The sequence below is a fragment of the Pseudomonas sp. genome (genome assembly GCF_030150285.1).
GTDB lineage: Bacteria > Pseudomonadota > Gammaproteobacteria > Pseudomonadales > Pseudomonadaceae > Aquipseudomonas.
Genome location: NZ_JASLGE010000014.1, coordinates 1 through 55,785, shown reverse-complemented (window position 1 = coordinate 55,785; position 55,785 = coordinate 1). Strand labels below are relative to the sequence as shown.

Annotated in this window: 57 protein-coding genes and 1 pseudogene (1 of these 58 only partly in view); 33 read left to right on the top strand and 25 right to left on the bottom strand. The window is 57.5% G+C overall.

From position 1 onward, the window contains the following. Both Q1W15_RS02125 and upp read right to left on the bottom strand, forming a co-directional pair. Positions 1–949: the 5' portion of a uracil-xanthine permease family protein gene (locus Q1W15_RS02125; protein WP_300719937.1), read on the bottom strand. It extends 326 nt beyond the left edge of the window; only the first 949 of its 1,275 coding nucleotides appear in the window; it begins with the start codon at positions 947–949; the stop codon falls past the left edge of the window. Position 950: 1 nt separating this feature from the next. After that, on the bottom strand, positions 951–1,589 hold the full coding sequence (upp, locus tag Q1W15_RS02120; RefSeq protein ID WP_300719936.1) for a uracil phosphoribosyltransferase: 639 nt from the start codon (positions 1,587–1,589) through the stop codon (positions 951–953). 165 nt (positions 1,590–1,754) lie between these two features. Here upp and Q1W15_RS02115 point away from each other — a divergent pair, with 165 nt between their 5' ends. After that, positions 1,755–2,312: a hypoxanthine-guanine phosphoribosyltransferase gene (locus tag Q1W15_RS02115; RefSeq protein ID WP_300719935.1), complete on the top strand. Its 558-nt coding sequence runs from the start codon at positions 1,755–1,757 to the stop codon at positions 2,310–2,312. Positions 2,313–2,401: 89 nt separating this feature from the next. Beyond that, positions 2,402–3,343 (top strand): AEC family transporter, encoded by a 942-nt coding sequence (locus tag Q1W15_RS02110; RefSeq protein ID WP_300719934.1) that lies wholly within the window; start codon positions 2,402–2,404, stop codon positions 3,341–3,343. 11 nt (positions 3,344–3,354) lie between these two features. On the opposite strand, the gene Q1W15_RS02105 is transcribed toward Q1W15_RS02110, so the two are convergent. The 5 genes from Q1W15_RS02105 to gatC all read right to left on the bottom strand — a co-directional run bounded on the left by Q1W15_RS02105 (position 3,355) and on the right by gatC (position 8,133). Further along, on the bottom strand, positions 3,355–4,395 hold the full coding sequence (locus Q1W15_RS02105; RefSeq protein ID WP_300719956.1) for a calcium/sodium antiporter: 1,041 nt from the start codon (positions 4,393–4,395) through the stop codon (positions 3,355–3,357). Positions 4,396–4,443: 48 nt separating this feature from the next. After that, a complete protein-coding gene (locus tag Q1W15_RS02100) occupies positions 4,444–4,815 on the bottom strand; it encodes a septal ring lytic transglycosylase RlpA family protein (protein ID WP_300719933.1) in 372 nt (123 codons plus the stop codon). Positions 4,816–4,922: 107 nt separating this feature from the next. Further along, complete coding sequence (gene gatB / locus Q1W15_RS02095) at positions 4,923–6,368, bottom strand: Asp-tRNA(Asn)/Glu-tRNA(Gln) amidotransferase subunit GatB (protein WP_300719932.1); 1,446 nt, start codon at positions 6,366–6,368, stop codon at positions 4,923–4,925. Positions 6,369–6,378: 10 nt separating this feature from the next. Continuing rightward, on the bottom strand, positions 6,379–7,830 hold the full coding sequence (gene gatA, locus Q1W15_RS02090; RefSeq protein ID WP_300719931.1) for an Asp-tRNA(Asn)/Glu-tRNA(Gln) amidotransferase subunit GatA: 1,452 nt from the start codon (positions 7,828–7,830) through the stop codon (positions 6,379–6,381). A gap of 15 nt (positions 7,831–7,845) precedes the next feature. Beyond that, complete coding sequence (gatC, locus tag Q1W15_RS02085; protein ID WP_300719930.1) at positions 7,846–8,133, bottom strand: Asp-tRNA(Asn)/Glu-tRNA(Gln) amidotransferase subunit GatC; 288 nt, start codon at positions 8,131–8,133, stop codon at positions 7,846–7,848. A gap of 210 nt (positions 8,134–8,343) precedes the next feature. On the opposite strand from gatC, the gene mreB reads away from it, so the two are divergent. The 8 genes from mreB to tldD all read left to right on the top strand — a co-directional run bounded on the left by mreB (position 8,344) and on the right by tldD (position 19,495). Continuing rightward, positions 8,344–9,381, top strand: a complete 1,038-nt coding sequence (gene mreB, locus Q1W15_RS02080) for a rod shape-determining protein MreB (protein ID WP_002555108.1) — start codon at positions 8,344–8,346, stop codon at positions 9,379–9,381. 144 nt (positions 9,382–9,525) lie between these two features. Then, positions 9,526–10,560 (top strand): rod shape-determining protein MreC, encoded by a 1,035-nt coding sequence (mreC, locus tag Q1W15_RS02075; protein WP_300719955.1) that lies wholly within the window; start codon positions 9,526–9,528, stop codon positions 10,558–10,560. Continuing rightward, positions 10,560–11,048 carry a rod shape-determining protein MreD gene (mreD, locus tag Q1W15_RS02070; protein ID WP_300719929.1) on the top strand — a complete coding sequence of 163 codons (489 nt, stop codon included), beginning with the start codon at positions 10,560–10,562 and terminating at the stop codon, positions 11,046–11,048. The genes mreC and mreD overlap by 1 nt, the downstream gene beginning before the upstream one ends. 52 nt (positions 11,049–11,100) lie before the next feature. Then, positions 11,101–11,706, top strand: coding sequence for a nucleoside triphosphate pyrophosphatase (locus Q1W15_RS02065; protein WP_300719928.1), 606 nt, complete (start codon positions 11,101–11,103; stop codon positions 11,704–11,706). Positions 11,707–11,762: 56 nt separating this feature from the next. Next, on the top strand, positions 11,763–13,220 hold the full coding sequence (rng, locus tag Q1W15_RS02060) for a ribonuclease G (protein ID WP_300719927.1): 1,458 nt from the start codon (positions 11,763–11,765) through the stop codon (positions 13,218–13,220). Positions 13,221–13,295: 75 nt separating this feature from the next. After that, complete coding sequence (locus Q1W15_RS02055; protein ID WP_300719926.1) at positions 13,296–17,108, top strand: YhdP family protein; 3,813 nt, start codon at positions 13,296–13,298, stop codon at positions 17,106–17,108. A 36-nt stretch (positions 17,109–17,144) separates the two neighbouring features. Next, positions 17,145–17,993, top strand: coding sequence for a carbon-nitrogen hydrolase family protein (locus Q1W15_RS02050; protein ID WP_300719925.1), 849 nt, complete (start codon positions 17,145–17,147; stop codon positions 17,991–17,993). A 59-nt stretch (positions 17,994–18,052) separates the two neighbouring features. Next, entirely contained in the window at positions 18,053–19,495 is a 1,443-nt protein-coding gene (gene tldD, locus Q1W15_RS02045; RefSeq protein ID WP_300719924.1) for a metalloprotease TldD, read from the top strand. 45 nt (positions 19,496–19,540) lie between these two features. On the opposite strand, the gene yjgA is transcribed toward tldD, so the two are convergent. Further along, entirely contained in the window at positions 19,541–20,062 is a 522-nt protein-coding gene (gene yjgA, locus Q1W15_RS02040) for a ribosome biogenesis factor YjgA (protein ID WP_300719923.1), read from the bottom strand. A 107-nt stretch (positions 20,063–20,169) separates the two neighbouring features. On the opposite strand from yjgA, the gene pmbA reads away from it, so the two are divergent. The 6 genes from pmbA (at position 20,170) to Q1W15_RS02010 (ending at position 25,442) form a co-directional block, all read left to right on the top strand. Beyond that, on the top strand, positions 20,170–21,516 hold the full coding sequence (gene pmbA / locus Q1W15_RS02035) for a metalloprotease PmbA (protein WP_300719922.1): 1,347 nt from the start codon (positions 20,170–20,172) through the stop codon (positions 21,514–21,516). 149 nt (positions 21,517–21,665) lie between these two features. Beyond that, positions 21,666–22,043: a FagA protein gene (locus Q1W15_RS02030; RefSeq protein WP_300719921.1), complete on the top strand. Its 378-nt coding sequence runs from the start codon at positions 21,666–21,668 to the stop codon at positions 22,041–22,043. 11 nt (positions 22,044–22,054) lie between these two features. Next, positions 22,055–23,431 (top strand): lyase family protein, encoded by a 1,377-nt coding sequence (locus Q1W15_RS02025; protein WP_300719920.1) that lies wholly within the window; start codon positions 22,055–22,057, stop codon positions 23,429–23,431. Between the two features lie 27 nt (positions 23,432–23,458). Further along, positions 23,459–23,908, top strand: a complete 450-nt coding sequence (locus tag Q1W15_RS02020) for a hypothetical protein (protein ID WP_300719919.1) — start codon at positions 23,459–23,461, stop codon at positions 23,906–23,908. 1 nt (position 23,909) lies between these two features. Next, positions 23,910–24,521, top strand: a complete 612-nt coding sequence (locus Q1W15_RS02015) for a superoxide dismutase (protein ID WP_300719918.1) — start codon at positions 23,910–23,912, stop codon at positions 24,519–24,521. Between the two features lie 27 nt (positions 24,522–24,548). Then, positions 24,549–25,442: a ZIP family metal transporter gene (locus Q1W15_RS02010; RefSeq protein WP_300719954.1), complete on the top strand. Its 894-nt coding sequence runs from the start codon at positions 24,549–24,551 to the stop codon at positions 25,440–25,442. Between the two features lie 114 nt (positions 25,443–25,556). Here the strand turns inward: Q1W15_RS02010 and Q1W15_RS02005 are convergent, their stop codons facing one another. From Q1W15_RS02005 to Q1W15_RS01960, 10 genes are all read right to left on the bottom strand, one after another. Continuing rightward, a complete protein-coding gene (locus tag Q1W15_RS02005; protein WP_300719917.1) occupies positions 25,557–25,829 on the bottom strand; it encodes an HPr family phosphocarrier protein in 273 nt (90 codons plus the stop codon). Between the two features lie 16 nt (positions 25,830–25,845). Then, positions 25,846–26,703, bottom strand: a complete 858-nt coding sequence (gene rapZ / locus Q1W15_RS02000) for an RNase adapter RapZ (protein ID WP_300719916.1) — start codon at positions 26,701–26,703, stop codon at positions 25,846–25,848. Between the two features lie 2 nt (positions 26,704–26,705). After that, positions 26,706–27,170 carry a PTS IIA-like nitrogen regulatory protein PtsN gene (ptsN, locus tag Q1W15_RS01995; RefSeq protein ID WP_300719915.1) on the bottom strand — a complete coding sequence of 155 codons (465 nt, stop codon included), beginning with the start codon at positions 27,168–27,170 and terminating at the stop codon, positions 26,706–26,708. A 12-nt stretch (positions 27,171–27,182) separates the two neighbouring features. Next, positions 27,183–27,491, bottom strand: a complete 309-nt coding sequence (gene raiA / locus Q1W15_RS01990; protein WP_300719914.1) for a ribosome-associated translation inhibitor RaiA — start codon at positions 27,489–27,491, stop codon at positions 27,183–27,185. A gap of 74 nt (positions 27,492–27,565) precedes the next feature. After that, a complete protein-coding gene (locus tag Q1W15_RS01985) occupies positions 27,566–29,059 on the bottom strand; it encodes an RNA polymerase factor sigma-54 (protein WP_300719913.1) in 1,494 nt (497 codons plus the stop codon). 183 nt (positions 29,060–29,242) lie between these two features. Next, positions 29,243–29,968, bottom strand: a complete 726-nt coding sequence (gene lptB, locus Q1W15_RS01980) for an LPS export ABC transporter ATP-binding protein (protein WP_300719912.1) — start codon at positions 29,966–29,968, stop codon at positions 29,243–29,245. After that, the gene (lptA, locus tag Q1W15_RS01975) at positions 29,968–30,513 is read right to left on the bottom strand and encodes a lipopolysaccharide transport periplasmic protein LptA (protein WP_300719911.1); all 546 of its coding nucleotides are present in this window, start codon (positions 30,511–30,513) and stop codon (positions 29,968–29,970) included. The genes lptB and lptA overlap by 1 nt, the downstream gene beginning before the upstream one ends. Continuing rightward, positions 30,500–31,072 carry an LPS export ABC transporter periplasmic protein LptC gene (lptC, locus tag Q1W15_RS01970; protein ID WP_300719910.1) on the bottom strand — a complete coding sequence of 191 codons (573 nt, stop codon included), beginning with the start codon at positions 31,070–31,072 and terminating at the stop codon, positions 30,500–30,502. The genes lptA and lptC overlap by 14 nt, the downstream gene beginning before the upstream one ends. 8 nt (positions 31,073–31,080) lie before the next feature. Beyond that, on the bottom strand, positions 31,081–31,605 hold the full coding sequence (locus Q1W15_RS01965) for an HAD family hydrolase (RefSeq protein ID WP_300719909.1): 525 nt from the start codon (positions 31,603–31,605) through the stop codon (positions 31,081–31,083). After that, the gene (locus tag Q1W15_RS01960; RefSeq protein ID WP_300719908.1) at positions 31,605–32,579 is read right to left on the bottom strand and encodes a KpsF/GutQ family sugar-phosphate isomerase; all 975 of its coding nucleotides are present in this window, start codon (positions 32,577–32,579) and stop codon (positions 31,605–31,607) included. The genes Q1W15_RS01965 and Q1W15_RS01960 overlap by 1 nt, the downstream gene beginning before the upstream one ends. A 294-nt stretch (positions 32,580–32,873) precedes the next feature. Here Q1W15_RS01960 and Q1W15_RS01955 point away from each other — a divergent pair, with 294 nt between their 5' ends. From Q1W15_RS01955 to hisC, 10 genes are all read left to right on the top strand, one after another. Then, positions 32,874–33,683 (top strand): ATP-binding cassette domain-containing protein, encoded by an 810-nt coding sequence (locus Q1W15_RS01955; RefSeq protein WP_300719907.1) that lies wholly within the window; start codon positions 32,874–32,876, stop codon positions 33,681–33,683. Further along, positions 33,683–34,480, top strand: coding sequence for a lipid asymmetry maintenance ABC transporter permease subunit MlaE (mlaE, locus tag Q1W15_RS01950; protein ID WP_300719906.1), 798 nt, complete (start codon positions 33,683–33,685; stop codon positions 34,478–34,480). Before Q1W15_RS01955 ends, mlaE begins: the two co-directional genes overlap by 1 nt. Continuing rightward, entirely contained in the window at positions 34,480–34,947 is a 468-nt protein-coding gene (gene mlaD / locus Q1W15_RS01945; protein ID WP_300719905.1) for an outer membrane lipid asymmetry maintenance protein MlaD, read from the top strand. Before mlaE ends, mlaD begins: the two co-directional genes overlap by 1 nt. 11 nt (positions 34,948–34,958) lie before the next feature. Next, a complete protein-coding gene (locus Q1W15_RS01940; protein WP_300719904.1) occupies positions 34,959–35,609 on the top strand; it encodes a phospholipid-binding protein MlaC in 651 nt (216 codons plus the stop codon). Continuing rightward, entirely contained in the window at positions 35,606–35,911 is a 306-nt protein-coding gene (locus Q1W15_RS01935) for an STAS domain-containing protein (RefSeq protein WP_300719903.1), read from the top strand. Before Q1W15_RS01940 ends, Q1W15_RS01935 begins: the two co-directional genes overlap by 4 nt. A 114-nt stretch (positions 35,912–36,025) precedes the next feature. After that, on the top strand, positions 36,026–36,265 hold the full coding sequence (locus Q1W15_RS01930; protein ID WP_300719902.1) for a BolA family protein: 240 nt from the start codon (positions 36,026–36,028) through the stop codon (positions 36,263–36,265). A 31-nt stretch (positions 36,266–36,296) separates the two neighbouring features. Beyond that, complete coding sequence (murA, locus tag Q1W15_RS01925) at positions 36,297–37,562, top strand: UDP-N-acetylglucosamine 1-carboxyvinyltransferase (protein ID WP_300719901.1); 1,266 nt, start codon at positions 36,297–36,299, stop codon at positions 37,560–37,562. 181 nt (positions 37,563–37,743) lie between these two features. Continuing rightward, positions 37,744–38,379 (top strand): ATP phosphoribosyltransferase, encoded by a 636-nt coding sequence (hisG, locus tag Q1W15_RS01920; protein WP_300719900.1) that lies wholly within the window; start codon positions 37,744–37,746, stop codon positions 38,377–38,379. A gap of 162 nt (positions 38,380–38,541) precedes the next feature. Next, positions 38,542–39,870, top strand: a complete 1,329-nt coding sequence (gene hisD, locus Q1W15_RS01915) for a histidinol dehydrogenase (protein ID WP_300719899.1) — start codon at positions 38,542–38,544, stop codon at positions 39,868–39,870. Between the two features lie 2 nt (positions 39,871–39,872). Next, positions 39,873–40,925 (top strand): histidinol-phosphate transaminase, encoded by a 1,053-nt coding sequence (gene hisC / locus Q1W15_RS01910; RefSeq protein WP_300719898.1) that lies wholly within the window; start codon positions 39,873–39,875, stop codon positions 40,923–40,925. Positions 40,926–41,020: 95 nt separating this feature from the next. On the opposite strand, the gene Q1W15_RS01905 is transcribed toward hisC, so the two are convergent. Beyond that, a complete protein-coding gene (locus Q1W15_RS01905) occupies positions 41,021–41,422 on the bottom strand; it encodes a hypothetical protein (protein WP_300719897.1) in 402 nt (133 codons plus the stop codon). A gap of 503 nt (positions 41,423–41,925) precedes the next feature. Next, positions 41,926–43,083: a Do family serine endopeptidase AlgW gene (gene algW / locus Q1W15_RS01900; protein ID WP_300719896.1), complete on the bottom strand. Its 1,158-nt coding sequence runs from the start codon at positions 43,081–43,083 to the stop codon at positions 41,926–41,928. A gap of 101 nt (positions 43,084–43,184) precedes the next feature. Between algW and Q1W15_RS01895 the strand changes: the two genes are divergently transcribed. The 4 genes from Q1W15_RS01895 (at position 43,185) to cysN (ending at position 47,718) form a co-directional block, all read left to right on the top strand. Next, the gene (locus tag Q1W15_RS01895) at positions 43,185–43,943 is read left to right on the top strand and encodes a Nif3-like dinuclear metal center hexameric protein (RefSeq protein WP_300719895.1); all 759 of its coding nucleotides are present in this window, start codon (positions 43,185–43,187) and stop codon (positions 43,941–43,943) included. Between the two features lie 459 nt (positions 43,944–44,402). Further along, positions 44,403–45,320 (top strand): sulfate adenylyltransferase subunit CysD, encoded by a 918-nt coding sequence (gene cysD / locus Q1W15_RS01890; protein ID WP_048368327.1) that lies wholly within the window; start codon positions 44,403–44,405, stop codon positions 45,318–45,320. A 104-nt stretch (positions 45,321–45,424) separates the two neighbouring features. Continuing rightward, entirely contained in the window at positions 45,425–45,766 is a 342-nt protein-coding gene (locus tag Q1W15_RS01885; protein WP_300719894.1) for a four helix bundle protein, read from the top strand. Positions 45,767–45,819: 53 nt separating this feature from the next. Beyond that, positions 45,820–47,718, top strand: a complete 1,899-nt coding sequence (gene cysN, locus Q1W15_RS01880; protein WP_300719893.1) for a sulfate adenylyltransferase subunit CysN — start codon at positions 45,820–45,822, stop codon at positions 47,716–47,718. 113 nt (positions 47,719–47,831) lie between these two features. On the opposite strand, the gene Q1W15_RS01875 is transcribed toward cysN, so the two are convergent. The 3 genes and pseudogenes from Q1W15_RS01875 to Q1W15_RS01865 form a co-directional block, all read right to left on the bottom strand. Beyond that, positions 47,832–48,737, bottom strand: a complete 906-nt coding sequence (locus Q1W15_RS01875) for an acyltransferase (protein WP_300719892.1) — start codon at positions 48,735–48,737, stop codon at positions 47,832–47,834. Then, entirely contained in the window at positions 48,738–50,837 is a 2,100-nt protein-coding gene (gene pta, locus Q1W15_RS01870; protein WP_300719891.1) for a phosphate acetyltransferase, read from the bottom strand. Between the two features lie 59 nt (positions 50,838–50,896). Further along, positions 50,897–51,204: pseudogene (locus Q1W15_RS01865) on the bottom strand (DUF3565 domain-containing protein). On the opposite strand from Q1W15_RS01865, the gene Q1W15_RS01860 reads away from it, so the two are divergent. Both Q1W15_RS01860 and Q1W15_RS01855 read left to right on the top strand, forming a co-directional pair. After that, entirely contained in the window at positions 51,203–51,688 is a 486-nt protein-coding gene (locus Q1W15_RS01860; RefSeq protein ID WP_300719889.1) for a peptidylprolyl isomerase, read from the top strand. The pseudogene Q1W15_RS01865 and the gene Q1W15_RS01860 overlap by 2 nt on opposite strands. Positions 51,689–51,812: 124 nt before the next feature. Next, positions 51,813–52,295, top strand: a complete 483-nt coding sequence (locus tag Q1W15_RS01855; RefSeq protein ID WP_300719888.1) for a glutathione peroxidase — start codon at positions 51,813–51,815, stop codon at positions 52,293–52,295. Here the strand turns inward: Q1W15_RS01855 and Q1W15_RS01850 are convergent. Together Q1W15_RS01850 and cysZ are read right to left on the bottom strand one after the other, a co-directional pair. Beyond that, the gene (locus Q1W15_RS01850; protein WP_300719887.1) at positions 52,292–53,506 is read right to left on the bottom strand and encodes a glycosyltransferase family 1 protein; all 1,215 of its coding nucleotides are present in this window, start codon (positions 53,504–53,506) and stop codon (positions 52,292–52,294) included. The genes Q1W15_RS01855 and Q1W15_RS01850 overlap by 4 nt on opposite strands. A 41-nt stretch (positions 53,507–53,547) precedes the next feature. Continuing rightward, positions 53,548–54,306 carry a sulfate transporter CysZ gene (cysZ, locus tag Q1W15_RS01845; protein WP_300719886.1) on the bottom strand — a complete coding sequence of 253 codons (759 nt, stop codon included), beginning with the start codon at positions 54,304–54,306 and terminating at the stop codon, positions 53,548–53,550. 311 nt (positions 54,307–54,617) lie between these two features. Between cysZ and trxB the strand changes: the two genes are divergently transcribed. Next, a complete protein-coding gene (gene trxB / locus Q1W15_RS01840; protein WP_300719885.1) occupies positions 54,618–55,574 on the top strand; it encodes a thioredoxin-disulfide reductase in 957 nt (318 codons plus the stop codon). The last annotated feature ends 211 nt before the right edge of the window (positions 55,575–55,785 follow it).

The window sequence follows — 55,785 nt, the reverse complement described above, 5'->3', positions numbered from 1 at the left end:
CAAATGCCAGGCTGATCGCGAAGATCGCTGCCCAGGTCATGATTTTCGGGTTGTAGTTTTTGGTCAGCATCACCGCGCCAGTCACTTCAGCGTAGGTGGTATTGGGTGGGCCACCGAGCATCCCGGCGGCGGTGGTGGCAAGGCCGTCACCGACCAGCGTGCGGTGTAACCCGGGTTTTTTCAGGTAATCGCGACCGGTCACACTGCCCACGGCAATCACGCCACCGATGTGTTCAATGGCCGGTGCCAGCGCCACGGGGACAATAAACAGAATCGCCTGCCAGTTGAACTCGGGCGCAGTGAAGTGTGGCAGTGCGAACCAAGGGGCTGCCGCGATTTTGGCTGTGTCGACCACCCCAAAGTAAAATGCCATCGCGAAACCTACCAGCACGCCCGCAATGATCGGTACCAGGCGGAAAATGCCTTTGCCGAACACGGCGACGATCAAGGTGGTCAGCAGGGCTGGCATCGAGATCATCATGGCCGTCTGGTAATGAACCAGTTCGGTGCCATCTTCAGCGCGGCCCATTGCCATATGCGCGGCAATCGGTGCCATCGCCAGGCCAATCGAGATAATCACCGGGCCAATCACCACGGGGGGTAAAAGGCGGTCAATAAAACCGGTGCCTTTGATCTTCACGGCGAAGCCGAGAAAGGTGTACACAAACCCGGCCGCCATGACGCCACCCATCGTTGCCGCCAGGCCGAACTGATCCTTGGCAAGAATGATCGGCGTGATAAAGGCAAAGCTCGATGCCAGAAAGACCGGCACCTGGCGCCGGGTCACGATCTGGAACAGCAGAGTCCCGAGACCCGCCGTGAACAAGGCGACGTTAGGGTCGAGGCCGGTAATCAGAGGCATCAACACCAACGCGCCGAAGGCCACGAAGAGCATCTGCGCGCCAGAAAGGATCTGACGCCAGAGCGGGTCGTTGAACTCGTCCTGCATGTCAGGCGTCCTTTTGCTTGGTGCCGAAGATCTTGTCGCCGGCATCGCCCAGGCCCGGGATGATGTAGCCATGTTCGTTCAGACGTTCATCAATCGAGGCTGTGTAGATGGTCACGTCCGGGTGAGCGGCCTCAACGGCGGCAATGCCTTCGGGTGCGGCGACCAACACCATGGCGCGAATTTCTTTGCAGCCCGCTTTTTTCAGCAGGTCAATGGTGGCGACCATCGACGAACCCGTGGCAAGCATCGGGTCAATGATCATCGCCAGACGCTCATTGATTTCCGGGACCAGTTTTTCCAGGTAGGTATGGGCCTGCAAGGTTTCTTCGTTGCGGGCAACCCCGACAGCGCTCACTTTCGCGCCCGGGATCAGGCTCAGAACGCCTTCGAGCATACCGATGCCAGCACGCAGAATCGGTACGACGGTAATTTTCTTACCGGCGATTTTTTCGACCTGAACGGTACCGCACCAGCCTGCTATTTCGTAGGTTTCAAGGGTCAGGTCTTTGGTGGCTTCATAGGTCAGTAACGCGCCGACTTCCTGAGCGAGTTCGCGGAAGTTCTTCGTGCTAATGTCTGCGCGGCGCATCAGGCCGAGCTTGTGACGGATCAGCGGGTGGCGGATCTCACGGATGGGCATAGTAAAAGCTCCGGTTGGGCAGGCAAAAAAAGCGGCCTAGATTAATCTAATCCGGGGTGATGTCCTACAGAACATTACTGCACGTTAGTCCATAAATGCTTGATCTGAGCCATGCGGGTGCGTACCTTTGCCCGCTTTTCTTGCACAACCCCCCTGGAGAGCGTCATGTCTGCTGATCTCGAGCATATCCGTCAAGTCATGCGAGAGGCTGACTGCCTGTACACCGAAGCTGAAGTAGAAGAGGCCATTGCTCGTGTTGGTGCGCAAATCACGGCCGCTATGGCCGAGACCAATCCAGTGGTTTTTTGCGTCATGAACGGTGGCCTGATTTTTGCCGGCAAACTGCTCACGCACCTGAAATTCCCGCTTGAGTCTTCTTACCTGCATGCCACTCGCTACCGCAACCAGACCAGTGGCGGTGACCTGTTCTGGAAAGCCAAGCCGGAAGTGTCCTTTATCGATCGGGACGTGCTGATCATCGATGACATCCTCGATGAAGGCCATACGCTGAGTGCAATTGTCGATTTCTGCCAGCACGAAGGCGCACGCAATGTGTACACCGCCGTGCTGATTGACAAGGACCATGACCGCAAAGCCAGCCCGGACTTGAAAGCCCACTACACGGGGCTGCCGTGCGTGGACCGTTACGTGTTTGGTTACGGTATGGATTACAAGGGTTACTGGCGCAATGCTGCTGGCATTTATGCGGTAAAAGGCCTGTAATCACGCCTGTTTAGAAGCGAGACCCGCTCGCTTCTAAACCCGCCTCTGGCGTGTCTTGGCTCTCTCATGAACGCTACGGGTGTGCTGACATGCTGGCAATCTTTCTTCAGACCCTTGCGATTACCGCGCCCGTGTTTGCCATGCTCTTTATGGGGGTGGTGCTTAAACGCGTTGGCTGGATCAATGACAATTTTATCCACACGGCGTCGGCGCTGGTATTCAACGTCACCATGCCCGCGTTGTTGTTTCTGGGTATTTTGCATGCGGATTTGCGGGCGGCGATGCAGCCCGAGGTGCTTGGCTACTTTACGGTCGCCACACTGGCCAGTTTTGCTTTGGCATGGGGGTGGTCGATCTGGCGGTGCCCTCGTGACGACCGCGGGATCTACACGCAGGGTGCGTTTCGCGGCAATAACGGCGTGATCGGCCTGGCGCTGGCTGCCAGCATGTATGGCGATTACGGTATTTCGTTGGGAGCGGTGCTCGCCGGGTTGGTGATTCTGCTCTTTAACACCCTGTCGACCATTGTGTTGGCGGTCTACAGCCCGGTGATCAAGTCCGACCCGTGGAGCATCTGCAAAAGTGTGTTCAAGAACCCGCTGATTATCAGTGTGCTGGGTGCGGTACCGTTTGCGGTGTTCAAGATCGGCCTACCGGGCTGGCTGGAAGCTTCCGGTGAATACCTGGCTGCCATGACGTTGCCGCTGGCGCTGATCTGTATCGGTGGAACGCTGTCGTTGGCGAGCCTGCGCAAAAGCGGCAGTGTGGCGCTGAGCGCGAGCCTGGTCAAAATGGTCAGCTTGCCGCTGATCACGACACTGGGGGCGTGGCTGTACGGTTTTCGCGGGCCGGAGTTGGGCACGTTGTTTCTGTACTTTGCCAGCCCGACAGCGGCGGCCAGCTATGTCATGGCGAGGGCGGCCAACGGCAATCACGAGTTAGCCGCATCGATTATCGTCATCACCACCCTAATGGCGGCGATCACCACCAATATCGGGATTTTCGTGCTGCAGTGGGGCGGCTGGATTTAGCGCGCCACACCTCAGTGCTGCCGGTGCCAGGCACGCAGAGTAGTGAACAGCACAAACACCAGCAGCGCGGGCAAGATATAAAACAGCATCAAGTGTTCAAGTTTGGCAGCCAGAGGCATGCCCGTGGTGAACGATACAACATGCAGCCCGTAAGCCAGGTACAGCCCTAGAAACAACACACCTTCCAGGCGTGTGACGCGGTAACCGGCGTAGAACACCGGTAAGCACAGCACTGCTACGCCCAGCATCACCGGCAGGTCGAAGGCCAGCGCGTTGGGCGACACTGACAGCGGCAGGGGGGCCACCAACGCGGTAATGCCCAGCACTGCCAGCAGGTTGAAAAGGTTACTGCCAATCACGTTACCCACGGCAATTTCACGTTGGCCTCGAAAGGCGGCGATCACGGAGGTGGCCAGTTGGGGGAGTGAGGTGCAGATGGCAATGATTGTCAAACCGATGATGCGCTCGGACAGGCCCAACTCCATGGCAATCTCCAGGCTCGCGTCCAGCAACAGCCGGCCAGCCACCCCGAGCATGACCAGCGCGCAGAGCACCCACAGGATGTTATAGGGCCATGACGCGGGAGGCAGATTGGAGCTGACGTGATGATGCCCGCTGTGGCGTGACTGGCGCAGCAGCAGGCCCAGGTAGATCACTAGCCCGATCAGCAGAATCACGCCGTCGAGGTGATCAAGCGTCTTGTCCAGCGTCAGTGCGAACACAAGGCCGCTGGCCAGTATCATCAAAGGGATATCCAGACGCACGAGTTGGCGCGACACGCGCAGGGGGATAATCAATGCCGAGAGCCCGAGGGTGACGAGGATGTTGAAAATATTGCTGCCGATCACGCTGCCAACGGCAATGTCCGGGGTGCCATTGAAGGCCGCTTGCAGGCTGACAGTCATTTGAGGGGCGCTGCTGCCCAGGGCGACGACCGTCAAGCCGATCAACAGCGGGCGCACTTTCAGGTGAGTGGCCATGCGCACGGCACCGCGCACCAACAGTTCGGCCCCTGCGATCAGCAGTACGAGCCCGCCCAGCAGTTGCAGCAAGTTCCACGGCGATAAGACGTTCAACCCCACAGTTCGATGGCTCCTTGATTAATCGCTCAAGCCTTGGATCCGGACTTTTGCGGTGCCGCTGCGCAGCATATCCAACTGCTGGGCGGCCTGGCGCGAAAGATCAATCAACCTGCCGCCGGTATGGGGGCCACGATCGTTGATGCGAACCACGACGGATTTATCGTTGCTGAGGTTGGTGACCTTTACCCGTGTGCCAAAAGGCAGGCTACGGTGGGCGGCGGTAAGGGCGTGCTGGTCGAAGGGCTCGCCACTGGCGGTACGTTTACCGTGGTGTCGAGCGCCGTAATAAGAGGCGATACCGGTTTTGTCATAACCGCGAGGGTCGATGTCATGGCTGGCACAGCCAGTGAGCAAGCCGAGCAAGGCGCAAGCGCCGAGTAGCCGCTTCATGGGGAAATCCTTTGTGTGCCACTCCTGCCTGTAGGGGCGAGCGTGCTCGCGATCTTTTGATCTTGAAAAGATCGAGAGCAAGCTCGCTCCTGCAGTGAGTGTGCGATTTAGCCTTCGAGCTTGCTTTTCAGCAGTTCGTTGACCTGTTGCGGGTTGGCTTTGCCTTTGGATGCTTTCATCGCCTGACCTACGAAGAAGCCGAACATCTTGCCACGTTTGGCTTCGTCTGCCGCGCGGTACTGCTCCACTTGCTCGGCGTTGGCCGCGAGTACTTCATCCAGCACCTTTTCAATGGCACCGCTGTCGGTCACTTGCTTGAGGCCTTGCTTGTCGATGACGTCATCGGCAGTGCCTTCGCCATTGGCCATGGCTTCAAACACGACCTTGGCGATTTTGCCGGAGATGGTGTTGTCCTTGATTCGCAGCAACATCCCACCGAGCAATTCGGCGCTGACGGGCGACTGGTCGATGTCCAGGCCTTGCTTGTTGAGCAGGCTGCCCAATTCAACCATGACCCAGTTGGCCGCCAGTTTGGCGTCGCCGCTGATGCTCACGACTTTTTCGAAGTAGTCGGCTTGCTCACGGCTCGAGGCCAGTACGCTGGCGTCGTAGGCCGACAGGCCGAACTGCGACTGGAAGCGCTCGCGTTTTTGCGGTGGCAGTTCCGGCAGGGTGGCGCGAACGTCTTCGATAAACGAATCTTCGATCACCACCGGCAGCAGGTCCGGGTCTGGGAAGTAACGGTAGTCGTTGGCTTCTTCCTTGCTGCGCATGGCGCGGGTTTCATCTTTGTTCGGGTCGTACAGGCGCGTTTGCTGGATGACCTTGCCGCCGTCTTCGATCAGTTCGATCTGGCGTTGGACTTCACTGTTGATCGCCTTCTCGATAAAGCGGAACGAGTTGACGTTCTTGATCTCGCAGCGTGTGCCGAACTCGGCCTGGCCGACCGGGCGCACCGACACGTTACAGTCGCAACGCAGCGAACCTTCAGCCATGTTGCCGTCGCAAATACCCAGGTAGCGCACCAGCGCGTGCATCGCCTTCACGTAGGCAACGGCTTCTTTGGCGCTGCGCATGTCCGGTTCGGAGACGATTTCCAGCAGCGGCGTACCGGCGCGGTTCAGGTCGATGCCAGTGGCTCCGCTGAAGTCTTCATGCAGGCTTTTGCCCGCATCTTCTTCCAGGTGGGCGCGGGTAATGCCGACACGTTTGACGGTGCCGTCTTCCAGCGTGATGTCCAGATGGCCCTTGCCAACGATCGGCAACTCCATTTGGCTGATCTGGTAACCCTTCGGCAGGTCCGGGTAGAAATAGTTTTTGCGTGCGAACACGCTGTGCTGGCCGATTTCGGCGTCAACGGCCAGGCCAAACATCACGGCCATGCGCACCGCTTCCTGGTTCAGTACTGGCAAAACACCCGGCATGCCCAAGTCAACGAGACTGGCCTGGGTGTTCGGCTCAGCACCAAACGTCGTCGCGCTACCGGAGAAAATCTTCGATTGAGTGGCGAGCTGGGAGTGAATTTCCAGCCCGATCACAACTTCCCATTGCATATGTTTCTCCTCAGAAGCCGGCAGGTGTGCGCGTGTGCCAGTCAGTGTGCAACTGATACTGGTGCGCGACGTTGAGCAAGCGACTTTCCTGGAAGTAGGGTGCAAGCAACTGCACGCCAACGGGCAGGCCGTCGACAAAACCGGCAGGCATCGACAAGCCCGGCAGGCCCGCCAGGTTGGCGGTGATGGTATACACGTCTTCCAGGTAAGCGGAAACCGGATCGCTGTTTTTAGCGCCGATTTTCCAGGCCGGGTTAGGCGTGGTCGGGCCGAGGATGATGTCGACTTCCTTGAAGGCACTTACGAAGTCGTTTTTGATCAGGCGACGGATTTTTTGCGCTTGCAGGTAGTAAGCGTCGTAGTAACCCGCCGACAGGGCGTAGGCCCCGACCAGGATCCGGCGTTGTACTTCCGGGCCAAAGCCTTCGGCGCGTGAACGCTTGTACAGGTCGGTGAGGTCTTTCGGGTCTTCGCAGCGATGGCCGAAACGCACGCCATCAAAACGCGACAGGTTGGAAGACGCTTCGGCGGGCGCGATCACGTAGTACGCAGGAATGGCGTGCTGCATGTTAGGCAGGCTGATGGGCTTGATCACGGCACCGAGCTTTTCCAGCGCTTTGATGCTGGCGTGAATCAGTTCGGCAATGCGCGGGTCGAGCCCGTCACTGAAGAACTCGGCCGGCACACCGATACGCAGGCCTTGCAGCGAACCATTAAGGTTGGCGCTGTAGTCCGGCACAGGTTCGTCAATGCTGGTGGAGTCCTGCGGATCGAAGCCAGCCATGCCCTGGAGTAGAATGGCGCAGTCTTCGGCGGTGCGTGCCAGCGGGCCGCCCTGATCGAGGCTGGAGGCGTACGCGATCATGCCCCAGCGCGATACACGACCGTAGGTCGGTTTCAGGCCGGTAAGGTTGGTCAGCGCAGCCGGCTGGCGGATCGAACCGCCGGTGTCGGTGCCGGTGGCAGCCGGTAGCAAGCGTGCGGCAACAGCGGCGGCCGAGCCACCCGACGAACCGCCAGGCACATGCTCAAGGTTCCACGGGTTTTTAACCGGCCCGTAGTAGCTCGACTCATTGGCCGAGCCCATGGCGAATTCGTCCATGTTGGTCTTGCCCAGGCTGACAGCGCCCGCAGCCGCCAGTTTCGACACGACAGTGGCGTCGTAAGGGGCCTTGAAGTTGTCGAGCATCTTCGAGCCGCAGCTGGTGCGTACGCCCACGGTGCAGAACAGGTCTTTGTGACCGATTGGTGCACCCAGCAAGGCTCCACTTTCACCGTTGGCACGGCGTGCGTCGGCGGCCTTGGCCTGCTCCAGAGCAAGGTCTTCGGTGAGGGTGATAAAACTGTTGAGCTGAGGGTCCAACTGCGCGATGCGCGCCAGCAGGGTTTTGGTCAGCTCCTCGGAGGAGAACTTTTTATCGGCGAGTCCGCGAGCGATCTCGGCCAGAGTCAATTGATGCATGCAGGCTCTTTCCCTTTACTCGATGACTTTCGGAACCAGATAGAGGCCGTTTTCGACCGCTGGTGCGATGGACTGATACGCCTCGCGATGATTGCTTTCAGTCACGACGTCTGCACGCAGGCGCTGGCTGGCTTCCAGAGGGTGGGCCAGAGGCTCGATATCGCGGGTGTCGACCGCTTGCATCTGATCAATCAGCCCTAAAATGCTATTAAGGGCTTCGGTGGTGCGTGGGAGATCGGCATCATTGAGACCCAAACGGGCCAAATGAGCGATTTTTTCCACGTCGGAGCGTTCAAGCGCCATGGGATTCTCCAGTGGAAAACAGGACGGATGCTATCCGTGTGTTAGATTGTCGGAACACTACCGCATTTCTACGGTCATATGGCCGCGATTGTGGGGCTTGGTGCTCTGAAAAACGGCCAATTTAACATATTGGTGCCTTGCCCAAAATCCCTGTCGTTGTTAGAGTTTGCCGCACTTTTTTACCCACGCGTTGCCTAGGGTCCCTTTCCCATGTTCAAGAAACTGCGTGGCATGTTTTCCAGTGATCTTTCTATCGACCTGGGCACTGCCAACACCCTTATTTACGTGCGTGAGCGCGGTATTGTCCTGAATGAGCCATCGGTTGTGGCTATTCGGACGCACGGTAACCAGAAAAGTGTTGTTGCCGTTGGCACCGAGGCCAAGCGCATGCTGGGTCGCACACCGGGCAACATTGCTGCCATTCGTCCGATGAAGGACGGAGTTATTGCTGATTTCAGCGTCTGCGAAAAGATGCTGCAGTACTTTATCAACAAAGTGCACGAAAACAGCTTTTTGCAGCCGAGCCCTCGGGTTCTCATCTGCGTGCCTTGCAAATCAACTCAGGTTGAGCGTCGCGCCATTCGTGAGTCGGCACTGGGTGCCGGTGCGCGTGAAGTGTTCCTGATCGAGGAGCCCATGGCTGCGGCTATCGGTGCAGGCCTGCCGGTAGAGGAAGCGCGCGGTTCGATGGTAGTCGATATTGGTGGTGGTACCACCGAAATCGCATTGATCTCCCTGAACGGTGTGGTTTACGCCGAATCCGTCCGGGTGGGCGGCGACCGTTTTGACGAAGCGATCATCACCTATGTGCGCCGCAACTACGGCAGCCTTATCGGTGAGTCGACGGCTGAGCGCATCAAGCAAGAGATCGGCACGGCCTACCCAGGCGGTGAAGTGCGTGAAGTCGATGTGCGCGGGCGTAACCTGGCCGAAGGTGTTCCACGTGCCTTTACCCTGAACTCCAATGAAGTGCTGGAAGCGCTGCAAGAGTCGCTGGCAACCATCGTTCAGGCCGTGAAAAGTGCGCTGGAACAGTCGCCACCTGAACTCGCCTCGGACATCGCCGAGCGCGGCCTGGTGCTGACCGGCGGTGGCGCTCTGTTGCGCGACCTCGACAAGCTGCTGGCCCAGGAAACCGGCTTGCCGGTGATCGTGGCCGAAGACCCATTGACCTGTGTTGCGCGTGGCGGTGGCCGTGCGTTGGAAATGATGGATAAACACACGATGGACCTGCTCTCCAGCGAATAAGATCGCGAGGTGCAGCCCTGTGATTATCACCAGAAGGTAGCCCTTTGCAGTGCTGCCTTTTGGCGTTTATCTTCTGTCAATCTTCATCCAGGCCGCGTTGAAGCCGTATGAATACAATGATCACTTGCCCAAGAGGAGCGGCCTATTAAACCGCTCTTCTCTAAAGGCCCTTCATTGGGCGTGCGCTTTTTGGTGTTGGTCGTGTTGTCGGTCGCACTGATGGTAGTGGACGCCCGTTTCACGTTGCTCAAGCCTGTGCGCAGCCAAATGTCGCTGGTGCTGATGCAAACCTACTGGGTCACCGATCTGCCGCAGCGTTTGTTGCAGGGCGTGACCAGTCAGTTTGGCAGCCGCACCGAGTTGGTGGCTGAAAACGAGAAACTTCAAACCGAAAATCTGCTGCTGCAGGGCCGCCTGCAAAAACTGGCTGCCTTGACTGAGCAAAACGTTCGCCTGCGCGAGCTGTTGAATTCCTCTGCGCTGGTCAATGAAAAGGTCGAAGTGGCTGAGTTGATCGGCATGGACCCCAACCCTTTCACCCATCGCATTATTATCAACAAAGGCGAGCGCGACGGTGTGGTGCTGGGCCAACCGGTACTCGATGCCCGTGGCCTGATGGGCCAAGTGGTTGAGTTGATGCCCTACACCTCGCGGGTGTTATTGCTCACGGATATTACCCACAGTATTCCCGTGCAAGTGAATCGTAACGGGCTACGTGCAATTGCCAGCGGCACCGGCAACCCCGAGCGCCTGGAATTGCGCCATGTGGCGGACACGGCGGACATCAAGGAAGGTGACCTGCTGGTCAGTTCGGGGCTGGGCCAGCGCTTTCCGGCCGGCTACCCGGTCGCCACCGTCAAGGAAGTGATTCACGACTCCGGGCAACCCTTTGCCATCGTCCGTGCCGTACCGACGGCGGCCTTGAACCGCAGCCGCTACTTGCTGCTGGTGTTCAGCGACAGCCGTACGCCGGAAGAGCGGGCCAATGATGCGGCCAAGGCTCAAGAGGCCGAGCAGGGCGGTGATGCATCCCCTATCGTTCCGGCCGTGCCCAAGGCGACGGCACCCGTTGCCGTACCTGGCGCGGCTCCTGCTGCACCTTTATCAGCACCCGCCGCACCCACCCCTGCCGCCAAACGGCCCGCTGTCACGCCGGCTACTTCTCGGGAGAGGCAATAATGGTGAGTACTCGTTCCAGTCATGGCTGGATAATCTGGCTGACGTTCGCCATCGGCCTGTTGTTGAGCATTTCACCGATGCCGCAATTTATGGAGGTCTTTCGCCCGCTTTGGCTGGCGTTGCTGCTGGCCTTCTGGACGCTGTACCTGCCGCAGAAGGTGGGCATGGTCACGGCCTGGTGCCTGGGGCTCGCTGAAGATGTGCTCTATGGCACGTTGCTGGGGCAGAACGCGCTGATCCTGACCTTGATTACATTTCTGGTGTTGTCACTTCAACAGCGTCTGCGGATGTTTCCGATGTGGCAGCAAAGCCTGGTGATATTGGTTATTTTCGGTCTGGCGCAGTTGGCTCAGCTGTGGCTAAGTGCCTTGACCGGTAACCGCCAGCCGACCCTTGCGCTGGTATTGCCCGCGCTGGTCAGTGCCTTGTTGTGGCCTTGGGTCAGTTACGGGCTGCGCGGCTTGCGTCGGCGCTTCAAAATCAATTAATGGGATCGCGAGCCATTTCCTGGTTTGTGCACTGTGACAAGGAGATGTCTCGATGACCTCGCTTTACCTGGCTTCTGGCTCACCGCGCCGGCGAGAGTTACTGACTCAAATCGGCGTGCCCTTCAGCACTGTCAGTGCCGCCATTGATGAAACCCCTTCTCCTGATGAATCGCCGGTGGCTTATGTCGAGCGCTTGGCGAGAGAAAAAGCACAGGCGGGACGCGCGCAACTCTTGGCTTCATCTACCACTGACGCGTTTTGTGTGTTGGGTGCCGATACGGCGGTGGTGCTGGACGAGCAGATTCTCGGCAAACCCGTCGATGAGGCTGACGCCCTGGCTATGCTCATGGCGCTCTCTGGCCGCCAGCACGAGGTGTTGACGGCTATCGCTCTGATGACCTGCGCGGGCTGTGAAACCCGTGTAGTACGCACTCAAGTCACATTTCGAAACATCAGCATCCAGGAAGCCAGCCTGTATTGGGCCAGCGGCGAGCCCCAGGACAAAGCCGGCGGCTATGCGATTCAAGGCCTTGCAGCGGTCTTTGTGACCGGGCTGAACGGCAGCTATTCCGCTGTTGTGGGGCTCCCTGTGTGCGAAACCGCAGAACTGCTGGCGCATTTCGGCATACCCTGTTGGCAAAACCTTACCGTGCGCTGAATGCCGCACCTACAAGACGTGGCACTAATGTGATGACGCCTGAACGAGACCCAGCCATGAGTGAAGAGATCCTGATCAACATCACGCCGATGGAATCGCGCGTGGCGGTGGTAGAGAACGGTGTTTTGCAGGAAGTGCATGTCGAGCGCACCCAGCGCCGCGGCATTGTGGGCAATATCTATAAAGGCAAGGTCGTGCGGGTTTTGCCTGGCATGCAGGCGGCTTTTGTCGATATCGGACTGGATCGGGCGGCCTTTATTCATGCCTCTGAAATATCCCTGCGCGAAGGCCAGGCAGTCGAAAGCATCAGTGCGCTGGTACACGAAGGCCAAAGCCTGGTGGTGCAAGTCACCAAAGACCCCATCGGGTCCAAAGGCGCGCGGTTAACCACGCAACTGTCGATTCCTTCGCGTTACCTGGTGTACATGCCGCACACCGCTCATGTGGGTATTTCGCTGAAAATCGAAGACGAAGCCGAGCGTGACCGCCTCAAGCAAGTGGTCAGTGACTGTGTGGCCCAGGAGGGCATCAAGGAAGCCGGTGGTTTTATTCTGCGCACGGCCGCTGAAGGTGCCGGGGCAGATGAAATCCTGATGGACATTCGTTACTTGCGTCGTTTGTGGGATCAGATCGGGCTGCAGATTAAAACAGTCGGCGCGCCCACGGTGATCTATGAGGATTTGGGCTTGGCATTGCGCACTTTGCGCGATTTGGTCAGCCCGAAGATTGAGAAAATTCGCATAGACTCGCGCGAAACCTTCCAGAAAACCACGCAGTTTGTGGCCGAGTTGATGCCGGAAATCGCGGATCGCCTTGAGCATTATCCGGGCGAGCGGCCCATTTTCGACCTGTATGGCGTTGAAGATGAAATCCAGAAAGCGCTCGACCGTAAGGTCCCGCTCAAGTCGGGTGGTTACCTGGTGGTGGACCCGGCTGAAGCCATGACCACCATCGACGTCAACACGGGCGCGTTTGTGGGGCATCGCAACCTCGAAGAGACCATCTTCAAGACCAACCTCGAAGCCGCCACGGCCATTGCCCGGCAATTGCGCCTGCGCAATCTTGGCGGGATTATCATTATCGACTTCATCGACATGGAAGACGAAGAACACCAGCGCCAAGTGCTGCGCACGCTTGAAAAGCAACTTGAGCGCGACCACGCGAAAACCAACATTATTGGCATCACTGAGCTGGGTCTGGTTCAGATGACCCGCAAGCGTACGCGCGAAAGTCTGGAACAAGTGCTGTGCGAGCCCTGTGTCTGCTGCCAGGGGCGGGGCAAGCTGAAAACCCCGGAAACCATTTGCTACGAAATTTTCCGCGAAATCTTGCGGGAAGCCCGCGCCTATCAGGCCGTTGGCTATCGTGTATTAGCGAATCAGAAAGTGGTTGACCGTTTGCTGGATGAAGAGTCGGGCAACGTGGCGGAGCTGGAAGGGTTTATTGGCCGCACGATCCGTTTTCAAGTCGAAACCATGTACTCGCAGGAACAATACGATGTGGTGCTGCTCTGAAGTATCGTGCGTCGTGCAGCACTCATAAGGGGTTGAGCCTGGCCCCTGCGATCATTTTTGAAGGGGCCAACTGACATGGAGCGTTTGACGCGCTTTTTTGCCGCGCTGACCCGCTGGGGATTAGGGGCGTGTGCTCTGGTGCTGGTGCTCTTGGCACTGTATGTGAGCCTGGGCCGAGAGTTGACCCCGTTGATCGCTGAATACCGCGTCGACGTCCAGACCAAGGCCCGCGAAGCTTTGGGTATGCCCTTGACGATTGGCAGCCTGGAGGGGCACTGGTCTGGCATGGCACCTGTGCTCCTTGCCCGTGATGTGATGGTGGGTGAGGGCAACAGCGCTTTGCGCCTGGACGAAGTCAAAGTAGTGCCCGATGTGTGGGCCAGCCTTTTGAACCGGGATATCCGCATCGCTCATGTGCAACTCAATGGGCTGCAAGTGAGCGCGCGCCAGGACAAGGAAGGCCACTGGACACTCGAAGGTGTGCCGGTGCAGGACGACCAGCCGTTGGACCCCGAGCAATTGCTCAACCAGTTGCAGCGTGTGGCCCGTGTGTCGCTGCTCGATAGCCAGGTCACGCTTGAGCCGTTCAATCACCCCCCTTTTACCCTGACCTATGTGGGCCTGACGCTGGACATCGGTGCCACCGATCAGCGTCTTGATGCACGGTTGACCTTGCCCGATGGCCAACCCATGGCGGTGAGTCTTAAGGCAAAGATTCAGGCCAGCCACTGGCGTGAGGGTTCGCTTAAGGCTTACCTGAGCCTGCCTCAGAGCGATTGGGCCAAATGGTTGCCAGCGGAGCTGATTCACCCTTGGAACCTTTCAACCATCAAGGCGGGTGGCGAGTTCTGGTTTGATTGGGCCCACGGAACGGTGCAGCGCGCTGTTGCTCGCGTGAATGCCACGGATCTGCGCGGTGCCTACGCGGATCGAAAACCCGAGTCGATTAAAAACCTGGCCTTGCATGCTTGGGCTGAACGCAAGGAGCAGGGGTTCAGGGTGGTGCTTGATTCCCTGGCCATGAACCTGGGGGAAACCCGCTGGGAAACCCGTATGCAACTGCAGCAGTTTGTTGCCAGCGATACCGTGCAGGAGCGTTGGAACTTGCAGGCCGACCGGCTGGACCTGACGCCGCTGACACCGTTGATGGACTCATTGGCACCGGTACCTGCTGAAGTGGCCAAGGTGGTTGACCAACTCAGCGTCACGGGCACCTTGCGTAATGTCGTGGTCGACTATCGGCCGGGTGCCACTGACGACCAAAAGCTCAGCTTCGCCGCTAACCTGCGCCAGGTGGGATTCAATGCCACCCACGGCGCGCCCGCCGCGCGCAATGTCAGCGGCTTGATCAGCGGTGATCTGGGCAAGGGCGAACTACGCCTGGATAGCAAAGACTTCTCGCTGCACCTGGACCCGATCTTCGCCAAACCCTGGCAGTACCTGCAAGCCAACGCTCTGCTCAAGTGGACGCTGGACAAGAACACTTTCACCTTGATTGCGCCCTACATCAACGTGTTGGGAGAAGAGGGTAAAATTGCGGCGGACTTTCTAATCCGCATCCACATGGATCACTCGCAGGAAGACTACCTGGACCTGCGGGTTGGCCTGGCAGAAGGTGATGGCCGCTTTACCGCCAAATACTTGCCCGACGTCTTGAGCCCTGCGCTCAGCGAGTGGTTGAAAACGGCCATTATCCAGGGCGCTGTTGATCACGGCTTCTTCCAGTACCAAGGCTCACTCGAACACGACGCGGTGGATGCGGCACGGTCGATCAGCCTTTTCTTTAAGGTGCATGATGTCGAACTGGCCTTTGAGCCCGGTTGGCCGCATGCCCGCAAGGTATCAGGCGATGTTTTTATTGAAGACAGCGGTGTGCGCATCATGGCCAGCAAAGGGCAGTTGCTGGACACTCAGGTGAGCAATGTCGCAGTCAATATTCCCCATGTGCCAAGCGGTAAGGTCAGCCATCTGTTTTTGGACGGTGACTTTGATGGCGGCTTGGGCGATGGCCTGAAAATTCTTCAGGACGCGCCCATCGGCACGGCTGAAACCTTCGCCGGGTGGCGCGGTGAAGGCTCGCTGAAGGGGCGCGTAGACCTTGATATTCCACTGGAGCATGGCGAAGAGCCGAAAATCAGGGTGGACTTCAAGACGGACAAGGCGCGGTTGAAACTCAGTGAACCCGAACTGGAGCTCACGCAGCTCAAAGGCGACTTCAGCTTTGACAGTGCCAAGGGCTTGAGTGGCAAAGGCATTAGTGCCCGGGCCTTTGACCGCCCGGTGACAGCGCAGATTTTTGCCGACGGCAAACCCGGGAGGTTGAGTACCCGTGTCGTTGCCAGGGGGCAGGTAGGGGTCAAGGCGTTGACCCAATGGCTCAAGTTCAACCAGCCGATTCCTGTGTCAGGGGATTTGCCTTATCAATTGCAACTCACATTGGATGGTGCGGACAGTCAATTGCGTGTCAGTTCCAACCTCAAAGGGGCGGCTGTGGACTTGCCTGCACCGTTTGGCCTGGCCATCAGTGAAAGCCGTGACAGCGTGTTCCGCATGACACTGCAAGGCAAGGAGCGTCGCTACTGGTTTGATTACGGCGACCTGGCCAACCTGACCTTCGCCGCACCGGATGGCAACTTGGAGGCTGGTCGAGGCGAGCTGTTCCTGGGCATGGGCGATCCGGTGTTGCCAGCCACTAAGGGCTTACGCATTCGAGGTGTGTTGTCCGAGCTGGATATTGCCCCGTGGCAGGCTTTGGTCGAGCGTTATGCGGGCAAGGACCCAGGTGGCAGCGCCAAGCAATTGCTCAGCAGTGCAGACTTCAAAGTCGGCAAACTGGTCGCCTTCGGCACGCAACTTGATCAAGTACGCCTGCAAATGGCGCGCAGTGCCGCCACATGGGGGCTGCAGATCGACAGTAAACAGGCCGTGGGTACCGTGACCCTGCCCGACGCGCGCAACGCACCGATTGTGGTCACGATGCAGACCCTGCGCCTGCCTGCTCCCGATCCCAAAGCGGTGACTGATGTGCATGCGCCGGACCCGCTGGCCTCGGTTGATCCTCGCAAGGTGCCCGCGCTCGATATGCTGATTCGCAAGCTCTACCTGGGGCCGGACCTGTTAGGGGCCTGGTCGCTGAAAATTCGACAGACCCCTCGTGGCATCCAACTCAATACGCTTGACCTGGGGCTCAAGGGCTTGCTGCTGGCGGGGTCGGGGGGATGGGAAGGGGTGCCAGGCTCAACGTCCAGTTGGTTCAAAGGCCGTCTTGGCGGCTCCAACCTCGCCAATGTGCTGAAGAACTGGGGCTTTGCGCCCAGTGTGACCAGTGAGAGTTTCCACGTGGATGTTGAGGGGCGCTGGCCCGGCTCACCTGCCTGGATTGGCCTTGATCGCTTCTCGGGCACACTTGATGCGGAATTGGAAAAGGGCCAGTTCGTGGAGGTCGATGGCAGCGCTCAGGTGGTAAGGATTTTTGGTCTGCTTAACTTCAACTCTATCGGTCGCCGGTTGCGTCTGGACTTCTCGGACCTCTTTGGCAAGGGGTTGAGTTACGACCGGGTCAAAGGTTTTCTGATCGCCCGTGATGGTATTTACAGCACCAGCCGGCCGATCCTGATGACAGGGCCGTCTACTAACCTTGAGCTTAATGGCACGTTGAATATGGTCACCGATCAGGTGAATGCGAAGCTGCTGGTGACCTTGCCCGTCACCAATAACCTGCCCATTGCGGCGCTACTGGTCGGGGCACCCGCTATCGGCGGGGCGCTGTTTGTCATTAACAAACTGATTGGTGACCAGGTGTCGCGTCTGGCCAGTGTGCAGTACAGCATTCAAGGCCCGTGGACGGACCCTAAAATCACCTTCGACAAACCGTTTGAGAAAAACTAGGAGTAGCATGGGCCTGTGTTTTTCGAGGAGTTCGCCATGTCGCTAGCCGTGGTTCAAATGGTCAGCCAGAGTGAAGTACTGGCCAATCTGGCGCAGGCCCGCCGTCTGTTGGAAGAGGCCGCCGAAGGGGGGGCTCAACTGGCTGTGTTGCCTGAAAATTTCGCCGCCATGGGACGGCGCGATATCGCGGATATTGGTCGGGCCGAGGCATTGGGCGAAGGCCCGATCCTGCCCTGGTTGAAACAGGCGGCTCGCGACCTCAACTTATGGATAGTGGCAGGCACCTTGCCGTTGCCGCCGGAAGGCCAGCCTCACGCCAAGGTCAATGCCTGTTCATTGCTGATCAATGCACACGGTGAGCAAGCCGCGCGGTACGACAAACTGCATTTGTTTGATGTGGATGTGTCTGACAACCGTGGCCGTTATCGCGAGTCTGATGACTACGCGCCCGGTAACCGTGTGGTGGTGGCTGACACGCCTGTCGGCCGGTTGGGCCTGACCGTGTGTTATGACTTGCGCTTTCCCGAGTTGTACAGCGAATTGCGCGCTGCCGGCGCTGAGTTGATCACGGCTCCGTCGGCGTTTACTGCCGTGACCGGTGCAGCGCATTGGGACATCCTGATTCGTGCCAGGGCCATCGAAACCCAGTGTTACCTGTTGGCCGCCGCCCAAGGCGGGATTCATCCCGGCCCGCGCGAAACCTACGGGCATGCGGCGATTATTGACCCTTGGGGGCGAGTGCTGGCCCAACAGGCACAGGGTGAAGGTGTATTGCTGGCTCGTCGTGACCGGGTTGAACAAGCGGACATCAGGTCTCGTATGCCGGTGGTTAATCATCGGCGATTTTTTTCGCAGGGCGCACAGCGGCCTGCTACGCAAGGCTAATCAAGGTTCTTGGGTTCGGCCCTCAAAGCGGCTGAAGCAGGCACCAGAATGGAGTGAATATGAGCGACTTGTTGACCTCAGTCAGCGAACACCTGTTGGCACCCGGCGGTGTCACCATAGACAGTCTGCAAGCGGTTCTGGGTGATTTGGCCGGGCCGGGGATTGATGCGGCTGACTTGTACTTTCAGGGCCAGATTTCTGAGTCGTGGTCGCTGGAAGACGGCATTGTCAAAGAAGGCAGTTTCAACCTTGATCAAGGGGTGGGCGTGCGTGCCCAGTCCGGCGAAAAAACCGGTTTTGCCTACAGTAATGCCATTACGTTGGAAGCCTTGGGGCTTGCCGCCCGTGCCGCCCGTTCCATTTCGCGCGCGGGGCAGAACGGTACGGTTCAGGCGTTTACCACTCAAGACGTTGCCCAACTCTATGCACCGGACAACCCGCTGGAAGTCATCAGCCGCGCCGAAAAAGTTGAACTACTCAAGCGTGTCGATGCCGCCACTCGAGCCCTCGACCCGCGCATTCAGCAGGTAACGGTCAGTATGGCCGGAGTGTGGGAACGCATTTTGGTGGCCTCCACCGACGGTGGGCTGGCGGCGGATGTGCGCCCGCTGGTGCGTTTTAACGTCAGTGTGATCGTTGAACAAAATGGCCGTCGCGAGCGCGGTGGCCATGGTGGCGGCGGGCGTACCGACTACCGTTACTTCCTGGCTGACGACCGTGCCATGGGCTATGCGCGTGAGGCATTGCGCCAGGCGCTGGTTAACCTCGAGGCGGTGCCGGCACCTGCGGGCACGATGCCGGTTGTATTGGGCTCGGGCTGGTCTGGCGTGTTGTTGCACGAGGCAGTGGGTCATGGCCTTGAAGGCGATTTCAACCGCAAAGGCAGTTCAGCCTACAGCGGCCGCATGGGCGAAAGGGTTGCTTCCAAGCTGTGCACCATCGTCGATGATGGCACCTTGGCCGGTCGTCGCGGTTCGTTGAGCGTCGATGATGAAGGCACGCCGACCGAGTGCACCACCCTGATCGAAAACGGCGTACTTAAAGGCTACATGCAAGACAAGCTCAATGCGCGCCTGATGGGCGTTGCGCGCACCGGTAACGGCCGTCGCGAATCTTATGCGCATTTGCCTATGCCGCGCATGACCAACACCTACATGCTGGGTGGCGAAAGTGATCCGGCTGAAATCATCGCTTCGGTTAAAAAAGGCATTTATTGCGCCAACTTGGGCGGTGGCCAGGTGGATATCACCAGCGGTAAATTCGTATTTTCAACCAGTGAGGCTTACCTGATCGAGGACGGCAAAATCACGCGCCCAGTCAAAGGCGCGACCCTGATTGGCAACGGGCCGGAAGCGATGAGCAAGGTGTCGATGGTGGGTAATGACCTGTCGCTGGACAGCGGCGTGGGCACGTGTGGCAAGGACGGGCAATCGGTGCCGGTGGGTGTTGGCCAGCCAACGTTGAAAATTGATGCGATTACAGTGGGTGGTACGGGCGGGTAAGGAAGAGCGGGCGGGTTGCCAGTGCAACTCGCCCGCCTGCGAGACTTAACGCAAGCCGCGTTGTGTCTCGTCCAACCCACGGATGTACTTGAACAATTTGCGGCTGGAGGCCGGTGCCTTGTTATGAGCCAGTTCGTGTTTGGCCTGACGCACAATCGAGCGCAATTGCTGGCGATCGGCTTCAGGGAACTCGGCGACAAACTTTTCCAGCACATCGTCGTCGCCTTCGATAAGGCGATCGCGCCAGCGTTCGAGGTTGTGGAAACGCTCGTTGTATTGGCGAGAAGAGGCATCGACTTGATCGATCAAGGCAAGAATTTCGTCAAGCGGTTGATCGCGCATCAGTTTGCCGATGAACATCATATGGCGCTTGCGCGCAATATGAGCCGTGTGTTTTGGAGCATCTGCCAGAGCCTTACGCATTGCGTCAGTCAAAGGCATTTTGTTCAGCAAATCAGGCTTGAGCGTTGTAAGGCGCTCGCCCAGATCAACCAGAGCATGCAGCTCTTTTTTGACCTGTGTTTTGCTTTTTTCGCCGTCGAAGGCGTCGTCGTAAGAATCAACCATGGTGGCAGTCCGCAAAGAAACGCCGCCATGATAACCAGTCGGAGGCCGCTTGTCCGGCCTGGTCGCTCGGCGGCCCTACCGAAAACAGAATTTGAGTGGAGAAAACCATGAGTGCAGTACAAAGCGTCGGCCCGCAGGCCTTGCCGGCACTGCAAGAGCAGGTCGAGCAAATCATCGCCGAAGCCAAACGTCAGGGTGCCAGTGCGTGCGAAGTGGCGGTGTCGCTTGAGCAAGGCTTGTCGACCACTGTACGCCAGCGCGAAGTCGAAACCGTGGAGTTCAACCGCGACCAGGGTTTTGGCATTACGCTTTATGTGGGCCAGCGCAAAGGCTCGGCCAGCACTTCGGCCACTGGCCCTGAGGCGATTCGTGAAACCGTGGCGGCGGCGCTGGCTATCGCTCAACACACATCCGAAGACGAAAGCTCGGGCCTGGCCGATGCGAGTCTGATGGCGCGTGACCTGAAAGATTTTGATGTGTTCCACACTTGGGACATCACCCCGGAGCAGGCCATTGAAAAAGCGCTGGCCTGCGAAGCCGCGGCTTTTGACGCTGACAGCCGTATCAAAAACGCCGACGGCACCACGCTCAGCACTCACCAGGGTTGCCGGGTATATGGCAACAGCAACGGGTTTGTCGGCGGTTCGGCGTCGACCCGGCACAGCTTGAGCTGCGTGATGATCGCCGAAGGCGACGGGCAAATGCAGCGTGACTACTGGTATGACGTGAACTGCCAGGGCGAGTTGCTGATGGATGCCGTGAGCATCGGTCAGCGCGCCGCTGAACGCGCCGCTCGCCGCCTGGGGTCGCGCCCGGTGCCGACGTGCGAAGTGCCGGTGTTGTTTTCGGCCGAACTGGCAGGCGGGTTGTTTGGCAGTTTTCTGGGGGCTATTGCGGGCGGCAACCTGTACCGCAAATCATCCTTCCTGCTCGATGCCATGGGGCAGCAGATCTTCCCGCAATGGCTGACGCTGGATGAGCGCCCGCACTTGATGCGAGCCATGGGCAGTTCATCGTTTGATAACGACGGATTGGCGACTTATGCCAAGCCATTTATCAAGGACGGAGAACTGGTGTCTTATATTCTGAGCACTTATTCGGGCCGCAAATTGGGCATGCCAAGCACGGCCAATGCCGGTGGCGTGCACAACCTGTTCGTGACCCACGGTGATGAAGATCAAGCGGCGTTGATCCGCCGTATGGGCCGGGGCCTGTTTGTGACCGAACTGATGGGCAGTGGTTTGAATATGGTCACGGGCGATTACTCCCGTGGTGCGGCCGGCTTCTGGGTTGAAAACGGTGAGATCCAGTTCCCGGTTCAAGAAGTGACGATTGCTGGCAACATGCGCGACATGTTCAAACAGATCGTTGCTGTAGGCAATGACCTTGAGCTGCGCAGCAATATCCGCACGGGTTCAGTGCTCATCGAGCGCATGACTGTCGCGGGCAGCTAACGTTTCTGCGTTGTTACCAAGGCGTCTCATTTTTTACGAGTGAGACGCCTTTTTTGTGCTCAATCGTTAAGGAGATGCGCATACGCCGGGCTTGTTTTGATAATCAATATCGCTTAATAATGAATCTCATTATCGAGTGAGCTTGGGTCATGAGTCTTGCCTTGCATGAAGGGCCTTATCTGCAAAGCTGGCGCTGGATGAGCCGTCAGATCCGTTGCGGGCTGGCGCCGGACGAACCGCGCCTGATTGAACATTACCTTGCCGAAGGCCGTTACCTGGCCTGTTGCACGTCAACGTCGCCCTGGACGATTGCCGTGACCACCTTCCGATTGCTGCTGGACACTGCGACCGACACCGCGTTGCCCTGGCAGTGGCGAATGCAATGCCTGGACCACGCGTGGCGTCCGTTGCGCGATCTTGAAACTCAAGCCCTGTGCGCCTGTCGCCTCAAGCGCTGGCAAAGCTATGCCTGGCAATTGGCAACCTGTGAACTCGAGCCTTCCATCTCTTTGACAGAACTGCGGTAAGGATCATCCCGATGAGTAACACGCGTATCGAACGAGACAGCATGGGCCCATTGCATGTGCCTGAGGCGGCGTTGTATGGCGCACAAACCCAGCGCGCGGTAGACAACTTTCCGATCAGTCATCAGCGCATGCCGGCGCAATTCATTCGCGCATTGATTCTGGCCAAGGCCGCAGCGGCCAAGGCAAACGTCGAACTCCAGCAAATCACTGAAGCTCAGGGTAATGCCATCGTCGAGGCGACACAGATCCTGCTGGCGGGCGATTTTATGGAGCATTTCCCGGTGGATATTTTCCAGACCGGCTCGGGCACCAGTTCCAATATGAACGCCAATGAAGTGATTGCCACATTGGCCACCCGTGTATTGGGCGAGGCCGTCAATGCAAACGATCACGTCAATTGCGGGCAAAGCAGCAATGACATTATTCCGACCACCCTTCATGTCAGTGCCGCATTGAGTTTGCATGAGCAACTGCTGCCCGCACTCGCGCATCTGGTGCAGGTGATCGAGCACAAGGCCGAGCAGGTTCACGGTTACGTCAAAACCGGGCGCACGCACTTGATGGACGCCATGCCCGTACGCATGAGCCAGGTGCTCAATGGCTGGGCGCAGCAACTAAAAGCCAATATTGAGCATTTACAAGCGTTACAGCCGGCGCTGCAATCCCTGGCCCAAGGTGGCACGGCGGTGGGCACAGGCATCAATGCGCACCCGCAGTTTGCTGCGTTGTTCAGCCAGCAACTCAGTGCTTTGACCCACGTTCACTTTACGCCGGGCAAAGACCTGTTCGCACTGATCGGCTCACAGGACACAGCCGTTTCGGTCTCTGGCCAGCTCAAGGCTACGGCCGTATCGCTGATGAAAATTGCCAACGATCTGCGTTGGATGAACTCTGGCCCATTGGCGGGGTTGGGCGAGATTGAGCTGCAAGCCTTGCAGCCGGGCTCCTCGATCATGCCAGGCAAGGTCAACCCGGTGATTCCTGAAGCCACAGCGATGGTCGCAGCACAGGTCATCGGCAATGACACCGTCATTACCATTGCAGGGCAGTCCGGCAATTTTGAGCTGAACGTCATGTTGCCGGTGATTGCCCAGAATCTGTTGAGCAGCCTTGAGTTACTGGCCAACGCCAGCCGCTTGCTGGCGGACAAGGCCATCGCCAGTTTCAAGGTCAACGAAGACAAGCTCAAAGAGGCGCTATCGCGCAACCCGATCCTGGTCACGGCCTTGAACCCGATCATTGGTTATCAAAAAGCCGCTGAAATTGCCAAGGCCGCCTATCAGCAGGGTCGCCCGGTGATTGATGTAGCCCTTGAGTACACCGATCTGTCCCGCAGCCAGCTTGAGGTCTTGCTTGACCCCGAGAAGCTGACGGCTGGCGGCGTTTAACTAAACGACACTGCTTTGGAGGTTCACATGGAGCACTGGAAACGCACGATCGAAAGGGCTAACGGCTATTTCGCTGAAGGTGAACTGGTCGATGCCCGAGAGCACTACTTGCAGGCCCTTGCGTTGGCCCAGGTGTTGTTTGAACGCTGGAGTGATGCCGACGAAGCAGTGGCAGCCTGTGTTATTTCGCACCACAACCTCGCCGATCTGCACTTGCGGCTAAACCAGCCCGAGGAAAGCGTCGAGTACTTGTGTGCGATTCACCAGCGATTGTTACAGACCCTCAAAAACCCAAGGCTCTCGCTGGCGTTGCGGGAAGCAGCGCTACGCCAGAGCAGTAAAACCTATGTCGAGTTGTTGAATTTTATCAGTGAGCACGGCGAGTACCCGCGCTCCAGCCTTTTGCTCAAACCTCACGCCGCCCAGCCGGGTCGTGAGACCTTGACTGCCAGTGGCCATCACTCAGGAGTACATTGAGATGACTTACACCTTGCCAGCCTTGCCTTATGCCTATGACGCGCTGGAGCCACATATCGATGCACAGACCATGGAAATTCACTACACCAAGCACCACCAGACCTACATAAACAACCTGAATGCGGCTGTTGAAGGGACTGAATGGGCACAGTGGCCGGTCGAAAAACTGGTCGCCAGTGTTCATCAACTGCCCGAAAAACTTCGTGCAGCGGTGATCAATCAAGGCGGTGGGCATGCCAACCACTCCTTGTTCTGGGAGGTGATGAGCCCCAAAGGCGGCGGTAAGCCTGAAGGTGTCCTGGCCGCAGCGATTGACCAGCAACTGGGTGGTTTGGAGGCGTTCAAGGAGGCATTTACCAAAGCGGCTCTGACCCGTTTTGGCAGTGGTTGGGCCTGGTTAAGCGTTACCCCCCAGAAAACCCTGGTGGTCGAAAGCAGTGGCAATCAGGACAGCCCGTTAATGAATGGCAATACGCCCATTCTGGGGCTGGATGTGTGGGAACACGCTTACTACTTGCGCTATCAGAACCGTCGTCCGGAGTACATTAATGCGTTTTACAACGTGATTAATTGGCCTGAAGTGACGCGGCGCTATCAGGCCGCGTTGGCCTAAGCCCATTTTTAAGGACTCAAGCCAATGATGGGCACGCACATTTTAGCGGTCGGTGGCGTGCGGATGTTTCGCTATGCCTTTGGCACGCTTCTGCTGTTGGCGGGCACCGCCTTGCTGGTTGCCAAGGGCTTGGTCTGGCTGGATCTTGAGCCGAAAATGCTGCGCGCACTGCAGGGCGGTGCACTGTGTGCATTGGGCACCGCGTTAGGTGCGGTTCCGGTGCTGGTTATCCGTAAAATGCCCGTTGCGGTCAGTGACACGTTGCTGGGGTTTGGTGCGGGCGTGATGTTAGCCGCAACGGCATTTTCCCTGATTGTGCCGGCTATCGCCGCTGGGCAAAGCCTGGGCTGGTCAACCTGGGCATCCAGTGGGCTGGTGAGCGCGGGCATCATGCTGGGGGCGCTTTGCCTGTTTCTGGTGGACCGCAAGTTCGCGGGAGCCGCACCGGACGCTTTTATCGGTCAGCCGGGCGAGCCCGTCATTGCACCGCGTATCTGGTTGTTCGTTATCGCTATTGTGGCGCATAACATTCCAGAAGGCATGGCGGTCGGGGTATCAGCAGGTGGCGGGCTGCCCGATGCCGATAGCCTGGCGATGGGCATTGCGTTGCAGGATGTCCCGGAGGGGTTGGTGGTCGCCCTGGTGTTGGCGGGGGCAGGGATGTCACGGGTCAGGGCGTTCCTGATCGGTGCGGCATCAGGCCTTGTCGAGCCCGTGTTCGCAGTGTTGTCTGCGTGGCTGGTGAGTCTGGCTGAAACGCTGTTGCCATTGGGTCTGGCGCTGGCAGCTGGCGCTATGCTTTTGGTGGTAACTCAAGAGGTTATTCCAGAGTCACGACGTAACGGTCATGAAAAACTGGCGAGTTTGGGATTGTGCGTCGGCTTCTGCTTGATGATGACGATGGACACGGCGTTAGGGTAGTGGTGGCGGGCCTAAATAGGTAGCCGCTGGCGCAGGCTGCGGTCGGGTCAAGTTGGCGAATAACCTTCTTCGGCCCTTAACGCAGCCTGCGCCAGCGACTACAGGGTGCCAGTTTTACTCACCTTCATCGAAGTAGTTATTGATGAGTGTTGTGAGGGCATCCAGCGCATCCTGTTCTTGCTCGCCTTCAGTCATAAGATGAATTTTTGTGCCTTTCCCGGCGGCGAGCATCATCATGGCCATTATGCTTTTACCATCGACCATTGTTTCTGGCGTGCGGCCTGCACGTATCAGGCAAGGGTACTTTCCAGCGATGCCGACGAACTTGGCTGAGGCTCGAGCGTGTAAGCCCAGCTTGTTGATGATTTCTATTTCCAGAACAGGCATCGCGGGGTAGATCCTTTCAAGTAAGGTCGCGGTGGCGAACCTGAACGTTTTTCAGGTTTTCTTGCAGGCACCTGCCGAGCCTTTCGGTCAGGTAAACCGAGCGGTGATGGCCGCCGGTACAGCCGATGCCAATGGTGACATAGGCCCGGTTGCTGGCGGCAAAGCGGGGCAGCCATTTAAGCAGGTAACTGGAAATGTCCTGGAACATCTCTTCCACGTCAGGTTGAGCGGCCAGGTAATCGGCGACGGGCTGATCCAGGCCGGACTGCTCCCGCAACTCAGGCTTCCAATAGGGGTTTGGCAGGCATCGGACGTCAAACACCAGGTCGGCGTCCACGGGCATTCCACGCTTGAAGCCAAAGGACTCCACCAGGAACGCTGTACCGGCTTCCGGTTTGTTCAGCAGGCGCAACTTGAGGGTGTCGCGTAACTGGTACAGATTCAGGTTGGTGGTGTTAATCGTGAGGTCAGCCAGGTCGGCAATAGGGCCTAGCAATTGTGTTTCATCACGAATGGCTTCAGCCAGCGAACGGCTTTCGCTACTCAGTGGGTGGCGTCGCCGTGTTTCGGAGAACCGCTTGAGCAGGGTTTCCTCGTCGGCATCCAGGTACAGCACATCACATTGAATGTGACGGTTGCGTACTTCTTCAAGCAACTGCGGGAAGCGCGACAGATGGCTTGGCAGGTTGCGAGCATCAATGGATACCGCGACCAGTGGCTGCGCCAACTCGGTATGAATCAGGGCCCGCTCCGCCAGCTCCGGCAGCAAACCGGCTGGCAGGTTGTCGATGCAATAAAAACCATTGTCTTCGAGGACGGCGAGGGCAGTACTTTTTCCGGAGCCGGAGCGTCCGCTGACAATAACTAAGCGCATGATTAATGACCGTTCTGTACGTCCAGAACAACCTGATAGAGCGCTTCGTTGCTGGGTGCCGCGCGCAGTCGATCACGCACGTCTTTACGATCGAGCATGCTGGCTATCTGCCGGAGCAGTTCCAGGTGTGCATCGGTTGCCGCTTCTGGTACCAGCAAAACGAAGAGCAGGTCGACCGGCGCGCCATCGATGGCGTCGAAATCTATGGGGGCATCGAGGTGCAACAAGGCGCTAACAGGCGACTTGCAGCCCTTGAGGCGACAATGGGGTATGGCAATGCCGTTACCAAAACCGGTAGAACCCAGTTTTTCGCGGGCAAGCAAGCTCTCGTAAACATCCTGCATCACGAGGTCAGGCGCTTCGCGGCTGATCAAGTTGGCGATTTGTTCAAGTGCACGCTTTTTACTGCCGCCCGGCACGTTCACCAAGGAACGGCCGGGGGTCAGGATGGTTTCGAGTCGAATCATGGTTAGGGAGTATTAACGACCGGTCGCGCCCTGGAGCAGGCTTTGGGTCTTTTCCTTATGCTTTTTCAGTTGGCGATCAAGCTTGTCGGTGAGCAGATCAATGGCGGCATACATATCGTCATGCTCGGCGTTTGCAACGACTTCTCCTCCATGGATATGCAAGGTAGCTTCGATTTTCTGCTTGAGTTTTTCGACCGTCATCGTGACTTGCACGTTGGTGATTTTGTCGAAGTGGCGCTCAATACGATTGAGTTTTTCGCCGATGTAAGCTCGCAGAGGTTCGGTAACTTCCAATTGGTGTCCACTGATGTTGACTTGCATACAGTTTCTCCTTTGATGCCATTGCATAAAGCGGCAAGCCGATAAGCCTGCCACTGAAACGCTGCAGCCCGATCTTACATTAAACGCTTGCGCTCGCTGGAAGGCGCAATCCCGAGGGATTCGCGGTACTTGGCAACGGTTCGACGGGCTACCTGAATACCTTGTGCCTCCAGTAAACCAGCGATCTTGCTGTCACTCAACGGCTTTTTCTGATTTTCAGCCGCCACCAGTTTTTTGATGATGGCGCGGATCGCCGTGGATGAACACTCGCCGCCTTCAGAGGTGCTGACATGGCTGGAGAAAAAGTACTTAAGCTCATAGATACCGCGTGGGGTATGCATGAATTTTTGTGTGGTAACCCGCGAAATGGTCGACTCGTGCATGCCTACGGCTTCGGCAATATCGTGCAGGACCAGCGGTTTCATGGCCTCGTCGCCATACTCCAGAAACCCGCGCTGGTGTTCCACTATTTGGGTGGCCACTTTCATCAGGGTTTCATTGCGGCTTTGCAGGCTTTTGATGAACCAGCGAGCTTCCTGTAACTGATTGCGCATGAAGGTGTTGTCGGCACTGGTGTCAGCGCGGCGGACGAAGCCCGCATATTGCGGATTGACTCGCAGGCGCGGTACGGACTCTTGGTTGAGTTCGACCAGCCAGCGCTCGTTATCCTTGCGCACGATGACGTCAGGCACGACATACTCGGCTTCGCTGGACTCGATCTGTGAGCCGGGGCGCGGGTTCAGGCTCTGTACCAGTTCGATGACCTGGCGCAGTTCATCTTCCTTGAGCTTCATGCGCCGCATCAGTTGGCTATAGTCGCGACCACCCAACAGGTCGATATAGTCTGTCACCAAGCGCTTGGCTTCGTTCAGCCACGGTGTTTTAGCGGGTAATTGGCGCAGTTGCAGCAGCAGGCATTCACTCAATGTGCGAGCGCCGATGCCGGCAGGCTCAAATTGCTGGATACGGTGCAGGACGGCTTCAATTTCATCCAGCTCGATGTCCAGTTCGAGATCGAATGCCTCGAGGATTTCTTCGAGTGTTTCGTCGAGGTAGCCCTGATTGTTGATGCAGTCGATGAGCGTCACGCCGATGAGGCGATCCGTGTCAGACATGGGCACCAGATTTAATTGCCAGAGCAAGTGGCTCTGCAGGCTTTCACCGGCGGACGTGCGGGTGGTGAAATCCCACTCGTCGTCATCGTTGCTGGGCAGGCTGCTGGCGCTGGTCTGGTAGATGTCTTCCCAGGCGGTGTCGACGGGCAGCTCATTGGGAATACGCTCGTTCCACTCGCCATCTTCCAGGTTATCGACGGTAGGTGCAGGCTCTTGGTACGAAGGTTCCTGTATTTCGTTAGTGGTTTTTTGCTCAATGTTGTCGGCCATCGGATCCGAATTATCGAAGTCGTCGCCATCTTCCTGGCGCTCGAGCATCGGATTGGATTCCAGGGCTTCCTGGATTTCCTGTTGCAGGTCCAGGGTCGACAGTTGGAGCAGACGGATGGCTTGTTGCAGCTGAGGTGTCATTGTCAGCTGCTGGCCCATTCTCAGGACTAGCGATGGTTTCATGGCAGGGGCTTAACACCTTATTCGCCGGCGCACATGGCGCCATCCACTACAAGCGCGTGAGCGCCAAACATAAGCAAATTATATGCCTGAAAGTGGTGGGTTTGACTAGAGCGCATTGGCAATAAAAATTGTGGGGGTTTTAAGTGCCCCCATGCGCTCCAGGAAACTTACCCTGTATTCGGGTTACAAGCGGAACTCGTGGCCCAGGTAAACTTCTCTCACCAACTCATTGGCAAGAATCGTTTCGGCGTCACCTTCCGCGATCAATTGGCCGTCGTTGACGATATAGGCGGTTTCGCAAATATCGAGGGTTTCACGGACGTTGTGATCGGTGATCAGGACGCCGATGCCCTTGTCTTTGAGGTGGTGGATGATCTGCTTGATGTCGCCCACGGAGATCGGGTCCACACCCGCAAAAGGTTCATCGAGCAGGATGAACTTGGGCGCGGTTGCCAGGGCGCGGGCAATTTCGACACGGCGGCGCTCACCGCCGGACAGGCTCATGCCTAGGTTGTCGCGGATGTGGTTGATGTGGAACTCCTGCAGCAGGCTTTCCAGCTCTTTGCGGCGGCCCGCCTTGTCGAGCTCCTTGCGCGTCTCAAGAATCGCCATGATGTTATCGGCGACTGAAAGCTTGCGGAAGATCGAGGCTTCTTGCGGCAGGTAGCCGATACCGGCGCGAGCGCGACCGTGCATGGGTTGATGGCTGACGTCCAGATCATCAATCAATACGCGACCCTGATCGGCCTGTACCAAGCCTACAATCATGTAAAAACAGGTGGTTTTGCCTGCGCCGTTAGGGCCCAGCAGGCCGACGATTTGCCCACTGTCGATTGACAGGCTGACATCGCGAACCACTTGGCGGCTTTTGTAGCTTTTGGCCAGATGTTGGGCTTTCAGGGTTGCCATTACTGGGCCTTCTGCGAGTCAGTTTTTTTCTTCGGCTGAATCACCATGTCGATGCGCGGGCGAGGGGCTGTCACAGTGGAGCCATTGGCCCGGCCTGCGCTTGCAACCTGCTTGACCGTGTCATAGACGATTTTCTCGCCTTCGGTGGTGTTGCCATCGTTGATAACCTTGGCTTTGTCGATCAATACGATGCGGTTTTGTGGGGCATGGTATTGAATTGTCACGGCATAGGCCTGAACCGGCTTGGGGTCGGTCGCTTTTTGCAGTTGCTCGAAGTAGGCGAGGTTGCCTACTGAGGTCACCACGTCAATTTCACCGGCAGGGTTGCGTGTAATGGTGACCGTATTGCCCGTAATTTTCATCGACCCCTGGGTGATGATGACGTCACCCTTGTAGGTCGCCACGCCTTGTTTGTCATCCAGTTGGGCTTCATTCGCCTGGATGCGAATAGGCTGTTGATTGTCGTTCGGCAGAGCCCAGGCGCTCGCGCTTCCCAGTGCCGCGCTCAGGCTGAGCAATAAAGGGAGGGTTTTAACGAGACTCATACTGTCCTCTTACGTTGGACAGCAGGTCCATCCTGCCGTCTTTCAAATAGGCTTTCATGCCTTTGCCAGTCGTTACACCGCCAGCGCCGTCAATTCTAACGGCTTGCTCGGTCTGCGCATATTGCTTCTGCGGGAATACAGTCATGCGGGTACTGGTAATAATCGTAGAGCGGTTTCTGTCGTCTGTACGGGCAATGCGCACAGAATCGATCAGCTCAACCTGTGTGCCGTCGGGATTGATTTCTCCGCGCTCGCTTTGCACGTGCCAGGGGTAAGCTGTACCGCGATACATTTGAAGGTCTGGCCGGGTCATAAGGGTGACTTCGGAAGCTTTCAAATGTTCAATTTTGTCGGCGGTCATTTCGTATTGCAGTTTGCCATCCGGCAAGTACTGGAGGCTGCGCGCGTTGGTGGCGTAATAGTCTATCGCGCCCTCGTCAATGGCCGGTGCGGGCTTGTCGAGGAAGCGTTGTGGGCTGATATTCCAGTAGCCGACGGCTGCAAATAGCGCAGCAATGACCGCGAACAACAGAAAACTGCGAATCTTTTTGCTTAACATAAAGCGCTCTATAAGTAGGCGGCGAGGGCAGCGTCGAGGCGGCCCTGGGCACGCAGGATCAGCTCGCAGAATTCGCGAGCTGCACCTTCTCCGCCTCGTGCCCGTGTGGTGCCATGGGCATGCTCGCGAACAAACTCGGCGGCATTGGCAACCGCCATACCCAGGCCGACGCGACGGATAACCGGCAAATCAGGCAAGTCATCGCCCAGATAAGCGACCTGCTCATAGCTTAGGTTGAGTTGGGCGAGCAGTTCGTCCAGAACGACTAATTTATCTTCGCGGCCCTGGTAAAGGTGAGGAATACCCAGGTTTTTCGCGCGACGCTCGACAACCGGGGTCTTGCGGCCACTGATAATTGCTGTTTGAACGCCAGCGGCCATCAGCATTTTGATGCCCTGGCCGTCCAGTGTACTAAAAGTCTTGAACTCGCTGCCATCTTCAAGGAAGTACAGGCGACCGTCGGTCAGTACGCCGTCTACATCGAAAATGGCAAGCTTGATGTCTTTGCCGCGTTTGAGCAGTTCGCTGGTCATTACATCACTCCTGCACGCAACAAGTCGTGCATATTCAAGGCTCCGACAGGGCGGTCGTCCTTGTCGACAACCACCAGCGCGCTGATTTTGTGGTCTTCCATGATCTTCAGCGCCTCGGCTGCAAGCATGTCGGCTCGGGCGGTTTTGCCGTGGGGGGTCATGACGTTGTCGATGGTGGCGTTGCGGATATCGATGTCGCGATCCAGTGTGCGGCGCAAGTCACCATCGGTGAAGATCCCGGCCAGTCGACCGTCGGTTTCGATGACAACGGTCATGCCCAGCCCCTTGCGGGTCATCTCCATCAAGGCGTCCCTCAGCAATGTGCCGCGCAGCACCTGGGGCAACTCGTCGCCGGAATGCATCACATTTTCGACCTTAAGCAGTAGGCGTCGGCCCAGTGCGCCGCCCGGGTGCGAAAAGGCGAAGTCTTCGGCGGTGAAACCGCGGGCTTCGAGCAAGGCAATGGCCAGTGCGTCACCCATGACCAGAGCGGCAGTGGTCGAGGATGTCGGGGCCAGGTTCAGAGGGCAGGCCTCTTCGGCTACGCTGGTGTCCAGATTGACATCGGCTGCTTTGGCCAATGGTGATTTCGGGTTGCCGGTCATGCTGATCAACTGGATGCCCAGGCGCTTGATCAGCGGCAGCAATGTGATGATCTCTGCTGTGGAGCCGGAGTTGGACAGCGCGAGGATGATGTCATCGCGGGTAATCATGCCCATGTCGCCGTGGCTGGCCTCGGCGGGATGTACAAAGAAGGACGTGGTTCCGGTGCTTGCCAGGGTGGCGGCAATTTTGTTGCCGATGTGCCCGGACTTGCCCATACCTACGACGACGACTCGGCCCTTGCTTGCCAGAATCATCTCGCACGCGCTTACGAAATCAGCGTCGATATGCGGCAGTAAGCCTTCTACGGCTTCCAGTTCGAGGCGGATGGTGCGTTGGGCTGACTGAATCAGGTCGCTGGATTGGCTCATGTTTGAAGTCGGGTAGCCTGAGAAAAGGCAGCGATTATAGCGGTTATGGACAAATCCCTCACGCTTGATCGTTGTGCTTTGTGATCTCATGTAACAAAGCACTTCAAGACACACTGGCAAATTGACTTTATTTTCCCTGTCGGCAACCTGAAAGGGCACTCCTTCGGCCTTGGGCGGTCAGTATCAGCAGTGCTATAGTTCGCCGCCAATTACGGCCCACTCAGGAAACGTGCTTCCGACAATTGAAGCTTGGGGTCCGGGTGAGAGGCAGAGGCTGCATCGCAAGGAGTTTAGATGAGCGCCGATAACGCCTACGCGGTCGAGCTGAAGGGAGTGTCCTTCAAGCGCGGTACGCGCAGCATCTTCAATAATGTCGATATTCTGATCCCGCGGGGCAAAGTCACGGGCATCATGGGCCCGTCCGGCTGCGGTAAAACCACTCTTTTGCGCTTGATGGGAATGCAATTGCGTCCCAATAGCGGTGAGGTGTGGGTCAATGGTCAGAACCTGCCCAGCCTGTCGCGCAGTGATCTGTTCGATGCTCGCAAACACATGGGCGTACTGTTTCAGAGCGGCGCGCTGTTTTCCGATCTGGACGTGTTTGAGAACGTCGCTTTTCCGCTCAGGGTTCACACGGCGTTACCGGAAGAGATGATCCGCGACATCGTGTTGCTTAAACTACAGGCGGTGGGGCTGCGCGGTGCAATTGACCTGATGCCCGATGAGTTGTCTGGCGGCATGAAGCGCCGTGTGGCGCTGGCTCGAGCCATTGCGATGGACCCGCAAATCCTGATGTACGACGAACCATTCGTTGGGCAGGATCCTATTGCCATGGGCGTACTGGTGCGCCTGATTCGCCTGCTGAATGATGCACTGGGAATCACCAGTATTGTGGTCTCCCACGATTTGGCCGAAACAGCGAGTATCTGCGACTATCTTTACGTGGTCGGTGATGCTCAGGTCTTGGGGCATGGAACGCCTGAAGAGTTGATGAATGCCGATAACCCGCGCATTCGTCAGTTCATGAATGGTGATCCGGATGGCCCGGTTCCGTTCCACTTTCCGGCGTCGGACTACCGAACCGATCTTCTGGGGAAGCGCTGATGCGCAAGCTTTCGTTAATCGACCGTGTCGGGCTGTTCGGCCGTGCCGGGATCGATATCGTCTCGGTACTGGGGCGCTCGACCATCTTCCTGTTTCACGCCTTGCTGGGGCGTGGCGGCATTGGCGGCGGGCTTGGGCTGTTGCTCAAGCAACTGCACGCGGTGGGTGTCATGTCACTGGTGATCATTGTGGTGTCAGGTGTCTTTATTGGCATGGTTCTGGCGTTGCAGGGGTTCAGTATTCTGTCCAGCTATGGTTCCGAGCAGGCAGTTGGGCAAATGGTTGCCCTTACGTTGCTGCGTGAACTGGGGCCTGTGGTCACGGCGTTGTTGTTTGCCGGGCGAGCGGGGTCAGCGTTGACCGCTGAAATCGGCAACATGAAATCGACAGAGCAACTCTCCAGCCTGGAAATGATCGGGGTTGACCCGCTCAAGTACATTATCGCGCCGCGCTTGTGGGCCGGGTTTATTTCCCTGCCACTGCTGGCGATGATTTTCAGTGTGGTCGGTATCTGGGGTGGCTCATGGGTGGCGGTGGACTGGCTGGGCGTCTATGACGGCTCGTACTGGTCCAACATGCAGAACAGCGTGACGTTCAGTGGCGACGTGGTTAACGGGATCATCAAAAGCATTGTGTTCGCTTTTGTCGTGACCTGGATTGCAGTGTTTCAAGGCTATGACTGTGAGCCCACTTCAGAGGGGATCAGCCGTGCCACTACCAAGACCGTGGTGTATGCCTCATTGGCAGTCCTCGGGATGGACTTTATTTTGACTGCCTTGATGTTTGGAGATTTCTGATGCAAAACCGCACCATGGAAATCGGTGTCGGCCTGTTCCTGCTGGCTGGCATCCTGGCGTTGTTGTTGCTTGCCTTGCGAGTCAGTGGGCTGTCACCTACGGCCAGCACCGATACGTACAAACTCTATGCCTACTTTGACAACATCGCCGGCCTCACGGTACGTGCCAAAGTCACAATGGCAGGCGTAACCATAGGTAAGGTGACGGCGATTGATCTGGACCGTGACAACTTCACGGCCCGCGTTACCCTGCAAGTGGAAAAAGACGTGAATAATCTGCCAACCGACTCAACCGCATCTATCCTCACGGCTGGCCTGTTGGGCGAGAAGTACATCGGTATTAGCGTGGGCGGGGATGACGCCGTGCTCAAGGATGGCGGCACCATCCATGACACTCAATCATCGCTGGTCCTTGAAGACCTGATCGGGAAGTTCCTGATGAATACCGTTAGCAAAGAAGCCAAATAAGGAGCCTTAAGATGATTTCTCTCTTGCGCCGTGGCCTGCTGGTCATGTTGGCGGCTGCTTTGCCCCTGATGGCGAGTGCTGCACCGGGGCAGTCTCCCCATGACATCGTGACCGATACCACGACTCGACTGCTGGCTGATCTGGACGCCAACAAAGAAAAGTACAAAGCGAGCCCGACCGAGTTCTACGACGCTTTGAACAACATCGTTGGGCCGGTTGTGGACGTTGACGGCGTTTCCCGCAGCATCATGACCGTCAAGTATTCGCGCAATGCCACGCCTGCTCAGATGCAGCGCTTTCAAGAGAACTTCAAGCGCAGCCTGATTCAGTTCTATGGCAATGCCTTGCTTGAGTTCAAGAACGAAGGCATCACGGTGGGCGACGCCAAGCAACAATCCAATGGCGATAACGTTTCGGTACCGATGACCGTCAAGGGTGCCAATGGCGCGGTTTATCCTGTTTCCTACACACTCACCAACGTGAAAGGCGAGTGGAAGGTGCGTAACGTGATCATCAACGGTATTAACATTGGCAAGTTGTTCCGTGACCAGTTCGCTGATGCGATGCAGCGTAATGGCAACAACCTCGACAAGACCATCGATGGCTGGGCTGGCGAAGTCGCCAAGGCCAAAGAAAAAACCGATGAGAAGTTGAGCCAATGAGTGATACCGCCATCACTCTGGCAGGCGAAAGCGAGTTGCGCCTCAGCGGCGTGCTCGACTATCAAACCGGCCCTCGCTTGCGCAAGGAAGGCCAGGCCCTGATCAAAAAGGCCTTGGCCAAAGCCCTGGTGGTGGATTGCTCGGCGGTCACCAAGTCCAGCAGTGTCGGCTTGTCACTGTTGCTGTGTTACATCCGTGATGCGCAAGCCCTGAACAAGCCGTTGAGCATTCGTGGCCTGCCCGAAGACATGCGTAAAATCGCTCAGGTTTCGGGTTTGACCGAGTTGCTGGCACATCATTAATAGCCACTTATAGAAAGGCCCTCCGTCAGAGTCCGCTTATCCGGGGTTCGCAGGCGCGGGGCTTTTTTGTATGATGGCCGACCCGTGCGCGTCAGGCGCCGATTGAGGTTGAGCATGCAGGCTGTAGAAGTTAAGAGCTTTCTTGAGGGAAAGTTGCCTGGAACCCAGGTAGAAGTTGAAGGCGAAGGCTGCAACTTTCAACTGAACGTGATTAGTGACGAACTGGTGGCACTGAGCCCGGTTAAACGTCAACAAAGCATTTATGCCCATTTGAACCCGTGGATTGCTGATGGCAGCATTCATGCGGTCACTATGAAATTCTTCAGCCGTGCGGCCTGGGCCGAGCGCACCTGAGCCCCCTGAGCCCATTGGCGTCGAGATTGTTATGGATAAATTGATTATTACTGGCGGTGCTCGTCTAGATGGCGAGATCCGTATTTCCGGGGCGAAGAACTCTGCCCTGCCGATTCTGGCGGCAACCCTGCTGTGCGATGGCCCGGTAACGGTAGCCAACTTGCCGCACCTGCATGACATCACCACGATGATCGAGTTGTTCGGTCGCATGGGCATTGAGCCGGTGATCGATGAGAAACTGTCGGTTGAAATTGACCCGCGCACCATCAAAACCCTGATCGCTCCGTATGAATTGGTGAAAACCATGCGTGCGTCGATTCTGGTATTGGGCCCAATGGTTGCCCGCTTTGGTGAGGCTGAAGTTGCCTTGCCGGGTGGCTGTGCCATCGGTTCGCGCCCTGTTGATTTGCACATCCGTGGTCTTGAAGCCATGGGTGCGGTTATCGACGTCGAGGGTGGCTATATCAAGGCCAAAGCGCCCGAGGGCGGCTTGCGCGGTGCCAACTTCTTCTTCGATACCGTCAGCGTGACCGGCACTGAAAACATCATGATGGCGGCGGCACTCGCCAAAGGGCGCAGCGTGCTGCAAAACGCTGCGCGCGAGCCTGAAGTCGTCGACCTGGCCAACTTCCTGAATGCGATGGGTGCCAAGGTCAGCGGTGCTGGCACTGACACCATCACCATTGATGGGGTTGAGCGCCTGCACTCCGCGACCTATCGCGTCATGCCGGACCGTATTGAAACCGGTACTTACCTGGTGGCTGCAGCGGTCACGGGCGGCCGTGTGAAGGTCAAAGACACGGATCCGACCATCCTTGAAGCTGTGCTGGAGAAGCTTAAAGAAGCTGGTGCCCAGATCACGACCGGTGAAGACTGGATCGAGCTGAACATGCACGGCAAGCGCCCGAAAGCGGTAAACGTGCGCACGGCTCCATACCCTGCCTTCCCGACGGACATGCAGGCCCAGTTCATCTCGCTCAACGCCATTGCCGAAGGCACCGGTGCCGTGATCGAGACCATTTTCGAAAACCGTTTCATGCACGTGTACGAGCTGCACCGCATGGGTGCCAAGATTCAGGTTGAAGGCAACACTGCCATCGTGACCGGTACCGAAACGCTGAAAGGCGCGCCAGTCATGGCCACTGATCTGCGCGCGTCGGCCAGCCTGGTGATCTCGGCGCTGGTGGCCGAAGGTGACACTTTGATCGATCGTATCTACCACATAGACCGTGGCTACGAGTGCATTGAAGAAAAACTGCAAATGCTGGGTGCCAAAATCCGCCGCGTTCCGGGCTAGTTTTTGGTGTTTGGCATCATGGGCACACCGATTGTGTCCAGCCGCCAGGTGACGTAAGCGTTTGCAAACGGTACCTTACCTGGCCTCGAATCGTTCAAGTCGAGCCTGATATCAGGCTCGATGCATGTCCGGCGCCCATTGCGTGCGGGCATAAGTACCCTGATAAGGACTTACGTTTCCCATGTTGACCATTGCACTGTCCAAGGGCCGAATCCTTGACGACACCCTGCCGCTTCTGGCTGAAGCGGGCATTGTGCCGACCGAGAATCCGGACAAGAGCCGCAAGCTGATTATTCCGACCTCCCAGCCCGACGTACGCCTGCTGATCGTGCGCGCCACTGACGTACCTACGTACGTTGAGCATGGTGCCGCCGACCTCGGTGTGGCCGGCAAGGATGTGTTGATGGAATACGGTGGCCAGGGCCTGTACGAACCGCTCGACCTTCGGATTGCCCAGTGCAAGCTGATGACGGCCGGCGCTGTGGGTGCTGTTGAGCCCAAAGGCCGACTGCGGGTCGCTACCAAGTTCGTCAACATTGCCAAGCGCTACTACGCCGAGCAAGGCCGTCAGGTCGACATCATCAAACTGTATGGTTCGATGGAGCTGGCCCCGCTGATAGGGCTGGCCGACAAGATCATTGACGTGGTCGACACCGGCAACACCTTGCGTGCCAATGGCCTGGAACCTCAGGACTTCATTGCCGCCATCAGCTCCCGTCTGGTGGTTAACAAGGCTTCGATGAAAATGCAGCACGCCCGTATCCAAGTCCTGATTGATACCCTGCGCAAAGCAGTGGAATCGCGACACCGCGGCTGACTTACCTGCGCGACCCTGGATCCAGCATCTTTACGTCGCGCCCATCCATCCGTGTAATAGCCAGAAATTTCAGGTACCCACGCGGATGGCTTGGTAGTCTTGCCGTGCCTGATACCTGCAACATCTTATTCCAAGCAAACGCCCATTACCGAGGCCCTCGCTATGACCGCTCCCTCTGCAATTCGCCGACTCAACGCTGCTGACCCGGATTTCGCGCAGCACCTGGATCATCTGCTGAGCTGGGAAAGTGTGTCTGACGACTCGGTCAATCAGCGCGTACTGGACATTATCAAGGCGGTTCGAGAGCGTGGCGATGCGGCGCTGGTCGAGTTCACCCAGCGCTTTGACGGGCTGACCGTCGGCTCGATGGCGGACTTGATCCTGCCGCGCGAACGCCTTGAACTGGCACTGACTCGCATCTCTGCCCCTCAGCGCGAAGCGCTGGAAAAAGCCGCGCAACGTGTGCGTATCTACCACGAAAAACAGAAACAGGATTCCTGGAGCTACACCGAAGCTGACGGCACGGTGCTGGGCCAAAAGGTCACGCCGCTGGATCGTGCCGGGCTGTACGTGCCTGGTGGTAAAGCGTCTTACCCGTCTTCGGTGTTGATGAACGCCATCCCTGCCAAAGTGGCGGGTGTCACTGAGGTGGTGATGGTGGTTCCGACACCGCGCGGTGAAATCAATGAGCTGGTACTGGCGGCTGCCTGCATTGCCGGTGTTGACCGGGTGTTCACCATCGGCGGTGCGCAAGCTGTCGCTGCACTGGCTTACGGCACTGAAAGTGTGCCCCGTGTCGATAAGGTGGTAGGGCCGGGCAATATTTACGTGGCCACCGCCAAGCGCCACGTATTTGGTCAAGTGGGGATCGACATGATCGCCGGGCCTTCGGAAATTCTGGTGGTGTGTGACGGTCAGACCGACCCGGACTGGATCGCCATGGACCTCTTTTCCCAGGCCGAGCACGACGAAGATGCTCAAGCCATTCTGGTCAGCCCCGATGCCGAGTTTCTCGACAAGGTTGCCGCCAGCATTGCCAAACTGCTGCCGACCATGGAGCGCGCCGACATCATCAACACCTCGATCAACGGCCGCGGTGCGCTGATTCTGGTGAATGACATGCAGCAGGCTATTGATGTGGCTAACCGTATTGCGCCAGAGCACCTGGAGTTGTCGGTTGCTGACCCGCAAGCCTGGTTGCCGCAGATCCGTCACGCGGGTGCGATTTTTATGGGGCGTCACACGTCTGAGGCTTTGGGCGACTATTGCGCCGGTCCAAACCACGTATTGCCTACGTCCGGGACGGCGCGTTTCTCTTCACCGCTGGGCGTGTATGACTTCCAGAAGCGCTCCTCGATCATCTTCTGCTCAGAGCAAGGTGCGTCCGAGCTGGGCAAAACCGCGTCTATCCTGGCCCGTGGTGAGTCACTGACCGGCCACGCTCGCAGTGCTGAATACCGGATCATCGCCGACACCGAACAGGGGCAATAAGCATGAGTAAATTCTGGAGTTCGTTCGTTAAAGAACTGGTGCCCTACGTGCCGGGCGAGCAGCCAAAACTGACCAGGCTGGTCAAACTCAACACCAACGAAAACCCTTACGGGCCTTCGCCCAAAGCGCTGGCCGCGATGCAGGCAGAAGTGAACGACAACCTGCGTCTGTACCCGGACCCAAACAGCGACGTACTCAAGCAGGCGGTGGCCGAGTACTACGGTGTGCAGGCAAATCAGGTGTTTCTCGGCAACGGGTCTGATGAAGTGCTGGCGCATATCTTCAATGGTTTGTTGCAGCACGACAAACCGCTGCTGTTCCCGGACATCAGCTACAGCTTCTACCCGGTCTACTGCGGCCTGTATGGCATTGAGTTCGAGGCGGTACCGCTGGATGCGCAGTTCCAGATCCAGCCGGCGGATTACGCCAGACCCAATGGCGGCATTATTTTCCCTAACCCCAACGCACCGACGGGTTGCTTGCTGGCGCTGGACGCCATTGAACAGATGCTCAAGGCCAGCCCGGATTCAGTGGTTGTAGTGGACGAAGCGTATATCGACTTCGGTGGCGAAACGGCCATCAGCCTTGTAGGCCGCTACCCGAACCTGTTAGTGACCCAAACCTTGTCCAAATCGCGCTCGCTGGCCGGCTTGCGGGTAGGGTTGGCGGTGGGCCATCCTGATCTGATCGAGGCATTGGAGCGGATTAAAAACAGCTTCAACTCCTATCCACTGGACCGTATCGCGATTGCTGGCGCGGCTGCGGCGTTTGAAGACCGTGAGTACTTTGAGCGCACATGCAATGCGGTGATCGACAGCCGTGAAAAGGTGGTGGGGCAGTTGCAGGCACTGGGCTTTGACGTATTGCCTTCGGCGGCGAACTTCATCTTCGCCCGTCACCCGGAGCATGATGCCAGCGCGCTGGCGGCCAAGTTGCGTGAACAGGGTGTGATCGTGCGTCACTTCAAGCAGTTGCGCATTGCCCAGTTCCTGCGCATCACCATCGGCACGACAGAGCAGAACGCGGCGCTGATTGAAGGCTTGTCGAGTTTGTAATAGACGGGGCACTTGTTTTGTTGAGATAGAACAAGTGTCCCGTTCTATTGTGCTAAAGCACAGGGTGGGGGTTTTTATGTTGTGTGTGCACTCAGTTAATTGGCTGAGTATGTGATGGAGAAAGTTCCGTCTTTAATGTTCGGGCCATCGCCTGTAAATGTGAAATTCCCATTGGCATTACCATTTTGATCTATCGTTAATGTCAATGTTCCTTCTGCGGCTGGCTCGTAATCGCCCTTGTTTATGTAAAGCCAACTAATGAATGATGCCTCCGGTATGTAAGTGTGTTTTATTTCTACGTCAAACTCTTGTTTGGGAAGCTCAACCACAATTCGGTGGTCGCCAGATTGCGCGACGAAGAATCCTATGCGGGACCGATTGGCATATTGGTAAGCCTCAAGAGTTCCGGAAAAGGCAGTTCCGTCGGGTAGCGTAGCGGTGATAGTGCCTGCAGACTTAAACTTATTTTTGGCGTTGGCACGTTTGGATGTGTTCATTCGAGATGCCTCAATCATTAAGAGCTGTACAGTTGAACGGTCAGATAATAGTGAGGCTCTACAACGAGATAGTCACCTGTCATAAATGACAGTTTCTGGCTATGTTTATTGAATGTTTATTTAGTTGTTTATAATGATTGGTTATAGGTGTTACTTGTTTGGATTGAGTATGGTGTGTCTATCTGTGCATTGGCACGCCTAAGCAGAACACCGTCCTGATTAAGGCTTGTCAGGTATCTAACTAATGGTCAAAAGATCGCAGCCTGCGGCAGCTCTTTTCAAACATAAAATAAGTTATTGATTCTAAAGGCCCTTTAGGAGCGAGCGTGCTCGCGATCTTTTGATCTTGATCTAAGTGGCCGGAGCCGCAGCAATGGATATGAACAAACAATCACGCCTCTCCCGAAGGAGAGGGAACCGATTGGGGATGCTGAAGATATTCGGTGGTCTGTACGCTGCGCGACAGCGCGGCGAAGACGAGGTGGCAACCTACAGGGTTGTGTTTATTTCTCGGAATGTGCCGGCTGTTCTTGCTGTGGCCGCAGGCCCACTTCGGCGGTGAGCTTGAGCTCTTTGCCATTGCGCAAGACCAGAATCGCCACCTTGTCTGAAGGCTTGATGCGGGCCACCTGGTTCATCGAACGACGACCATCGTTAGCCGGTTCGCCGTCAATGCTCAGGATCACATCACCCAGTTGCATACCGGCTTTTTGCGCCGGGCCATCACGGAAGATCCCCGCGACGACAATCCCCGGGCGTCCATTCATGCCAAACGACTCGGCCAAGTCCGGCGTCAATGACTGAACCTCAATCCCCAGCCAGCCACGGATCACCTGGCCGTGCTCAATAATCGACTTCATGACTTCCATGGCCAGGTTGATCGGGATCGCAAAGCCGATACCTTGCGAGCCACCCGACTCGGAGAAGATTGCAGTGTTAATGCCGGTCAGGTTGCCGTTGGCATCCACCAGTGCGCCGCCCGAGTTGCCAGGGTTGATTGCGGCATCGGTCTGGATAAAGTCTTCGTAGTTGTTCAAGCCCAACTGGTTACGCCCGGTGGCGCTGATGATGCCCATGGTGGTGGTTTGACCCACGCCAAACGGGTTGCCAATGGCCAGCGCGATGTCACCGATGCGCAAGGCGTCAGAGCGACCAATGGTGATCGAGGGCAGGTTTTTCAGGTCAATCTTGAGCACGGCTAGGTCAGTTTCAGGGTCGCTGCCGATCATCCGGGCCAGGGTTTCGCGACCGTCCTTGAGCGCAACGACAATCTGGTCAGCACCCGCCACTACGTGGTTGTTGGTCAGCAAATAGCCTTCCGGGCTCATGATCACGCCCGAGCCGAGGCTCGATTCCATACGCTTTTGTTTGGGCGCGTTGTTGCCGAAAAAGCGTCGGAACTGCGGGTCTTCAAACAGCGGGCTGGCGTTTTTGTTCACCACTTTGGTGGTGTACAGGTTGGCGACTGCCGGGGCGGCGCGGGTCACGGCGTCGGCATAGGTCACAGGGCCTTGTTGCGCATAACTGGTGCGCGGGGCTTGTTGCAGATTAACGTCCAGCGTCGGCAGGCCAACCCACTCTGGATAGCGTTGAATAATCAGCAAAGCGATAAGTACGCCAACCAGCAGTGGCCAGCCAAAAAAACGCAGCGCCTTAAACATTGAACTCAGTCCTGAAGGTTGCAGAGCCAACTCGACGGCCCATAATGGCGAGCATTATACGAGGGCCGGCCGGTCCCGAACGCTATATTTAGGAGTCTTTTATGGCTGTGGCCCTGAGCACGCTGGTAGAAGAAGCAAATCGTTACCTCAACAGCGCTGCCATCAGCGATTACTGCCCCAACGGCCTGCAAGTCGAAGGCCGACCGCAAGTGCTAAGAATTGTCAGTGGCGTCACGGCCAGCCAGGCATTGCTGGATGCGGCGGTCGAGGCCGGGGCCGATTTGGTGCTGGTGCATCACGGTTATTTCTGGAAGGGCGAAGACCCTTGTGTGACCGGTATGAAACAGCGCCGCCTGAAAACGCTGCTCAAGCATGACATCAGTTTATTGGCTTACCACTTGCCGTTGGATCTGCACCCGGAGGTGGGTAATAACGTGCAGTTGGCACGGCAACTGGACATCATCGTCGAAGGCCCCCTGGATCCGCAAAACAGCAAAGTGGTGGGGCTGGTCGGGTCATTGGCCGAAGCGGTGACCGCGCGTGATTTTGCTCGGCGGGTACAAGACGCTTTGGGGCGTGAGCCGTTGCTGATTGAAGGCAGCGACATGATTCGTCGCGTCGGCTGGTGCACGGGCGGCGGCCAAGGGTATATCGATCAGGCCGTCCTAGCCGGCGTAGACCTGTTTTTAAGCGGCGAAGCTTCAGAGCAGACGTTCCATAGCGCCCGTGAAAATGACATCAGCTTTATTGCCGCAGGCCATCACGCCACTGAACGCTACGGTGTGCAGGCGCTGGGCGATTATCTGGCACGGCGTTTTGCCCTTGAACACCTGTTTATCGACTGCCCCAACCCGATTTAACGGCAGCCCCTTGCTGGAACGAGCTTGCTCGCGATCCTAATCGCGGCGGCCCACGGAGCAAAGCCTGTGTGAGGGTATGCCGAGCCACCGTGAGGCACGGCTTTTAAAGATCAACAGATCGCGAGCAAGTTCCTATGGATGGCAGCAGCGTTTGTAGGAACGAGCTTGCTCGTGATCTTTTGATCTGAGGGCCCCCTTAAACCACGCTGGCCGATCGCGGCGGGCCCACGGCGTAAAGCCGGAACCTTATGTGGCCGTGATCGCAGCAATGGATAGGATTGCTGAACGACAGCGCGGTGTCGACGACGGGGCGGCCCTCCAGCAGGAGGCAAACTTGGCGTTCTATTCTTAGATCGTTTAGGTCTATTTGGCGTCCTCAATAGAAGAGAACGCTGTGCTAGCATTCGACCCTCGAACACGGCCCGTAGGCCGTTCATAAGATAGCTTTCGTGAGTAGCCATGGTCGACAAACTGACGCACCTGAAACAGCTGGAGGCGGAAAGCATCCACATCATCCGCGAGGTGGCCGCCGAGTTCGATAACCCGGTGATGCTGTACTCGATCGGTAAAGATTCCGCCGTGATGTTGCACCTCGCACGCAAGGCGTTTTTCCCGGGCAAGCTGCCGTTTCCTGTGATGCATGTCGACACTCAGTGGAAATTCCAGGAGATGTACAGCTTTCGCGACAAGATGGTTGCCGAGCTGGGCCTGGATTTGATCACGCACGTCAACCCGGACGGCGTGGCGCAAGGGATCAACCCTTTCACCCACGGCAGCGCCAAGCACACGGACATCATGAAAACCGAGGGCCTGAAGCAGGCGCTCGACAAGCACGGTTTTGATGCGGCCTTCGGCGGCGCTCGTCGCGACGAAGAGAAATCCCGTGCCAAAGAACGCGTGTACTCGTTCCGTGACAGCAAGCACCGCTGGGACCCGAAGAACCAGCGCCCCGAGTTGTGGAATGTCTATAACGGCAACGTCAACAAGGGCGAGTCGATTCGCGTGTTCCCGTTGTCCAACTGGACCGAACTCGACATCTGGCAGTACATCTACCTCGAAGGCATTCCGATTGTGCCGCTGTACTTCGCCGCTGAGCGGGAAGTCATCGAGAAGAACGGCACCTTGATCATGATCGACGACGATCGCATCCTTGAGCACCTGTCTGACGAAGACAAGGCACGCATCGTCAAGAAAAAGGTCCGTTTCCGTACGCTCGGCTGCTACCCGCTGACCGGCGCGGTAGAGTCCGAGGCTGAAACCCTGACCGACATCATCCAGGAAATGCTCCTGACGCGTACTTCCGAGCGCCAGGGCCGGGTCATCGATCACGATGGTGCCGGCTCGATGGAAGATAAAAAACGGCAGGGGTACTTTTAAGCTTCGAGTTACAAGCGGCAAGCTGCAAGTTAAAGGCGGTATGCGTAATTTTGCAGATTGGTGCTTGCAGCCGGTTGTTGCGGGCCGCTATCGAGTGACTCGTAATGGACTTCGAGAAGTGGGTTGTTTGGCAGAGAAGCAAGTGTTTGGCCGTGGGAATCTATCGAGAGTTTGCCGGATGTAAGGATCTTGGTTTCAAGGGCCAGATCACTCGCTCGGCACTTTCGGTGCCCTCTAATATTGCTGAGGGCATGGAGCGTTGCAGTGCCAAGGAAAAAGTACGTTTTCTTTGGATTGCTAAGGCTTCTTGTGGGGAATTACGGACACAGATTCTCATCGGCAGTGACATTGCTTACATCGCCCGCCCGCTGGCTGAAAACTGGATTGCAGAAACCCGCGAGCTGTCAAAAATGCTCTGCGGCCTGATCAACAAAATTTCTGACTAGCAGTACGCCGACAAGCTTGCCGCTTGAAGCTTACCGCTCGGAGCTTGAACACAATGAGCCACGTATCTGATTTGATCAGCGAGGACATCCTCGCCTACCTGGGCCAGCATGAGCGCAAGGAAATGTTGCGCTTCCTGACCTGCGGCAACGTTGATGACGGTAAGAGCACCCTGATCGGGCGCCTGCTGCACGACTCCAAGATGATTTACGAAGATCATCTGGAAGCCATTACCCGCGATTCGAAAAAAAGCGGCACCACCGGCGATGATATCGACCTGGCGCTGCTGGTGGATGGCCTGCAAGCCGAGCGCGAGCAGGGCATTACCATTGACGTGGCGTACCGCTACTTTTCCACGGCCAAGCGCAAGTTCATCATTGCCGATACCCCAGGCCACGAGCAGTACACCCGCAACATGGCCACCGGTGCGTCTACCTGTGACCTGGCGATCATTCTGGTGGATGCCCGTTACGGCGTGCAGACCCAGACCCGTCGCCACAGCTTTATCGCCTCGTTGCTGGGCATCAAACACATCGTCGTGGCCATCAACAAGATGGACCTCAAAGGGTTTGATGAAGGCGTGTTCGAGTCGATCAAGGCCGACTACCTGAAGTTTGCTGAAGGCTTGAAGATGAAGCCGACCAGCCTGCATTTCGTGCCGATGTCTGCCCTTAAAGGCGACAACGTGGTGAACAAGAGTGAACGTTCGCCGTGGTACACCGGCCAATCGCTGATGGAAATTCTGGAAACCGTTGAAGTGGCGGCGGACCGTAACCTCACCGACCTGCGCTTCCCGGTGCAGTACGTGAACCGTCCTAACCTGAACTTTCGCGGGTTTGCCGGCACCCTGGCCAGCGGCATTGTGCACAAGGGCGATGAAATCGTCGTGTTGCCGTCGGGCAAAAGCAGCCGCGTCAAATCCATCGTCACCTTTGAGGGTGAGTTGGAACATGCGGGCCCTGGTCAGGCGGTAACACTGACGATGGAGGACGAGATCGACATCTCCCGTGGCGACTTGTTGGTGCATGCCGACAATGTGCCGCCGGTGACCGACAGTTTTGAAGCCATGTTGGTGTGGATGGCGGAAGAACCGATGCTGCCGGGCAAGAAGTACGACATCAAGCGTGCAACCAGCTATGTGCCGGCTTCCATTGCCAGCATCGTCAACAAAGTCGATGTGAACACCTTGGAGGAAGGCCCCGCCAGCGCCTTGCAACTGAACGAAATCGGCAAGGTCAAGATCAGCCTCGACGCACCGATCGCGCTGGACGGTTATGACAGCAACCGCACCACCGGCTCGTTCATCATCATCGACCGTTTGACCAACGGCACCGTCGGAGCCGGCATGATCGTGGCCCAGCCGGTGGCGCACGGCAGCGCGACTCACCACGGTAAATTGGCACACGTAACGACCGAAGAGCGTGCCCAGCGTTTTGGCCAACAACCGGCCACGGTGTTGTTCAGCGGGTTGTCGGGTGCCGGCAAAAGCACCCTGGCCTACGCGGTTGAACGCAAGCTGTTCGACATGGGCCGCGCGGTGTTTGTGCTGGACGGCCAGAACCTGCGCCATGACCTCAACAAAGGGTTGGCGCAGGACCGGGCCGGGCGTACCGAAAACTGGCGTCGTGCGGCTCATGTTGCGCGTCAGTTCAACGAAGCGGGGCTGCTGACACTGGCCGCCTTCGTGGCCCCGGATGCGGAAGGCCGTGAACAGGCCAAGGCGCTGATTGGTAGCGACCGCCTGATCACCGTGTATGTCCAGGCCTCGCCAGCCGTGTGTGCCGAGCGTGATCCGCAAGGCCTGTACGCGGCAGGTGGCGACAACATCCCGGGCGAATCCTTCCCGTATGACGTGCCGTTGAATGCCGACCTTGTGGTCGACACCCAAGCGCTGACCATCGAAGACGGCGTCAAGCGGGTGTTGGACCTGTTGCGTCAACGCGGCGCGATTTGATAGGGGCCGCGATACGCTTTTAGACCTGTGTAGGAGCGAGCTTGCTCGCGATCTTTTGATCCTGGTTTTTACAAGATCGCGAGCAAGCTCGCTTCTACAGAGGCTGCGGTGCATCAGGCCTTGGGGTATTGCCGATGCAGTTCGCCCAACAACCGGTCCTTGTCTTCCCACAGCTGGTTGATCCAGCTCTGGAACGCGAGTTTGTACTCGCCATCCTGGTCGTAGTTTTTGCCGATAAACTCCGCTGGAATTTCCAGCTCTTCAAACACCACCACCACGTCCCGCACGTTGCCGCACAGCAAGTCCCAATACCCTGGACGTCCACCAGGGTAATGAATGGTTACGTTGACGATGGACTTTAACTGTTCGCCCATGGCGTCGAGTACAAAGGCGATGCCGCCGGCTTTGGGTTTGAGCAGGTAGCGAAACGGCGAGTTCTGTTGCGCATGTTTGGCTTCGGTGAAACGGGTGCCTTCGACGAAGTTGAAAATGCCCACGGGCTGGTTTTTAAACTTGGCGCAGGTTTTACGCGTAGTGGCCAGGTCGGCACCTTTCTTTTCCGGGTGCTTGGCCAGGTAGGCCTTGGAGTAGCGTTTCATGAACGGGAACCCCAGCGCCCACCATGCCAGGCCGATCACCGGCACCCAGATCAGTTCCTGTTTGAGGAAGAATTTCAACGGGCGGATGCGTTTGTTTAGTACGTACTGCAACACCATGATATCGACCCAGCTCTGGTGGTTGCTGGTCACCAGGTACGAGTGTTGGTAGTCCAGCCCTTCGAGGCCTTTGATGTGCCAGCGGGTCTTGCGCAGTAAATCCATCCAGCGCTTGTTGTTGCCGACCCAGGCTTCGTGAATGCGGCGCATCAATTCGTCGGTCACCCGCTGTGTTGCCGGGAACGGCAAGCACAGTTTAAAAATGGCGACCACAAACAGCGGTGTGCAGCACACGAGGGTGTTGATGGCCAAAAGCAGTGATGCAATGACACCGCGTAACGGTGCAGGCAGGAAACCCATCATTTACACATCCATAGGTCGGTTGGCGGCTTGGATCGCCGTCAGGGCGATGGTGTACACGATGTCGTCGACTTGCGCGCCACGGGGCAGGTCATTCACCGGCTTGCGCAGGCCTTGCAGCATTGGGCCCAGGCTGACGCAGTCAGCACTGCGCTGTACGGCTTTGTGGGTGGTGTTGCCGGTATTCAGGTCGGGGAACACAAACACGGTGGCGCGACCGGCTACCTGACTGTTGGGTGCCAGTTGCCGGGCGATCACTTCGTTGGCCGCCGTGTCGTATTGCAACGGGCCGTCAATCAGCAAGGCGTGCTGTGATTCGTGGGCCAGCAGCGTCGCTTCGCGAACCTTCTCGACCTCTTCGCCACTGTTGGAGTCGCCGCTGGAGTAACTGATCATCGCCACGCGCGGGGTGATGCCGAACGCCGCCGCAGAGTCAGCGCTTTGCAGGGCGATTTCGGCCAGTTCGGCGGCCGACGGGTGCGGGTTCATCACGCAGTCGCCATACACCAGCACTTGCTCGGGGAACAGCATAAAGAACACCGATGACACCAGGGTGCAGCCCGGTGCGGTTTTAATCAGCTGCAAAGCCGGGCGGATGGTGTTGGCGGTGGAGTGAATGACGCCGGACACCAGACCATCGACTTCATCGAGCGCCAGCATCATGGTGCCGATCACGACCGGGTCTTCCAGTTGCTGTTCGGCCATCGGTGCGTTGATGCTTTTGGTTTTACGCAGCGCCACCATGGGTTCTACGTAACGGTCACGAATCAGGTCCGGGTCGAGAATCTCCAAGCCTTCGGGCAGCTCAAAGCCGTGGGCCTTGGCCACGGCCTGAACGTCGGCAGGTTTGGCCAGAAGCACGCAACGGGCAATGCCGCGTGCCTGGCAGATGGCCGCGGCTTGCACGGTCAACGGCTCGCTGCCTTCGGGCAAGACGATGCGTTTGTTGGCCTGTTGGGCGCGCTGGATGAGCTGATAGCGGAACACGGCTGGCGTCAGGCGCATTTCGCGCGGAGTACCGCAGCGCTGGTGCAGCCAGCGGGCATCAAGGTGGCTGGCGACAAAATCGGTGATGATTTCCGCACGCTCGCGGTCATCAATCGGGATTTCCTTGTTCAGCCCATTGAGGCGGTTGGCGGTGTCATAAGACCCCGTGCTCACCGACAGCACCGGCAACCCGGCTTGCAGGGCACCGCGGCACAGTTCCATCAGGCGCGGATCGGGCTGCGTGTCGCTGGTCAGCAGTAGCCCGGCCAGGGGCACGCCGTTCATTGCGGCCAGGCTGACCGCCAGAATGATGTCATCGCGATCACCGGGAGTGACCACCAAAACTCCGGGCTTGAGCAGTTGCAAGGTGTTGAGCACAGTGCGCGCGCACAGGATGATCTTGGACATGCGCCGGGTTTCGTAATCACCGGCGTTCAGTACCTGGGCACCCAGCAGGTCGGCCACATCGCGGGTACGCGGAGCGTTGAGTTCGGGTTGATAGGGAATGCAGCCGAGCAATTTGAAGTCGCCACTGCGCAGCAGCGGCGAGTGTTCCTTCAGGCGCGCCGAAAAGGCATCCATGCTTTCGTCGGTGCGTACCTTGTTCAGGATCACGCCCAGCACTTTCGGGTCTTTGGGGCCGCCAAACAGCTGCGCCTGCAATTCAACCCGGCCAGAGAGCTCGGTCAGCACTTCGTTTTCCGGGGCCGACACCAGAATCACTTCGGCATCCAGGCTTTTGGCCAGGTGCAGGTTGACGCGGGCTGCATAGCTGGCGGTGCGCGTCGGTACCATGCCCTCGACAATCAGCACGTCCTTGCCCACGGCGGCGGCTTGATACAGGCGGATGATTTCTTCGAGCAATTCATCCAGTTGGCCATCACCGAGCATGCGTTCCACATGGGCCAGGCCCAGTGGCGTCGGGGGCTTTAGCCCGTGAGTGCGGGCGATCAGTTCAGTGGAGCGTTCAGGCCCGGTGTCACCCGGATGCGGCTGGGCAATCGGTTTGAAAAAGCCGACTTTCAAGCCCGCGCGCTCCAGGGTACGCACCAGGCCGAGGCTAATAGAAGTCAGGCCCACACCAAAGTCAGTGGGGGCGATAAAGAAAGTTTGCATGCGAGCTTCCTGACGTGGCAGAGCAAGGGCGGGCCCGATGAACGGGGCCAGTGCCTGAATCAATTGCCAAGATTAGCGCTATCTGCGCCTTGAGCACACCAGCCACAGGCAAAGGGCTCGCCTATTTTTTTGGCGCGCTGCTGTGGGTCCAGCACCCACGGCCGTGATTGCCACGGCGGTTGATGGCGAAGGTGCTGGGTATGCCCGCAGGAGAGTATGGCGACCCAGTGCGCGTCATCGTCTTGGCACCAGCCAATGATCGTTGATGTTTTCAAAGTTATCCGTTGGTCTTGGTTGTGTTCGCTTTCGGGCGATTGCTTGGTTAAACTGGTCAACTCTTTACTATTTGCAAAAGGTCTTGCCCCATGACGATCGCCGCCAAAAAGGCTGTCTCCATTGACTATACCCTGACCAACGACGCTGGTGAGGTCATCGACAGTTCTGCCGGCGGCGCGCCGCTGGTGTACCTGCAAGGCGCAGGCAACATTATTCCGGGTCTGGAAAAGGCACTGGAAGGCAAGGCTGTCGGTGATGAACTGGAAGTGACTGTAGAGCCGGAAGACGCTTACGGCGAGTACTCTGCCGAACTGGTCAGCACCCTGAGCAGCAGCATGTTTGAAGGCGTGGACAAACTGGAAGTGGGCATGCAGTTCCACGCTTCCGCACCGGATGGCCAAATGCAGATCGTGACTATCCGTGATCTGGACGGCGACGACGTCACCGTTGACGGCAACCATCCGTTGGCCGGCCAGCGCCTGAACTTCAAGGTTAAAGTTGTAGCGGTACGTGATGCCAGCGAAGAAGAAGTCGCTCACGGTCACGTCCACGGTGAAGGCGGTCATCAGCACTGATAAGTGCTGCTACGCTCCTCTCGTGAGCTAGCCAGGAAAGGCGCCTTAGCAGGCGCCTTTTTCATTGTTGGCGATTAACTTGAACGATGGTTCAAACGCCGCCCCGGGAATTTTGGAGTTTGTCATGAGTGCCTTTCACGACCTTACCCTTGTAGCGCTCAACGGCGCTGAACTGCCACTGGCACCCCTCAACGGTAAAGTAGTACTGGTGGTAAACGTCGCCTCCAAGTGTGGCCTGACGCCCCAGTACGCTGCCCTCGAAAACCTGTACCAACACTACAAGGATCAGGGTTTCAGCGTGTTGGGTGTGCCATGCAATCAATTTGCCGGGCAAGAGCCGGGCACTGAGCAAGACATCCAGGCGTTTTGCAGCCTCAACTACGGTGTGACCTTCGCGTTGACCTGTAAGCTTGATGTCAATGACCCAGACCGTCATCAGCTGTACCGCCTGCTGGCGGGCGAGGGGGCTGAGTTTCCAGGCGATATCACCTGGAATTTTGAGAAGTTTCTGGTGGGCAAGGATGGCCGGGTATTGGCGCGTTTTTCACCGCGCACCGCTCCTGACGATGCGACAGTGATCCAGGCCATTGAAAAAGCGCTGGCTTAATGCTTTTTTGCCGCGATGTGGGCTGGCGCGTCAACCGTGTCAGCCTCTCTCCGGCAAGCCCGCCGTAACTGGCCTTCGAACTGCTCGATAATGTCCGACCAGCGCTGGCGGCTGGCATGATGACGGGCATTGAGGCGGATCGTGCGCAGGGTTTCGGGGGCTTCCAGCAGCCAGCAAGCGGCCTGGATCCAGGCATGTTCATCGCCGGGCATGGCCAGCATGCCGTTATAGCCATGGCGAAGGTGCTGGCCTGCTGCTGCTTCGTCATACGCGACAACACCTAAACCTGCGGCCAGCGCTTCAAGCACCACATTGCCGAAGGTTTCTGACAGGCTTGGAAACAAAAATACATCGGCGCTGGCGTAGTGGCTGGCCAGTGCTTCTCCTGATTGCACGCCACAAAAAATCGCTTCGGGCAACGAGGCTTCCAGGCTGGCCCGCTTGGGGCCATCGCCAACGATGATCAACTTGAAACGCCGTGCCGGGTAGCGAGCTTGCAGCGCTTCCAGGCAACGCTTGAGCGCGCCCAGGTTTTTCTCGGGTGCCAGACGGCCCACATGCAGCAGTGCAACATCCTGCTCTCTGAGGCCCCAACTCTGTCGCAGTGCACGTTGATGTTTAGCGGGATGGAACAACTGACAGTCGACGCCACGGGGCAGCAGTTCCAGGCGTTCGAAATGGCGTCGTGTCAGCTCCAGGCGCTGGCTGGTGCTGGGAACCAGTGTCAAGGTCGAGCGATTGTGGAACCAGCGCAAATAGTGAGTCAGTGCGCGGGTGAGCATTTCGTGACCGTAATGGTTGAAGTACTGCTGGAAATTGGTATGAAAACCACTGACCACCGCAATACCCAAGCGCCGGGCAACGCGAAGTGCACACAACCCCAACGGCCCCTCCGTGGCGATATACACCACGTCCGGGCGCTGCTGCTGCCAACGTTTTTTGAGGCGCAAGGTCGACGCTACCCCCCACTGCATGCCCGGGTACCCTGGTAATGGCCAGCCTCGGCACAGCATCAGTTCAGCGCTACTGCGCTGATTGCCATCGGCTGCCTGGCGCGGGCGTACCAGTTCCACACGGTGATTGCGCGCGCGCAACCCCTCAAACAATTGGCTCAGGGTATTGGCCACGCCATTGATTTCTGGTGGGAAAGTTTCAGTGATCAGGGAGATATGCAGGGCTGTCGTCATGGTGGCAGTATCCGCTGCACCCATGACGACCACATGTCATGTTGATGATGGATTGATGAAGCCGGTTAGCGACGGTTGGCAGTCGCCAGCGCGGTGTCACCTCGTTCACGTACCCAAAACACGGTGGCAGCGGCAACGGCAGCGGGCATCATCAGAATGTTGACCACTGGAATCAACAACACCAGGTAAACAATCCCGCCGAAGCTCAGGCTCTGCCAGCGTTTTTCGCGCAGCCAGGCGAGCATTTCGTTCCAGCCCAGTTTGTGGTTGTCCGCCGGGTAGTCGATGTATTGAATGGCCATCATCCAGATCCCGAAAATCAGCCACAGCGGCGCGGCAACCAGGTTGACCACCGGAATAAATGACAGGATCAGCAAGGCAATGGCGCGAGGCAGGAAATAGCCCAGTTTGCGCATTTCCCGCGCCAGGGTCCGTGGCACCATCGCGATCAGTTCAGCCCAACTGAAGGGTGGCGAATTGTCGACGCCGCGCACCACGGCTTCGACTTTCTCTGACAGAAAACCGTTGAACGGAGCCGCAATGATGTTGGCTAGCAGGGTGAAGGTGAAAAACACCATCAATGCCACCAGTACCACAAACAAAGGCCACAACAGATAATCAAGAAAGCTGAGCCATGAGGGCAGTGAAGGCATCAAGGTATCAACCCAGACGCTGAACTGATGCCCAGCGAAGTAAATCAGCCCGACGAACAGCACCAGATTGATGAGCAGCGGCAGCAGCACAAATAAGCGCAGGCCAGGGCTGAGGACGAGCGTCAGGCCTTCACGCAGGTACTGTGGGCCAGAGAGAACGGGGGCGGGCATAGGGTGCTCCGAGCAGTGGAAAAACCGGCCGACCTTAACGGCTTTGGCCGCAGGGCGAAAGCCCTGTCACAAGATCGACAATTACTGTAACAAAGACATCAAGCGACGCCTTTGACTGTATAGAGACCCGCTATGAGCTGGATTGTTATTGCGTATTTCCTTACTCTCTGGCACCTCGATACGCTACACCTACATTTTTCATTATCTGCCAATAACAGGCCTTGCCTGAGCAGATAGGCGATTTCTTTTTATTCCCGCCGGTCATCGGCGTTCCGACCCGGTGTCAATGCGGGCGGTCATAGGAGTGAGTCATGTCTGAAGTACGTCATTCGCGAGTGATTATTCTGGGCTCCGGCCCTGCCGGTTACAGCGCCGCTGTCTACGCGGCCCGCGCCAACCTCAAACCACTGCTGATTACGGGCATGCAGGCGGGTGGTCAATTGACCACCACCACCGAAGTCGACAACTGGCCCGGTGATGTTCATGGCCTGACCGGCCCGGTCCTGATGGAACGGATGCGTGAACACGCCGAGCGTTTCGAGACAGAAATCATTTTCGACCACATCAACGAAGTGGATCTGAAAAATCGGCCATTTACGCTGAAGGGCGACAGCGGCACTTTCACGTGTGACGCGCTGATCATTGCCACGGGTGCCAGCGCGCGTTACCTGGGCCTGCCGTCTGAAGAAGCGTTCATGGGCAAAGGTGTTTCTGCTTGCGCGACCTGTGACGGGTTTTTCTACCGCAACAAGCCGGTTGCCGTCGTGGGTGGCGGTAATACCGCCGTTGAGGAAGCGCTGTACCTGGCCAACATCGCCAGCACCGTGACCTTGGTACACCGTCGTGAGACTTTCCGCGCCGAGAAGATCCTGATCGACAAGCTGCATGCCCGTGTGGCTGAAGGCAAGATTATCCTCAAGCTCAACGCCACCCTGGACGAAGTGCTGGGTGACAACATGGGCGTGACCGGTGCGCGTTTGAAAAACAATGACGGCAGCTTTGACGAGCTGAAAGTCGACGGCGTGTTTATCGCCATCGGCCACACGCCGAACACCTCGTTGTTTGAAGGCCAGCTGGAACTCAAGGACGGCTACATGGTTGTGCAGGGCGGCCGTGAAGGCAATGCGACGGCGACCAGTATCGAAGGCGTGTTTGCGGCGGGCGACGTGGCCGATCACGTTTATCGTCAGGCCATCACCTCGGCAGGTGCCGGTTGCATGGCAGCGCTCGATACCGAACGCTACCTGGACGGTCTGCAGAACGCCTAGTTCTGATCACCGCCCCACAAAAAAACCGGCTTCGGCCGGTTTTTTTGTGCTTGCTCGCGATCTTTTGATCTTTGTACAGACCGGACACATGGTTGACACATGTGCGGGGACATAGTGGACACATTATGAACCGTAATCTGGCTTGTTCACGTCGATAGTTCGCAAAAAGTGATGGCAGAAGTAGACGTCAAACAGTTGATCGCTTTCTGGG

Excerpts from the sequence above, each read along its gene's own strand:
- upp (WP_300719936.1), bottom strand. The coding sequence starts at position 1,589 with ATGCCCATCCGTGAGATCCGCCACCCGCTGATCCGTCACAAGCTCGGC.
- Q1W15_RS02115 (WP_300719935.1), top strand. The coding sequence starts at position 1,755 with ATGTCTGCTGATCTCGAGCATATCCGTCAAGTCATGCGAGAGGCTGAC.
- Q1W15_RS02110 (WP_300719934.1), top strand. The coding sequence starts at position 2,402 with ATGCTGGCAATCTTTCTTCAGACCCTTGCGATTACCGCGCCCGTGTTT.
- Q1W15_RS02100 (WP_300719933.1), bottom strand. The coding sequence starts at position 4,815 with ATGAAGCGGCTACTCGGCGCTTGCGCCTTGCTCGGCTTGCTCACTGGC.
- gatB (WP_300719932.1), bottom strand. The coding sequence starts at position 6,368 with ATGCAATGGGAAGTTGTGATCGGGCTGGAAATTCACTCCCAGCTCGCC.
- gatA (WP_300719931.1), bottom strand. The coding sequence starts at position 7,830 with ATGCATCAATTGACTCTGGCCGAGATCGCTCGCGGACTCGCCGATAAA.
- gatC (WP_300719930.1), bottom strand. The coding sequence starts at position 8,133 with ATGGCGCTTGAACGCTCCGACGTGGAAAAAATCGCTCATTTGGCCCGT.
- mreB (WP_002555108.1), top strand. The coding sequence starts at position 8,344 with ATGTTCAAGAAACTGCGTGGCATGTTTTCCAGTGATCTTTCTATCGAC.
- mreD (WP_300719929.1), top strand. The coding sequence starts at position 10,560 with ATGGTGAGTACTCGTTCCAGTCATGGCTGGATAATCTGGCTGACGTTC.
- Q1W15_RS02065 (WP_300719928.1), top strand. The coding sequence starts at position 11,101 with ATGACCTCGCTTTACCTGGCTTCTGGCTCACCGCGCCGGCGAGAGTTA.
- rng (WP_300719927.1), top strand. The coding sequence starts at position 11,763 with ATGAGTGAAGAGATCCTGATCAACATCACGCCGATGGAATCGCGCGTG.
- Q1W15_RS02055 (WP_300719926.1), top strand. The coding sequence starts at position 13,296 with ATGGAGCGTTTGACGCGCTTTTTTGCCGCGCTGACCCGCTGGGGATTA.
- Q1W15_RS02050 (WP_300719925.1), top strand. The coding sequence starts at position 17,145 with ATGTCGCTAGCCGTGGTTCAAATGGTCAGCCAGAGTGAAGTACTGGCC.
- tldD (WP_300719924.1), top strand. The coding sequence starts at position 18,053 with ATGAGCGACTTGTTGACCTCAGTCAGCGAACACCTGTTGGCACCCGGC.
- yjgA (WP_300719923.1), bottom strand. The coding sequence starts at position 20,062 with ATGGTTGATTCTTACGACGACGCCTTCGACGGCGAAAAAAGCAAAACA.
- pmbA (WP_300719922.1), top strand. The coding sequence starts at position 20,170 with ATGAGTGCAGTACAAAGCGTCGGCCCGCAGGCCTTGCCGGCACTGCAA.
- Q1W15_RS02030 (WP_300719921.1), top strand. The coding sequence starts at position 21,666 with ATGAGTCTTGCCTTGCATGAAGGGCCTTATCTGCAAAGCTGGCGCTGG.
- Q1W15_RS02025 (WP_300719920.1), top strand. The coding sequence starts at position 22,055 with ATGAGTAACACGCGTATCGAACGAGACAGCATGGGCCCATTGCATGTG.
- Q1W15_RS02020 (WP_300719919.1), top strand. The coding sequence starts at position 23,459 with ATGGAGCACTGGAAACGCACGATCGAAAGGGCTAACGGCTATTTCGCT.
- Q1W15_RS02015 (WP_300719918.1), top strand. The coding sequence starts at position 23,910 with ATGACTTACACCTTGCCAGCCTTGCCTTATGCCTATGACGCGCTGGAG.
- Q1W15_RS02010 (WP_300719954.1), top strand. The coding sequence starts at position 24,549 with ATGGGCACGCACATTTTAGCGGTCGGTGGCGTGCGGATGTTTCGCTAT.
- Q1W15_RS02005 (WP_300719917.1), bottom strand. The coding sequence starts at position 25,829 with ATGCCTGTTCTGGAAATAGAAATCATCAACAAGCTGGGCTTACACGCT.
- rapZ (WP_300719916.1), bottom strand. The coding sequence starts at position 26,703 with ATGCGCTTAGTTATTGTCAGCGGACGCTCCGGCTCCGGAAAAAGTACT.
- ptsN (WP_300719915.1), bottom strand. The coding sequence starts at position 27,170 with ATGATTCGACTCGAAACCATCCTGACCCCCGGCCGTTCCTTGGTGAAC.
- raiA (WP_300719914.1), bottom strand. The coding sequence starts at position 27,491 with ATGCAAGTCAACATCAGTGGACACCAATTGGAAGTTACCGAACCTCTG.
- Q1W15_RS01985 (WP_300719913.1), bottom strand. The coding sequence starts at position 29,059 with ATGAAACCATCGCTAGTCCTGAGAATGGGCCAGCAGCTGACAATGACA.
- lptB (WP_300719912.1), bottom strand. The coding sequence starts at position 29,968 with ATGGCAACCCTGAAAGCCCAACATCTGGCCAAAAGCTACAAAAGCCGC.
- lptA (WP_300719911.1), bottom strand. The coding sequence starts at position 30,513 with ATGAGTCTCGTTAAAACCCTCCCTTTATTGCTCAGCCTGAGCGCGGCA.
- lptC (WP_300719910.1), bottom strand. The coding sequence starts at position 31,072 with ATGTTAAGCAAAAAGATTCGCAGTTTTCTGTTGTTCGCGGTCATTGCT.
- Q1W15_RS01965 (WP_300719909.1), bottom strand. The coding sequence starts at position 31,605 with ATGACCAGCGAACTGCTCAAACGCGGCAAAGACATCAAGCTTGCCATT.
- Q1W15_RS01960 (WP_300719908.1), bottom strand. The coding sequence starts at position 32,579 with ATGAGCCAATCCAGCGACCTGATTCAGTCAGCCCAACGCACCATCCGC.
- Q1W15_RS01955 (WP_300719907.1), top strand. The coding sequence starts at position 32,874 with ATGAGCGCCGATAACGCCTACGCGGTCGAGCTGAAGGGAGTGTCCTTC.
- mlaE (WP_300719906.1), top strand. The coding sequence starts at position 33,683 with ATGCGCAAGCTTTCGTTAATCGACCGTGTCGGGCTGTTCGGCCGTGCC.
- mlaD (WP_300719905.1), top strand. The coding sequence starts at position 34,480 with ATGCAAAACCGCACCATGGAAATCGGTGTCGGCCTGTTCCTGCTGGCT.
- Q1W15_RS01940 (WP_300719904.1), top strand. The coding sequence starts at position 34,959 with ATGATTTCTCTCTTGCGCCGTGGCCTGCTGGTCATGTTGGCGGCTGCT.
- Q1W15_RS01935 (WP_300719903.1), top strand. The coding sequence starts at position 35,606 with ATGAGTGATACCGCCATCACTCTGGCAGGCGAAAGCGAGTTGCGCCTC.
- Q1W15_RS01930 (WP_300719902.1), top strand. The coding sequence starts at position 36,026 with ATGCAGGCTGTAGAAGTTAAGAGCTTTCTTGAGGGAAAGTTGCCTGGA.
- murA (WP_300719901.1), top strand. The coding sequence starts at position 36,297 with ATGGATAAATTGATTATTACTGGCGGTGCTCGTCTAGATGGCGAGATC.
- hisG (WP_300719900.1), top strand. The coding sequence starts at position 37,744 with ATGTTGACCATTGCACTGTCCAAGGGCCGAATCCTTGACGACACCCTG.
- hisD (WP_300719899.1), top strand. The coding sequence starts at position 38,542 with ATGACCGCTCCCTCTGCAATTCGCCGACTCAACGCTGCTGACCCGGAT.
- hisC (WP_300719898.1), top strand. The coding sequence starts at position 39,873 with ATGAGTAAATTCTGGAGTTCGTTCGTTAAAGAACTGGTGCCCTACGTG.
- Q1W15_RS01905 (WP_300719897.1), bottom strand. The coding sequence starts at position 41,422 with ATGAACACATCCAAACGTGCCAACGCCAAAAATAAGTTTAAGTCTGCA.
- algW (WP_300719896.1), bottom strand. The coding sequence starts at position 43,083 with ATGTTTAAGGCGCTGCGTTTTTTTGGCTGGCCACTGCTGGTTGGCGTA.
- Q1W15_RS01895 (WP_300719895.1), top strand. The coding sequence starts at position 43,185 with ATGGCTGTGGCCCTGAGCACGCTGGTAGAAGAAGCAAATCGTTACCTC.
- cysD (WP_048368327.1), top strand. The coding sequence starts at position 44,403 with ATGGTCGACAAACTGACGCACCTGAAACAGCTGGAGGCGGAAAGCATC.
- Q1W15_RS01885 (WP_300719894.1), top strand. The coding sequence starts at position 45,425 with ATGGACTTCGAGAAGTGGGTTGTTTGGCAGAGAAGCAAGTGTTTGGCC.
- cysN (WP_300719893.1), top strand. The coding sequence starts at position 45,820 with ATGAGCCACGTATCTGATTTGATCAGCGAGGACATCCTCGCCTACCTG.
- Q1W15_RS01875 (WP_300719892.1), bottom strand. The coding sequence starts at position 48,737 with ATGATGGGTTTCCTGCCTGCACCGTTACGCGGTGTCATTGCATCACTG.
- pta (WP_300719891.1), bottom strand. The coding sequence starts at position 50,837 with ATGCAAACTTTCTTTATCGCCCCCACTGACTTTGGTGTGGGCCTGACT.
- Q1W15_RS01860 (WP_300719889.1), top strand. The coding sequence starts at position 51,203 with ATGACGATCGCCGCCAAAAAGGCTGTCTCCATTGACTATACCCTGACC.
- Q1W15_RS01855 (WP_300719888.1), top strand. The coding sequence starts at position 51,813 with ATGAGTGCCTTTCACGACCTTACCCTTGTAGCGCTCAACGGCGCTGAA.
- Q1W15_RS01850 (WP_300719887.1), bottom strand. The coding sequence starts at position 53,506 with ATGGGTGCAGCGGATACTGCCACCATGACGACAGCCCTGCATATCTCC.
- cysZ (WP_300719886.1), bottom strand. The coding sequence starts at position 54,306 with ATGCCCGCCCCCGTTCTCTCTGGCCCACAGTACCTGCGTGAAGGCCTG.
- trxB (WP_300719885.1), top strand. The coding sequence starts at position 54,618 with ATGTCTGAAGTACGTCATTCGCGAGTGATTATTCTGGGCTCCGGCCCT.